The 57671-nt window shown below is 66.5% G+C and carries 46 protein-coding genes (1 of these 46 running past the window's edge); 25 read left to right on the forward strand and 21 right to left on the reverse strand.

The genetic code is table 11. The features are described from left to right. The first annotated feature begins 875 nt into the window (after positions 1 to 875). The gene (locus CDN36_RS16790; protein ID WP_244958161.1) at positions 876 to 2417 is read left to right on the forward strand and encodes a phospholipase D family protein; all 1542 of its coding nucleotides are present in this window, start codon (positions 876 to 878) and stop codon (positions 2415 to 2417) included. A gap of 31 nt (positions 2418 to 2448) precedes the next feature. Here the strand turns inward: CDN36_RS16790 and CDN36_RS16795 are convergent, their stop codons facing one another. The 4 genes from CDN36_RS16795 to CDN36_RS16810 all read right to left on the reverse strand — a co-directional run bounded on the left by CDN36_RS16795 (position 2449) and on the right by CDN36_RS16810 (position 7390). Further along, positions 2449 to 5022 (reverse strand): TonB-dependent siderophore receptor, encoded by a 2574-nt coding sequence (locus CDN36_RS16795; protein ID WP_502920381.1) that lies wholly within the window; start codon positions 5020 to 5022, stop codon positions 2449 to 2451. A 108-nt stretch (positions 5023 to 5130) separates the two neighbouring features. Then, the gene (locus CDN36_RS16800; RefSeq protein ID WP_287497339.1) at positions 5131 to 6141 is read right to left on the reverse strand and encodes a FecR domain-containing protein; all 1011 of its coding nucleotides are present in this window, start codon (positions 6139 to 6141) and stop codon (positions 5131 to 5133) included. After that, entirely contained in the window at positions 6138 to 6635 is a 498-nt protein-coding gene (locus CDN36_RS16805) for a sigma-70 family RNA polymerase sigma factor (RefSeq protein ID WP_287497340.1), read from the reverse strand. The genes CDN36_RS16800 and CDN36_RS16805 overlap by 4 nt, the downstream gene beginning before the upstream one ends. 131 nt (positions 6636 to 6766) lie before the next feature. Continuing rightward, positions 6767 to 7390 carry a M24 family metallopeptidase gene (locus tag CDN36_RS16810; protein WP_287497398.1) on the reverse strand — a complete coding sequence of 208 codons (624 nt, stop codon included), beginning with the start codon at positions 7388 to 7390 and terminating at the stop codon, positions 6767 to 6769. Positions 7391 to 7869: 479 nt separating this feature from the next. Between CDN36_RS16810 and CDN36_RS16815 the strand changes: the two genes are divergently transcribed. Then, positions 7870 to 8838 carry a GlxA family transcriptional regulator gene (locus CDN36_RS16815; protein ID WP_502920382.1) on the forward strand — a complete coding sequence of 323 codons (969 nt, stop codon included), beginning with the start codon at positions 7870 to 7872 and terminating at the stop codon, positions 8836 to 8838. A 53-nt stretch (positions 8839 to 8891) separates the two neighbouring features. On the opposite strand, the gene CDN36_RS16820 is transcribed toward CDN36_RS16815, so the two are convergent. Next, positions 8892 to 9866: a LysR family transcriptional regulator gene (locus tag CDN36_RS16820; RefSeq protein ID WP_150555637.1), complete on the reverse strand. Its 975-nt coding sequence runs from the start codon at positions 9864 to 9866 to the stop codon at positions 8892 to 8894. Positions 9867 to 9956: 90 nt separating this feature from the next. Between CDN36_RS16820 and CDN36_RS16825 the strand changes: the two genes are divergently transcribed. From CDN36_RS16825 to CDN36_RS16860, 8 genes are all read left to right on the forward strand, one after another. Next, complete coding sequence (locus tag CDN36_RS16825; RefSeq protein WP_287497341.1) at positions 9957 to 11582, forward strand: ATP-dependent acyl-CoA ligase; 1626 nt, start codon at positions 9957 to 9959, stop codon at positions 11580 to 11582. A gap of 108 nt (positions 11583 to 11690) precedes the next feature. Then, positions 11691 to 13025 carry an MFS transporter gene (locus CDN36_RS16830; RefSeq protein ID WP_150555635.1) on the forward strand — a complete coding sequence of 445 codons (1335 nt, stop codon included), beginning with the start codon at positions 11691 to 11693 and terminating at the stop codon, positions 13023 to 13025. A 1-nt stretch (position 13026) separates the two neighbouring features. Beyond that, complete coding sequence (locus CDN36_RS16835) at positions 13027 to 14238, forward strand: thiolase family protein (RefSeq protein WP_287497342.1); 1212 nt, start codon at positions 13027 to 13029, stop codon at positions 14236 to 14238. Then, positions 14235 to 14537, forward strand: coding sequence for a Zn-ribbon domain-containing OB-fold protein (locus CDN36_RS16840; RefSeq protein ID WP_150555633.1), 303 nt, complete (start codon positions 14235 to 14237; stop codon positions 14535 to 14537). The genes CDN36_RS16835 and CDN36_RS16840 overlap by 4 nt, the downstream gene beginning before the upstream one ends. Before the next feature lie 24 nt (positions 14538 to 14561). Further along, complete coding sequence (locus tag CDN36_RS16845) at positions 14562 to 15281, forward strand: SDR family NAD(P)-dependent oxidoreductase (protein ID WP_287497343.1); 720 nt, start codon at positions 14562 to 14564, stop codon at positions 15279 to 15281. A gap of 65 nt (positions 15282 to 15346) precedes the next feature. After that, entirely contained in the window at positions 15347 to 16585 is a 1239-nt protein-coding gene (locus CDN36_RS16850) for a dienelactone hydrolase family protein (RefSeq protein ID WP_287497344.1), read from the forward strand. 166 nt (positions 16586 to 16751) lie between these two features. Then, entirely contained in the window at positions 16752 to 17843 is a 1092-nt protein-coding gene (locus CDN36_RS16855) for a porin (protein WP_287497400.1), read from the forward strand. A 152-nt stretch (positions 17844 to 17995) separates the two neighbouring features. Further along, positions 17996 to 18901, forward strand: a complete 906-nt coding sequence (locus tag CDN36_RS16860; protein WP_241014264.1) for an MBL fold metallo-hydrolase — start codon at positions 17996 to 17998, stop codon at positions 18899 to 18901. Positions 18902 to 18974: 73 nt separating this feature from the next. Here CDN36_RS16860 and CDN36_RS16865 read toward each other — a convergent pair whose 3' ends face one another. The 4 genes from CDN36_RS16865 to CDN36_RS16880 form a co-directional block, all read right to left on the reverse strand. Further along, positions 18975 to 19862, reverse strand: a complete 888-nt coding sequence (locus tag CDN36_RS16865; RefSeq protein WP_287497345.1) for a hydroxymethylglutaryl-CoA lyase — start codon at positions 19860 to 19862, stop codon at positions 18975 to 18977. A 14-nt stretch (positions 19863 to 19876) separates the two neighbouring features. Continuing rightward, the gene (locus tag CDN36_RS16870; RefSeq protein WP_287497346.1) at positions 19877 to 21259 is read right to left on the reverse strand and encodes a tripartite tricarboxylate transporter permease; all 1383 of its coding nucleotides are present in this window, start codon (positions 21257 to 21259) and stop codon (positions 19877 to 19879) included. Between the two features lie 17 nt (positions 21260 to 21276). Next, positions 21277 to 21720 carry a hypothetical protein gene (locus CDN36_RS16875; RefSeq protein WP_150555626.1) on the reverse strand — a complete coding sequence of 148 codons (444 nt, stop codon included), beginning with the start codon at positions 21718 to 21720 and terminating at the stop codon, positions 21277 to 21279. An 81-nt stretch (positions 21721 to 21801) separates the two neighbouring features. Beyond that, positions 21802 to 23091 carry a hydroxymethylglutaryl-CoA reductase, degradative gene (locus CDN36_RS16880; RefSeq protein ID WP_287497347.1) on the reverse strand — a complete coding sequence of 430 codons (1290 nt, stop codon included), beginning with the start codon at positions 23089 to 23091 and terminating at the stop codon, positions 21802 to 21804. 171 nt (positions 23092 to 23262) lie between these two features. On the opposite strand from CDN36_RS16880, the gene CDN36_RS16885 reads away from it, so the two are divergent. The 9 genes from CDN36_RS16885 (at position 23263) to CDN36_RS16925 (ending at position 31443) form a co-directional block, all read left to right on the forward strand. Next, the gene (locus tag CDN36_RS16885) at positions 23263 to 24660 is read left to right on the forward strand and encodes an aminotransferase-like domain-containing protein (protein WP_287497348.1); all 1398 of its coding nucleotides are present in this window, start codon (positions 23263 to 23265) and stop codon (positions 24658 to 24660) included. A gap of 165 nt (positions 24661 to 24825) precedes the next feature. Further along, on the forward strand, positions 24826 to 25842 hold the full coding sequence (gene paaA / locus CDN36_RS16890) for a 1,2-phenylacetyl-CoA epoxidase subunit PaaA (RefSeq protein WP_150555623.1): 1017 nt from the start codon (positions 24826 to 24828) through the stop codon (positions 25840 to 25842). A gap of 65 nt (positions 25843 to 25907) precedes the next feature. Beyond that, complete coding sequence (gene paaB, locus CDN36_RS16895) at positions 25908 to 26204, forward strand: 1,2-phenylacetyl-CoA epoxidase subunit PaaB (RefSeq protein WP_039406438.1); 297 nt, start codon at positions 25908 to 25910, stop codon at positions 26202 to 26204. A 48-nt stretch (positions 26205 to 26252) separates the two neighbouring features. After that, a complete protein-coding gene (gene paaC, locus CDN36_RS16900) occupies positions 26253 to 27056 on the forward strand; it encodes a 1,2-phenylacetyl-CoA epoxidase subunit PaaC (RefSeq protein WP_287497349.1) in 804 nt (267 codons plus the stop codon). A gap of 76 nt (positions 27057 to 27132) precedes the next feature. Continuing rightward, a complete protein-coding gene (paaD, locus tag CDN36_RS16905) occupies positions 27133 to 27738 on the forward strand; it encodes a 1,2-phenylacetyl-CoA epoxidase subunit PaaD (RefSeq protein WP_287497350.1) in 606 nt (201 codons plus the stop codon). Between the two features lie 85 nt (positions 27739 to 27823). After that, complete coding sequence (paaE, locus tag CDN36_RS16910; protein WP_150555621.1) at positions 27824 to 28912, forward strand: 1,2-phenylacetyl-CoA epoxidase subunit PaaE; 1089 nt, start codon at positions 27824 to 27826, stop codon at positions 28910 to 28912. 178 nt (positions 28913 to 29090) lie between these two features. Next, on the forward strand, positions 29091 to 29879 hold the full coding sequence (locus CDN36_RS16915) for a DUF1835 domain-containing protein (protein ID WP_287497351.1): 789 nt from the start codon (positions 29091 to 29093) through the stop codon (positions 29877 to 29879). Between the two features lie 9 nt (positions 29880 to 29888). Then, entirely contained in the window at positions 29889 to 30542 is a 654-nt protein-coding gene (locus CDN36_RS16920) for a TetR/AcrR family transcriptional regulator (RefSeq protein WP_150555619.1), read from the forward strand. Positions 30543 to 30786: 244 nt separating this feature from the next. Further along, on the forward strand, positions 30787 to 31443 hold the full coding sequence (locus CDN36_RS16925) for a GNAT family N-acetyltransferase (protein WP_150555618.1): 657 nt from the start codon (positions 30787 to 30789) through the stop codon (positions 31441 to 31443). Positions 31444 to 31567: 124 nt separating this feature from the next. Here CDN36_RS16925 and CDN36_RS16930 read toward each other — a convergent pair whose 3' ends face one another. Then, a complete protein-coding gene (locus CDN36_RS16930) occupies positions 31568 to 32056 on the reverse strand; it encodes an Lrp/AsnC family transcriptional regulator (protein WP_150555617.1) in 489 nt (162 codons plus the stop codon). A gap of 235 nt (positions 32057 to 32291) precedes the next feature. Next, positions 32292 to 32501, reverse strand: coding sequence for a hypothetical protein (locus CDN36_RS16935; RefSeq protein ID WP_150555616.1), 210 nt, complete (start codon positions 32499 to 32501; stop codon positions 32292 to 32294). A 608-nt stretch (positions 32502 to 33109) separates the two neighbouring features. On the opposite strand from CDN36_RS16935, the gene CDN36_RS16940 reads away from it, so the two are divergent. Next, positions 33110 to 36676, forward strand: a complete 3567-nt coding sequence (locus CDN36_RS16940) for an indolepyruvate ferredoxin oxidoreductase family protein (protein WP_287497352.1) — start codon at positions 33110 to 33112, stop codon at positions 36674 to 36676. 175 nt (positions 36677 to 36851) lie between these two features. On the opposite strand, the gene CDN36_RS16945 is transcribed toward CDN36_RS16940, so the two are convergent. Then, on the reverse strand, positions 36852 to 39131 hold the full coding sequence (locus CDN36_RS16945; RefSeq protein ID WP_150555614.1) for an NADP-dependent malic enzyme: 2280 nt from the start codon (positions 39129 to 39131) through the stop codon (positions 36852 to 36854). 353 nt (positions 39132 to 39484) lie between these two features. After that, entirely contained in the window at positions 39485 to 40735 is a 1251-nt protein-coding gene (locus tag CDN36_RS16950) for an MFS transporter (protein WP_287497353.1), read from the reverse strand. 359 nt (positions 40736 to 41094) lie between these two features. Here CDN36_RS16950 and CDN36_RS16955 point away from each other — a divergent pair, with 359 nt between their 5' ends. Both CDN36_RS16955 and crcB read left to right on the forward strand, forming a co-directional pair. Next, complete coding sequence (locus CDN36_RS16955) at positions 41095 to 41784, forward strand: orotate phosphoribosyltransferase (RefSeq protein WP_145864722.1); 690 nt, start codon at positions 41095 to 41097, stop codon at positions 41782 to 41784. A gap of 112 nt (positions 41785 to 41896) precedes the next feature. Continuing rightward, positions 41897 to 42295 carry a fluoride efflux transporter CrcB gene (crcB, locus tag CDN36_RS16960; RefSeq protein WP_287497354.1) on the forward strand — a complete coding sequence of 133 codons (399 nt, stop codon included), beginning with the start codon at positions 41897 to 41899 and terminating at the stop codon, positions 42293 to 42295. Between the two features lie 23 nt (positions 42296 to 42318). On the opposite strand, the gene CDN36_RS16965 is transcribed toward crcB, so the two are convergent. Next, entirely contained in the window at positions 42319 to 43164 is an 846-nt protein-coding gene (locus CDN36_RS16965; RefSeq protein WP_287497355.1) for a helix-turn-helix transcriptional regulator, read from the reverse strand. Positions 43165 to 43293: 129 nt separating this feature from the next. Between CDN36_RS16965 and CDN36_RS16970 the strand changes: the two genes are divergently transcribed. Further along, positions 43294 to 44097: a class I SAM-dependent methyltransferase gene (locus CDN36_RS16970; protein ID WP_287497356.1), complete on the forward strand. Its 804-nt coding sequence runs from the start codon at positions 43294 to 43296 to the stop codon at positions 44095 to 44097. Positions 44098 to 44154: 57 nt separating this feature from the next. Here CDN36_RS16970 and CDN36_RS16975 read toward each other — a convergent pair whose 3' ends face one another. The 4 genes from CDN36_RS16975 to CDN36_RS16990 all read right to left on the reverse strand — a co-directional run bounded on the left by CDN36_RS16975 (position 44155) and on the right by CDN36_RS16990 (position 48639). Beyond that, positions 44155 to 44916 (reverse strand): peptidylprolyl isomerase, encoded by a 762-nt coding sequence (locus CDN36_RS16975; RefSeq protein WP_287497357.1) that lies wholly within the window; start codon positions 44914 to 44916, stop codon positions 44155 to 44157. Between the two features lie 71 nt (positions 44917 to 44987). Beyond that, positions 44988 to 45548 carry a DapH/DapD/GlmU-related protein gene (locus tag CDN36_RS16980; RefSeq protein ID WP_150555609.1) on the reverse strand — a complete coding sequence of 187 codons (561 nt, stop codon included), beginning with the start codon at positions 45546 to 45548 and terminating at the stop codon, positions 44988 to 44990. Positions 45549 to 45837: 289 nt separating this feature from the next. Then, complete coding sequence (gene panS / locus CDN36_RS16985; RefSeq protein WP_150555608.1) at positions 45838 to 46791, reverse strand: ketopantoate/pantoate/pantothenate transporter PanS; 954 nt, start codon at positions 46789 to 46791, stop codon at positions 45838 to 45840. 183 nt (positions 46792 to 46974) lie between these two features. Continuing rightward, positions 46975 to 48639 (reverse strand): DEAD/DEAH box helicase, encoded by a 1665-nt coding sequence (locus CDN36_RS16990; RefSeq protein ID WP_287497358.1) that lies wholly within the window; start codon positions 48637 to 48639, stop codon positions 46975 to 46977. A gap of 351 nt (positions 48640 to 48990) precedes the next feature. Here CDN36_RS16990 and CDN36_RS16995 point away from each other — a divergent pair, with 351 nt between their 5' ends. Next, on the forward strand, positions 48991 to 49911 hold the full coding sequence (locus CDN36_RS16995; protein WP_287497359.1) for a LysR family transcriptional regulator: 921 nt from the start codon (positions 48991 to 48993) through the stop codon (positions 49909 to 49911). A 54-nt stretch (positions 49912 to 49965) separates the two neighbouring features. Here the strand turns inward: CDN36_RS16995 and CDN36_RS17000 are convergent, their stop codons facing one another. The 3 genes from CDN36_RS17000 to mprF form a co-directional block, all read right to left on the reverse strand. After that, positions 49966 to 51273 (reverse strand): solute carrier family 23 protein, encoded by a 1308-nt coding sequence (locus CDN36_RS17000; RefSeq protein WP_150555605.1) that lies wholly within the window; start codon positions 51271 to 51273, stop codon positions 49966 to 49968. A gap of 252 nt (positions 51274 to 51525) precedes the next feature. Continuing rightward, complete coding sequence (locus CDN36_RS17005; RefSeq protein WP_287497360.1) at positions 51526 to 53385, reverse strand: AcvB/VirJ family lysyl-phosphatidylglycerol hydrolase; 1860 nt, start codon at positions 53383 to 53385, stop codon at positions 51526 to 51528. Positions 53386 to 53513: 128 nt separating this feature from the next. Beyond that, positions 53514 to 56207 carry a bifunctional lysylphosphatidylglycerol flippase/synthetase MprF gene (gene mprF, locus CDN36_RS17010; protein ID WP_287497361.1) on the reverse strand — a complete coding sequence of 898 codons (2694 nt, stop codon included), beginning with the start codon at positions 56205 to 56207 and terminating at the stop codon, positions 53514 to 53516. 571 nt (positions 56208 to 56778) lie between these two features. On the opposite strand from mprF, the gene CDN36_RS17015 reads away from it, so the two are divergent. Next, positions 56779 to 57671: the 5' portion of a serine hydrolase domain-containing protein gene (locus CDN36_RS17015; RefSeq protein WP_287497362.1), read on the forward strand. Its footprint extends 337 nt past the window's final position; 893 of the gene's 1230 nt are visible here — the first part of the coding sequence; the start codon lies at positions 56779 to 56781; the stop codon falls past the right edge of the window.

Genomic DNA, 57671 nt, shown 5'->3' on the forward strand with positions numbered 1-57671 from the left:
TCGCTCTCAAAGTAGGCTGACAAGTTAATTGCTTAACTTACCTTTTACTATGTGAGCCTCAATAAATTTAAAGCTTATCTGCCGAAGCAGACGCACCATCCATCGAGTGCCCACACTTATCGGTTGTTCAATTTTTAAAGATCAATCGCGTCTGACTTCGCTTCGTCGCCAACAACTTGCCGCGCCGTTGCTTCGTTTTTCGCGTCGCTGCATCAGCAGCAGAGAAGTGAGATTATGTCGCAGCTTCTCGTCGTCGTCAACAGTTTTTTCGCACCTCCCGCTCGCCGCCGTAGCGACTCGCCCGCTCAAAACCGCCAACCACCGGGGCCTCTCGGCCCCCTCCCGCCCCATCGCTTCGCTGCTTGCGCCGCGTCGCCGTCGTTGCGAGAGACGAGATATTAGTGAAAACCCCGAAGCCGTGCAAGGCCTTTGTGAAAATAATTTGAAAAGACGCGAAAGCAGGCAAAAAAAGCCCGCCTCAAGGGCGGGCCGAGTTCCACGGGACAGGACACATGGAGGAGACGGGTTCACTGTATCCGCGCATCCCCCGACGACGCAACCAACGAAATCGCATATGCTTCCCAAAAGCTTGCCCATATGGAAAGGTCAGGCGGACGCGATGGCGTCTGATGGCGTCTTCTTCTCAGCAATTCCTCTCTATATATAGGGCGTCCGGGATGGTCCCTTCAACGTACATTTCGCCTCGCTCACGCCCGCCCGCTCCGCCTTCGGCCAGCGCCGACGCGCCATCACGGTCCGCCCCCACCACCCCCACCACCCCCGCCGACCCCAGCTCGCACCGCGCCCATCGGTCCGGGTTTCACCGATGGATCGGCATCGCCGCCCTCGCGTTTGCCGTTGCGGCCTGCACATCGGTGCGGCCACCGGCGGAACCGTCGCAGTGGACGTCCCACACGCCCGCCAACACCCCGGGCGCGCTGGCGAGCGCCCTCGCGCCCGCGATCCGTGCGCACGACAAGCAGTCCGGCTTTCAACTGCTGGCCACCGGCTCCGCGGCATTCACCACGCGCATCGCTCTCGTACAGGCGGCGCAGCACAGCCTCGACGTCCAGTACTACAGCGCCGGCGAGGACCTCACCGGCCGCCTGCTGCTCCAGGCCCTGCTCGATGCCGCGGATCGAGGCGTGCGCATTCGCATGCTGGTCGACGACATCAACCGCCGCCACACGGACCCCGCGTTCGCCGTGCTCGACCAGCACCGCAACATCGAGATCCGCGTGTTCAACCCCTTCGGCACGCGAGACACCACGTTGCTCGAGCGAGCCGGCAACCTGCTCACCCGCTTCGACCAGCTCAACCGCCGCATGCACAACAAGGCGCTTGTGGCCGACAACCAGGTGGCCATCATTGGCGGCCGGAATCTGGGAGACGAATACTTCGACGCCAACCCGGATCTCTCCTTTCGCGACTTCGATCTGCTGTGCGCCGGACCGGTGGTCGATGCCGTCTCGCGCAGCTTCGATCATTTCTGGACGAGCCCCCAGGCCTACTCGCTCAAGCAGGTCCAGTCGAAGATCGACGACGAGACGCTCGCCGCCACGCGCGACGCGCTCGCACAGCACTGGCGCGACGCCGACGCCCTGCCCGCCGGTCGCGAGGCGCTGCATCAGCCGCCGCTGGCCGACGGGCTGCGCACCGGCAAGGTGCCGCTCTTCTGGGCGCCGGCCGAGCTCGCGGCCGACACGCCGGACAAACTCGACGCCCCCGCCGGCCAGACGCAAAGCGCGCCCGGTGAAAAGCTGCGCCAGCTCGCGGCAAACGCGCAAAGCGAGTTCCTGATCATCTCCCCGTACTTCGTGCCGATGGACGGCGGCGTCCGATTCCTGTCGAAGCTCGCCCAACGCGGCGTCAAAGTGCGCGTGCTGACGAACTCGCTGGCGGCGACGGACGTCGTACCGGTCCACGCCGGCTACGCGCGCTACCGCCCCGCGCTGCTCAGGGCCGGCATCGAGCTCTACGAATTCAAACCGATTCGCAGCGACACCGATGCCCCCTCCCCGCGGCGCGTGCAATTCGGCGGCTCCTCGCGTGCGAGCCTTCACGGCAAGGCCTACGTGATCGACCGGCGCGACGTCGTTCTGGGCTCATTCAACCTCGACCCGCGCTCGGTGCGTCTGAACACGGAACTGGCGATCGTCATCCACAGTCCCGACTTCGCCGACCGCATGGCGCGCATCTTCGATCGGGCCACATCGCCGCGCACCAGTTTCCGGGTGGTGCTCGCGCCGCCGGACGCAACGCCGCCCACGCCCATCCCGCCGACCATGCCGGCGTTGCGCTGGGTGGGCGAGGAGAACGGGCAGCCGCGCACGTTCGACGTCGAGCCCTACGCGTCGTTCTGGCGCAATTCGGTGGCGGGCGCCTTCACCCTGCTGCCGAGCGACGACCTGCTCTGAGCACACATGCACGAGCTCCCGCGCGCGCCCGTCAAAATTCGAACGTCGCCAGGAGCGTGGCCGAACGCGCGTCGCCCACAGCCACGAAGTACTGGCTGGCGCTCGACGGGTAATACGTCTTGTTGAACACGTTCTTGACGTTGAACTGCAAGTGCACCGGTCGGCGCCCGATCTTCGTATCGTAGGTGGCGAACACGTCGGCGACGAAGTACGCCGGCAGCGTGAAGCTGTTGGCCGAATCCCCCGGACGCGCGCCGACATAGCGCCCGACCGCCCCGAGCCGCAGGTGGCCGCCACCGAAGCCCCCGCCCAGCACGGGCCCCCAGTCGTAGACGCCCGCGAGCGAGGCCGTATGGCGCGCCACGTTCGCCAGCGTGTTACCGGCGTAGAGCGGATCGTCGGTGGTCTTCGCGTCGATGAACGCGTAGCTGGCGATCACATTCCACCGCTGCCCGATACGGCCCGACACATCGAGCTCGACGCCCCGCGAACGCGCCGCCCCGGAGGTCCGCCAGTCGATCAGTTTGGTCGCGTCGTTGAATTGGGAGACGAGCACGTTGCGCTTGTCGATGTTGAACAGGGCCAGCGTGCCGCTCAGCCCTTCGGGCATGTCGAGCTTTGCGCCGAGTTCGTAGGACTTCGCATGCTCCGGTGCGACGTTCGAGTCGATCACCACTGCGCTGGCCAACGGCGCGATGGTGGACGTCGGCTTGAGCGACTCCGAATAGCTGCCGTACAGCGACAGGTGCTCGGTCGCCTTGTAGACGACACCGGCGCGCGGCAACCACTTCGCATCCGACAGATTCGTGTTGGCCTGAAACGGTCGGCCCTTGCCCGCGATCTGGCTGTAGGTCAGCCACCGCACGCCTCCCACGACGATCCACCGATCCGTCACATGAACGGCGTCCTGAAAGAACAGCGACGCGTCGTGCAGCGTATCGGTCTGATCGCTGTCGCTCGCCGATACGGTGCTCGGGATCACCTCACAGCCGTACACCGGGTTCAGATAGAAGAACGTGCACTTCGACGCCTGACGAATCAGGTCGCGCCGATAGATCCGCCGATACTCCCAGTCGCCGCCGAACTGCACGTCGTGCCGCATGCCGGCCACTTGCACCTTCCCGTCGAGATAGGCAATACCGTAGCTGTCGGTGCTGTCCGAGCCGCGCGTGCCGTCGTTGCTGCGCGAAATGATGCCGGTCTTCGTGTTGATGCCATTCACGCGCAACTGCGTCGCGTCGTATGTCTCGTTGTTGTAGCTGTAGCCGAGATGCGCTTTCCAGGCCGCATCGAATTGATGATCCACGGTGAGCTGCGCCAGATGCGACTGCCCCGCCATTTCGTTGTGCACGTCGTCAAGACGCTCTCGCGCCGGGACGGCGAGCGGCTTGTTCGTCGTCGGATCGATGACGGTGCCGCGATCGAACGGCGTGAGGAAGTTGCGATACTCGTAGGAGAGCACGACCTGCGTGTCGCGGCCGTAATAGGCGAGCGCGGGCGCGACGAGCGTCTCGCGCTGCGAGCCGAAGTTGCGCCAGTACTGTTGATTGTTCTGGTCGACGACGAGCCGGTACGCCAGCCCGGTCTCGCCGACGGGCCCGGTGGTGTCGAGTGTTTCCTGCGCCCCGTTCTTGCCGTGCCCATACGTCGTGCCCGCCACGCTGAGCGCCGTATACCGCTCGAGCATGGGGCGTTTGCTCACCACGTTGACGACCCCGCCGGGGTCCATGATCCCGTAGAGCAGCGACGTCGGCCCCTTGAGCACTTCGACGGCGTCCGCGTTGGCGTTCAGCCCGCGCCCCTGCACGAGCGGCATGCCGTTGTGCATGATCGAGCCGTCGCGGTTGCCTCCGAAACCCCGCTTGAGCAACGTGTCCTGCGTACCCGCGAGCGTGTTGCCCTGCACGATGCCGCTCACATTGATCAACGCGTCGTCCAGCGTGCGCGCGCGTTGGTCGGCTAGCACCTGTTGCGGCACCACGTTGATCGCTTGCGGGATGTCAAGCACCGGCGCGTCGGAGCGCGAGACATTGGCTTGCGCCGGCATCCGATAGCCGTCGGCCCAGGGCTGCGCCTGCGCGTGCGTCATCGGCAGCGCGATGTCGCCTGCCGCCGCGCTGCCGATCGCGCCCCCGGCCACCGGCTCCGGCTGCGGCTGCGGCTGCGGCACGAGCGTGTAGCCCGCGCCTTGCGGCGACGCGACGAGCCCGGTGCCCGCGAGCACCCGGCCGAAGGCGGCCGGCACGTCGAGGCGCCCCTGGACGCCGGGGCTGCGTTTGCCTGACGTCAACGACGGCGTGTACGTCAGCAGAATGCCGGCCTCGCGACCGAAACGCGCGAGCACGGCGTCGAGCGCGCCTGCCGGAATGTCGTAAGCGCGCGCAGCGGCGCCTGCCGCCGCCGTTGCGGGCATTGCCGGCCCGGCAGCGCCCGGCGTCTGCGCGATCGCGTTCGCACCGGGCAGCGCCGCGGCGAACGCAACGCCCACCGCCGCGTACATGGCGCGACGGCGAAGCCCCGGCGGCGGCGCCTCGGCCTGGTGGCGGCCACGCGAACCGGCGGGGCGAACGGGAACGGGACAAACGTCGGGGAGTACGACAGCCATGGTGAGCGATCTCGAGCGGGCGATGAAAGAGGGGTTTCACTTGCCCTGTCACGCGAGCACGCCAAAACAGCTCACCTTTCCGGCAAAAAAGACGCAACGCCCGCCGGGTCAGCCTCGCGGCCCGACCGTCACCCAATAGCGAGTGAGCGACGAAACGCGAACGGGCAGCGCGTGCGGCAGCATGGCGAGGATGGCGTCCGTGTCCGCCAGCGGATACGTCCCGGACACGCGCAGCGCCGCGACTGCCGGATCGCACCGCACATAGCCGCGCCGGTAGCGCGCGAGCTCGGCAAGAAACGCATCGAGCCGCATGTCGGCGGCGACGAACATGCCATCGGCCCAGGCGCCATCGCCGTCGGCAAGCGGCGCGACGGCGCTCGCCCGCTGCGCCGTGAAGCGCGTCTGCTCGCCGGCCCGCACGGTGCGCGGGATCTCGCCGGGCCCCGCTGCCGCGGGCGTGACGCGCACTGCGCCGTCGAACACCTGCACCTGCGTGACGCCGCCCGCCTGCTGACGCACGGCAAAGCGCGTGCCCATCGGCATGAGCGTGCCCTGCGCGGTGGCGACCACCAGCGCGCGCGGCAGGGCATGCCTCGCGTCCTTGCCCGTCGTCACCATGATTTCGCCGTCGACGAGCGTGATGCGCCGCACGCCGCCGTCCATCGACCATCGCACGGCGCTGCGGGTATTGAGTACCAACGTCGTGCCGTCGGCCAGACGCCATGTGCCGCGCTCGCCCGCCCCGGTATGCGCGTCCGCCCGCAAGCCTTGCATGATCGACGTATCGCTCGCGAGCCACGCCCCGCCGCCCACGAACGCCGCGCCGACCATGGCCTTGAGCGCATGACGGCGCCCGCGCGAGCGCGGCGCCCAAAGTACCGAGTGCGCCGAGCGCACCGCGGTGGCGCCCAGCGTGTCCGAGACCTGCCGCATGCGCAGATCCGCACCTTCGATGTGGCGCCATGCCCGCTCGTGCTCCGGATGCGCCTCGCGCCACCGCGCGCAAGCCGCGCGCAGGGCGTCCGTGGCATCGCCGCCATGCAGCGTGATCCACCACTCGGCGGCTTGCCGCGCCACGTCGGCGTCGAAACCGCCAACGGCCGTTGCTCGTTGCGTCATCGTGCGCCCATCGCAAAGAAGCACTGCGTTGCGGCCCGCACGAGATGGCGCTTCACGGTAGCCAGCGAAATGCCGAGTCGCGCGGCAATCTCGGCATGCGTGAGTCCGTCGAGCTGCGCGAGAAGGAACGCCCGTTTGACAAGTGGCGGCAGACCGTCGAGACAGCGATCGATCTCGACCAGCGTCTCGAGCACGACGGCGCGCGCCTCGGGCGATGACTCGCAACCCTCGGGCTCGCGCGCCAGTGCCTCGAGATAGGCGCGCTCGATCGCTTCGCGCCGCCAGTGGTTGTACAGCACGCGTTGGGCGACGGTGGTGAGGAAGGCGCGCGGCGAGGCCAGCAGCCGAGGCGGATCACGCTCGAGCAGGCGCACGAACGTGTCGTGGACAAGATCGGCCGCGCGGTGCGAGCAGCCGGTCTTGCGATGCAGCCAGCCATGAAGCCAGCCATGATGGTCGTTGTAGAGTCCGTGCAGCGTGTCGTCGGCGGGCATGCGCCCCTCCTGTCCCCGGCCGGGTGTGGCCGGAAGGCTGGACACCCGCTTTGCAAATGAGAATCGTTCGCAGTATAGCAAACGACACCCAAAGAACGGCGTCCCGTCGTGCCGCCATCGCCGCCGGCGCCTCAGTAATACGTGTCGTCGAGCAGCATGTCCTCGAAGAACGCGCCGAAGCGCCGCTGCGGATCAAGCAAATGAATTTCCAGAATCCAGCGCATGGCCGACGGCGTCGCTTCGAAGTCGGCCAGCGTGCCGGTGTGAATCGCGGCATGCGGGAAGTCCGATACGCGATGACCGGGCAGCTCGAAGTTCAGCGTCCAGCCCATGCGTTGCGCGACCTCGTCGGCATACGCGTAGAGCGCGTGACCCGACGCGCCGTCGCGCAGCCACTTGGCGCGCACGTCGTGGAACAACGCTTCGGCGTCGCGCGCGCAACGCGCGTATCCGGCGTGCTCGCCCACGACGAAGCTCGCGCCGCCGTCACCCTCCCACGCGTCGAAGCGCGGCGCAATGTCGATGAAGAACAGATCGTTCTCGGCGAGCACCACGCCCGGCTCGGACGGCTGGCGCATCGGCTTGAGCGTGTTCCTGCCAAAGCGAACGCGCGTGGGGTGCCAGCTCAATTCGAGGCCGGCCGCCGCAAGGGTGCGCCTGGCCATCGCCACGGCGTCTTCCTCGCACATGCCCGGTCGCACCTGCGCGGCAATGTTGCGAATGGCTTCGCGGGTCTTGTTGCGCGCGAGCAGCATGCCGTCGACGGAAAATGCCGGGCCGACCCGCTCCGCGAGCGAGGCCGCATCGGGGTAGCGGACGCTGGCCGTGGCCGGCGCCCGGGACGAAGCGCCCGCCGCCGTGGCGGGCGCACCGGTCGCACGCGAAGTGGCGGGATGGGCGGGATGGGCGTGACGGGCGTGAGGGGCGTCATGAGCGGCATGAATGGCCTCGGTGGGGCCGGCAATGGCGGCGCCGGCGGAGCGGTTTGCGTGATCGGACATGGGGGCTCCTGTTCGGGATGGCGTTCGGGGGCATCGCGGCGACGCATTCGAACGTCCTCATGGCGCCGCCGCCGATGTCACCGATTGTCGAAGCGCCGTCCCGGCCGGTGGCGCAAGGCAGGCGGCCCGATTGCGCCAAACGGCGGCATCTTCGCGCCAGCGGGCGACCGCACCCGTGCGCGCGCGCCGCTTTCTGCCAAAATGCGGCCCATGTCTGCCAGCGCTTTCAAGCCATGATCCGGAACGTCGCCCTGCTGGTTTTCCCCGGCGTGCAATCGCTCGACGTAAGCGGCCCGCTCGATGTCTTCGCGGAGGCGAATCGCTTCCTGTTGCCCGGCGATCACTATCAGACGGAAGTCGTCGGCAGCGTGCACGGCGCCATCGCATGCTCGAATGGGATGACGCTGCTGCCGCGCCGTCACTATCAGGATGTGGGCGGCCATCTCGACTTGCTGCTGGTCGCGGGCGGCCCGTCGTTGCTGATGGACGATCTCGGCCCGAACGTCGCCCGATGGTTGCGCAACGCCGTGCCGCGCGCCCGCCGCTACGGCTCGATCTGCAATGGCGCGCTCGTGCTCGCGGCCGCCGGGCTGCTCGACGGCAAACGTGTGACGACGCACTGGAACGATGTCGACGTGCTTGCCGAACGCGCCCCTGCGGCCCGCATCGAGGCCGATCGTCTGTTCGTGCAGGACGGCAATCTGTACACGTCGGCGGGCGTTACGGCGGGGATCGATCTGTCGCTGCATCTGCTCGCGCAGGACCACGGCCCGCAAGTGGCGCTCAACGTGGCCAAGCGTCTGGTCGTCTTCACCCAGCGCGCCGGCGGCCAGTCGCAGTTCAGTCCATACCTCACGCCCTACGCCGAGCCGAGTTCCCCGGTGGCGCAGGTCCAGCAGTACGTGCTGGAGCATCTCGCCGAGCCGCTGTCGGTCGGCGACCTGGCGGCCGTCGCGAAGATGAGCGTGCGCAACTTCTCGCGGGTATTCGCGCGCGACGCCGGCGTGACGCCGGCCGAGTTCGTGAGCGCCGCGCGCGTCGACGCCGCGCGCGTCATGCTGGAAAACGGCAGCGCCCCCCTCAAGACGATCGCGTGGCAATGCGGCTTCGGCGACGCCCACAACATGCGCAAGGTGTTCCAGCGCCGCTTCGGCGTCTCACCGCAGCGATACCGCGAGCACTTCAGTCAGCCGCGGGACTGACCCCCGCGCGGCGCCGGCAGTCGCCCGGCAGTGACGAGACGTGATGGACGGGCTCACGCGCGTTGGGTCTTCGATCGCGGTCGCGGCGCACGCGCCGTGCTCCCCGTCTTCCAGTTGCCGCGACTCAAGGCTTCCACCACGGACGCTACGAACTGACGAAACCATCGTATGCCTTCGTCCGCGTCGAACGCCTGATGCCAATGAATCGTGGACTCGGCCTCGGGCGCCTCAATCGGCAACGGGTAAATCGCAAACTTCCCGGACGCGTTCAGAATCTGCGCCACTCCCCTGGGCAGCGTGGCCACCCAATCGGTCCGCTCCAGGATTTCCGGCACGATCGTGAAATGCGGCACGCTAATGGCCAGGCGCCGCTGCAGCCCGCCGCCGCTCAGCGTCTCCTCGATCACGAGATGGCTCGAATCCGTGGACGTCACCGCGATGTGCGACATGGCAAGAAACTGCTCCCGGGAGAGCACCCGGGCGGGCAGGCCGGGGCGCTTGCGCGTCATGCATGCATACGTCTCGCGAAACATCACGATGTGGTTCGTCATGCCCTTTAGCGTAGGCAGATTGCCGATCGCAAAGTCGAGCTGACCGAGCCGGAGCCGCTCTTCCACCACACTGGCGTCCACCTGCTCGACCGACAGACGCACGTTCGGCGCAGCGTGCTGGAGCGCTTCGCACAATCGCGGCAGGAACACCTGAACGCCGATGTCGCTCATCGAAAGCCTGAACTTTCGCGTGCTCGTGCGCGCGTCAAACACCTTGTCGTGGTTGAGGACCTCCTGAATGGACACCATCGCGCGGCCCAAAGGCAGCGCAAGCCGCTCCGCGGTCGGCGTCGGCAACATGCCGTCGCTCGCGCGCACGAACAACGGGTCGTCAAAGAGCGCACGCAGGCGCGACAACGCATAGCTCGTCGCGGGTTGCGACAGACCAATGCGCTCTCCGGCGCGCGTAATGTTGCGCTCTTCGAAGACCGCGTGAAACACCCGAAGCAGGTTCAGGTCGACGTCATTGATATCCATGGCACTTATGGTAATGATATTTACGATGCATTTGACGGATATGTTACCCATTTCTAGACTCCTTCACATTCATCGAAGGGGTATCGAGACATGGGATGTATTGAAACGATCGTCGCGCAGGCCAATGCCGCGACGCAGGCGCAAGGCGCGAGACATACACTGCCGGCACTTCTGTGTGCGCGCGCTGCGAGAAATCCCGGCGCGCCGCTGTTCTCCGACCGCAAGACGACATTGACCGGCGCAGACGCCATCTCGATTGCCGCGCGCCGCGCCGGCACGCTCGCGGCGCGCGGCATCGGGCGCGGAGACCACGTTGCGCTGCTGTGCGGAAACCGCGTGGAATTCATCGAAATGGTGCTCGGCTGCGCGTGGCTCGGTGCCGTGGCCGTCCCCATCAACACGGCCTCACGCGGGTTTCAGCTCGCGCACATCCTGCGCAACAGCGGCGCGCGACTTCTCATCGCCGAGGCCTCGTTGGCCGATTCGGTCAACGCGCTCGATGTCGATGACTTGCGCTTGGAGGAGATCTGGCTCATCGACGATCCAATGCCGGGCGCGCTCGCCCCGGCCTGGCCCACGCGGCCGGTGCCGCCCCTGGGGGACGCGATCCCGGCGGCAGCGCTGAGCGACGGCGATCCGTTCGCGATTCTTTACACGTCGGGCACCTCCGGCGTCTCGAAGGGCGTCGTATGCCCGCACGCTCAGTTCTACTGGTGGGGCCGGAATACCGGCGGCGATCTCGGCATCGTCAAGGGCGACGTTCTCTACACCTGTTTGCCCCTGTTTCACACCAACGCGCTCAATACGTTCTTCCAGGCCCTGATTCTCGACGCCATGCAGGTCGTCGACCGCCGCTTCTCCGCGAGCGGATTCTTCGACTCGCTGGTCGACACCGGCGCTACGGTCACTTACGTGCTCGGGGCGATGGTGCCGATCCTGCTCGGTCGCCCGGCGTGCGCCAACGAGCGACAACACAACGTGCGCGTGGCGCTCGCTCCCGGCGTGCCCGCGAACTTCCATCGGGAGTTCACGCAGCGCTGCGGCATTGCGCTGATCGACGGATTCGGTTCCACCGAGACCAACAGTGTGATCGGCGGCGACGTGAGCGCGCAGCGCGCGGGCTTCATGGGCCGCCTCGCCGCAGGTTTCGAGGCGCGTGTCGTCGATGAAAACGACATGCCCGTGCCCGACGGCGAACCCGGGGAACTGATCCTGCGCGCCAACGAGCCGTTTGCCTTTGCCAGCGGCTATCACGGCATGCCCGACAAGACCGTCGAAGCGTGGCGCAATCTTTGGTTCCACACCGGCGATCGCGTCATACGAAGCGAGGACGGCTATTTCCGCTTTGTCGATCGGCTCAAGGACGCCATCCGACGCCGCGGGGAAAACGTCTCCTCCTTCGAAGTCGAACAGGTCCTGCTCAGTCATCCGAGTGTCGAAACCGCGGCCGTCTTTGCCGTGCAGTCGGCGCTCGCGGAGGACGAGGTGATGGCAGCGGTCGTGCCGTGCGCCGGCCACACCATCGATCCTCTCGAGCTGATTCGCTACTGCGAACCGAGACTGCCCTACTTTGCGGTGCCCCGCTTCCTCGACATCGTGCCGGACCTGCCGAAAACCGAGAACGGAAAGATTCAGAAATTCAAGCTGCGCGAACGCGGCGTGAGCGCGTCGACGTGGGATCTCGACTCATCGGGATACCGCCTCAGACGCTCGTGATCGCCCGGATTTCCCACCCCGACGGCGCCGTGCACCCACATCGGCCAACGATACGGCGCGCACGTCCCCATACGCGTGCATCGACAGGTGCACCAGGAGGAGCTTCAGATGGCAAGCACGCAAACGTATAGCGGCCCGGAATCAGGCGGGACGGTGGCCAACATGGACGACCGATCGCTTCGGCGCATTGTGTTCGCTTCGGTGATCGGCAATGCACTGGAGTGGTACGACTTCTTTCTGTACAGCACCGCCGCGGCGCTGGTCTTCGGCGATCTGTTCTTTCCAAAGGGGACCGACCCGCTTCTCGGCACCCTGGCAGCATTCGCCGGCTTTGCCATCGGCTTTGCCGCCCGGCCGCTGGGCGGCGTGCTCTTCGGCCACATCGGCGACAAGTTCGGGCGCAAGGGCGCGCTGGTCTGGACGCTTTCCATCATGGGAGGAGCCACGTTCCTGATCGGCCTGCTGCCCACCTACGCGCAGGCGGGCTTCTGGTCGCCGGTGATGCTCATCGTGCTGCGCATTCTGCAAGGCATTGCGGCCGGCGGTGAGTGGGGAGGCGGCGTGTTGATGATCAGCGAGTCCGCGCCTGCGGACAAACGCGGCTACTACGCGTCGTGGAGCCAGATCGGCGTGGGCGGCGGCTTCGTGCTCTCCGCCGCCGTTTTCTACGCCGTGCAAATGCTGCCGAAGGACGCATTCATGGCCTGGGGCTGGCGCATCCCGTTCGTGCTCTCCATCGTCATCTTCGGCGTGGGTGTGTACATCCGGTCGCGCCTGCCGGAAAGCACGGAGTTTTCGAAGGCGGAAGCGGCCGGCAAGACCGTGCGTGCGCCGCTGCTCGACGTCATTCGCAAACACCCCAGGGAAATTCTGATGGCCATGGGACTGCGCGTGGCCGAGAACGGCGGCTCGTACATTGTCGTTGCGTTCGCGCTGGTCTACGGGAAATTCATCGGCGTGCCCAACGAGATCATGCTCGGCGGCCTGATCGTATCGATGATCGCCGAACTGTTCACGATTCCCTTGTGGGGCCGACTGTCCGACCGCTGGGGCCGAAAGCCGGTGTATATGACCGGCGCGCTGGGCTTCGTACTGATGGCGTTCCCCTTTTTCTGGCTGCTCGACACCCATACCCCCGCGCTGATCTGGCTCGCGTTCATGATTGGCAACGCGGTATGCCACGGCGCGATGATCGGCACCCAACCCAGCTTGATGGGCGAATTGTTCAGCACCGAAGTGCGCTATTCGGGCATGGCGCTCGGGCACGAGGTCGCATCGGTGTTTGCCGGCGGCCTGTCGCCGCTGATCGCGACCGCCCTGCTGTCTCATTACCACGCCGCCTGGCCAATTGCGCTGCTGATGATGTTCCTCGGTTCCGTCACAGTCGTCTCCCTGCTGTTCACGCGGGAAACCACGCGCCGAAGCCAGCGGCAGGGGCATTGATATGACACACCGTGATTTCAGCGGCGTGCTGATTGCCGCCGGCGCCGAGGTTCCGTATCGACGACGCGCCCCGGAAACCTCCACCGGCGATCTGCTCGCCGACGCGTTCTCCCGGGTGCTCGCCCAGTCGGGCTTCTCCGCCAAGGACGTCGATGGCCTGGGCGTTGCCGCATTCACCCTCGCCCCCGACCATGCCGTGGACATGGCATGGCGGCTGGGACTGAGCCCGCGCTGGTGCATGGACGACTGCCATGGCGGCGCAAGCGCCATCAACATGCTCCAGCACGCGGCGCGGGCGATCCAGTGCGGGGACGCGAACGTCGTCGCGCTGCTCTGCGGCGACCGCTTTGAAACGTCCGACTTCAGGCAACTGGTCGATCACTACAACCTGACGACGCGCAATTTGCTCAGACCGCTGGAGACGGGCGGGCCCAATGCCGTGTTCGCGATGCTCACGCAGCGCCACGCCCGCCGGTTCGATCTGAGCCCGCGCGACTACGGCGCATTGTGCGTGGCGCAGCGTGCATGGGCAGCGCAAAACCCCAATGCCGTGTACCGCGACCCGATGACGCTCGCGGACTACCTGGAAGCACCGCTCGTCGCGGATCCATTGAGACGCCTCGACTGTGTGCCGGTGGTCTGCGGCGCCAACGCCATCATCGTCGCACGCGCCAACTTGGTCCGCGGTACGCGCAGTGTGCGTATTCGCGCGCTGCAGAGCCTTTACAACACGGACCATCAGGCCGGCGACGGGCTGACGACGCCCCTGGCCGTCGTGGCGCCGGCCCTTTGGCAGCAGGCGGGCGTCGCGCCGAGCGACATGGACGTGATCTCGGTGTACGACGACTACCCGGTCATGGCGCTGATTCAGCTTGCCGAGCTCGGCTTCGCGCCCGACGGCGACATACGCGCCCTGCTCGCACGCATTGCCGCGCGTGAGCTCAACGTCAACACATCGGGAGGCCAATTGTCCGCGGGACAGGCGGGGGCCGCGGGCGGGATGCACGGGCTCGTCGAAGCTATCACGCAGTTGCAGCACGGCGGCGGCGAGCGCCAGGTGGCCGGCGCGCGACTTGCCGTCGTGAGCGGCTACGGCATGGTCGAGTATCGCTACGGCATGTGCGGCAATGCCGTGGTGCTCGAAGGCGTTACGGGACAAGCGGGACAAGTGAGAGAAGCGGAAGAAGCGGGAGAAGCAGGAGAAGCGTCATGACGTTGTCGGCATTTCAGTGCACTGCGTGCAATCACACGCTCTTTCCCGCGCGCTACTTCTGCCCGAACTGCGGCGGCGCCGATTGGCAAAGCGTGCCGCTCGGCGTGGGGACCGTCGCGGAGACTACCGTTGTACGCCAACGCGTCGGCCTGCCCAACGCGGCGCCCTTGCATCTCGCGAGCGTCCTGAGCGTGGCCGGCCCGGTCGTCATTGCGCGCTCGGCCGCCGCGCTCCATGCGGGTGACGTGGTCCGTCTGACGGTCGATTCCGCCGGCGCCATCGTGGCCGAGCGCACCTGACCCCCGAAACTGCGAGGACATGACATGCAAGTCGAAGGATCCGTGGCCTTTGTCTCCGGCGCCAATCGCGGCGTTGGCGCCTGTTTCGTGCAAACGCTGCTCGCGCAGGGCGCGCGCAAGGTCTATGCCGGCGCGCGCGATGTCGCGCTGTTGCCGCGGAACGACGAGCGCGTCGTACCGGTAACGCTGGATGTCACGCGTGCCGCCGACGTCGCGCGCGCCGCAAACCTTGCCGGCGACGTCAATTTGCTGATCAACAACGCCGGCATCAACCGGATCGTGCCGCCGTTCCGGGCAGGCCACCTGGAGGCCGCCCATGCGGAAATGGCAGTGAACTACTTCGGGACGCTGAACATGACGCTGGCATTCGCCCCGGCGCTCAAGCGCAATGGCGGCGCGCTCGTCAATGTTCTGTCGATTCTGGCCCGCGCCACATTGCCGGCGATGACGTCACTGAGCGCCTCCAAGGCCGCCGCCCTGCGCATGACCGAGGGCATGCGCGCCGAACTTCGCGCGCACGGCGTGCGCGTGCTCGCCGTCATGCCCGGCGCGATTGACACCGATATGTCGCGAGACGTGGGCGACATGCCCAAGCTCGCGCCCTCCGAAGTGGTGCTCGCCACACTGGCCGCGCTCGTCGACGGCACCGAGGATGTCTATGTCGGCGACATGGCCAAGGCTATCGCCTCGGGCCTCGCCACGGACAGGAGCGCAGTGCTGCGACAACTGGCCGGCAGCGGCTGACCGGTCGACCCGATTCATCGATTTGGACTCGCCGAATCGATTTCACCTATCGAAAGGAGAACCTCATGGCAGGACAAACCATCGAAATCGCGGCCGGGAACGGGAAGTCGTTTTCGGCCTACCTCGCGACCCCGAAGCAGGGCAAGGGACCGGGCCTGATCCTGTTGCAGGAAATCTTCGGCATCAACGCTTTCATGAAGGAGATGGCCGACCGGTTCGCGCAGGAAGGTTATGTGGTCGTGGTGCCCGATCTGTTCTGGCGCATGGCCCCGGGCACCGTGCTCGGCTACGGCGAAGAAGATTTCGCACGCGCCCTCGATTTCAATGAACGCCTAGACCTCGGCAAAGCCGTCGAAGATATCGGCGCGACCCTCAAGGCGCTGCGCGCCGTGCCGCAGCAAATCGGAAAGATCGGCGCGGTCGGCTACTGCCTGGGCGGGAAACTGGCCATGCTGGCCGCGGCAGCGACGGATATCGACTGCGCCGTGAGCTATTACGGCGTGGGCCTGGAAGCTTTCCTGAACGAAGTGCCGCAGATCCGCTGCCCCATGGTCTTTCACTTCGCCGAGAACGATGCCCTCTCGCCGCCACCGGTGCGCGAGACCGTCATCGCCGCGCTGTCGGAGAACCCGCAGATCGAGCACTATGTCTATGCGGACTGCGATCACGCGTTCGCGACACCCGAGCGCGAGCACTACAACAAGCCCGCGTCGATCATGGCGTATTCGCGCACCATCGCCCTGCTTCGCAAGGTGCTGGGCCCCGTGTATGACCTCAATGCCCTGTGGGAACTGCATTGCTATCACGAGTTCGAGTCACGCGACGTCGACGCGATCATGCCCACCATGGTCAATGCGCCTTACGTGAACCACATCCCGACAATGACCGGCGGCGTGGGGCACGACGAGCTCAAGCGGTTCTACAAGTACCACTTCGTGCACGCGAACCCCGCCGATACGCGCTTCATTCCGATTTCGCGAACCATCGGCGCCGACCGTATCGTCGACGAGTTCATCTTTTGCGCGACGCACGACCGCGAGATCGACTGGATGCTGCCCGGCGTGGAGCCGACAGGCAAATACATCGAAGTGGCCATGCTCGCCGTCATCTGCTTTCGCGGCGACAAGCTGTACAACGAGCATATCTATTGGGATCAGGCGAGCGTACTGGTGCAGATCGGCCTGCTGGACCCGGCGGGCCTGCCGGTCGCCGGCATCGAAGCGTCGCGCAAGCTTCTCGACGAGAGCTTGCCAAGCAACACATTGATGCGTAACTGGTCGTCCAGCGAAGGAAAGCCGATCTGAAACGCCAGGAACTCGCGTGCGCGGGACATCCATTCGAGCGTCGATTAGTACTACTTACGTATAGATCCATGCTTTCCCGCCATCGCCTGGCGGCGTCATGCCCCCCAACTCGATAACGATACGGGTGATTCATATGAAACTCAGGTTTGGATGTCTCGCGGCTTTCATGAGTGTTTCGGCGCCCGTGCTGGCGCAGACGTCGTTCACCATCTACGGCGTCATTTCCGACGGCATCGGCTACTTCAGCAACCAGTCGGGTAGTTCGGCCGTCCAGCTCGTGAGCGGGGCGAATCAGAACAACCGGCTGGGGTTCCGCGTCAACGAGGACCTTGGCGGCGGGTGGTCCACCATCGCCACGTTGGAAAATGGGTTCGACATCAATCAGGGCAAGTTCGGCCAGGGTGGCCGGATGTTCGGACGGCAGGCGTTTGTGGGGCTGTCGAGCAGGACATACGGCACGCTCACGGCGGGCCGGCAATACGACGTGTTGTGGGACTACCTGGATCGCATCGAACCACAGTCCATGGGGCCGGGCCTGGCAACGAGCATCGGCAGCAACGACAACATCGAAGGCAACTTCCGCTATAGCAATTCCGTCAAGTACAGGAGTCCGGAATGGAACGGCCTCGAGTTCGAATCAATGTATGCGTTCAGCAACAAGGCGGGCGCCTTCCAGCAAAACCGGGCCTTTAGCGCCGGCGTCAATTACGTCTGGGGTAGTCAGCGATATGCCGTGACCTACCTGACTATCGACCGGCCCGGCACGGCGAACCCGTCGGGCGCCGTGAGCGACGATTACTCGGGCGGGGCATTCCAGCTGTTTCACACCAGTCCGGTGAATGCCAGCGTCGGCGTGGAGCGGCAGCGCGTGGTGGCCGGCGGCGCGCAGTACGCGTTCGGCAAGACGCACGTCGGTGGCATCGTGTCCGATGTCCGGTACACGTACCTCGACGGCACCCGCCTGTATATCAACAATTTCGACCTCACCGTCGTCCATCACGTCACCCCGGCGCTCGCGTTGTCGGCCGCTTACGTCTATTCGCTGGGCCGTTACGGCGGCATCGACGCAACATCGCACTGGAATCAGGGACAACTGAGCGCCGACTACTTCCTGTCGAAGCGGACCGATATTTACGCCTACGTTAATTACGTGAAGGCGTCGGGCTCGCTCGCCACGGCCGTCTTGTTCCTCGCCTCCGCGCCGTCGAGCAACAAGCAGCAGACCGCCGTGGTCGCGGGAATTCGACACCGGTTCTGAGCGGCGACGAATGGGCTTGTCCCTGGAATCGGCGGACATACCGACACCACGTCAACTCGAGGCGCGCCGACCGACTGCGCGCCATCAACAGGCAACCTATGGAAACGACACCGAATTTATCTGACAGGCCTGCGCAGCCGATGACCTTCGGGATGAAGGTCGGAAACGCAACGGTGACCGTCGTGGTGGAGTCTTGCGCCCCCCTGCTCGCGCTAAGCGAGATTTTCCCCGATGCGACCGACAGCATGCTTGCCGAGATCCGCACGGGTGAGAACGACGCGTGGTTCGACAAGCTCACCGACAGACTCGTGGTGGCCATTCAGGGGTTCGTCGTGCGCAGCGAAGGCAAGATCATCGTGGTCGATACCTGTGTCGGCGACTGCAAATCACGGGTACGCCACGGGTTCGACCACGCCTCGCTGGGTTGGCTGGACAGGCTCGCTGCCAGCGGGACGCCGCCCGAGTGCGTCGACACGGTCGTCTGCACCCACTTCCATGTCGATCACGTGGGCGGCAATACACGGATGGTGGACGGGCGCTGGCAACCGAGCTTTCCCAACGCGCGTTACCTGTTTGTCGATGCCGAGCTCGATTTCTGGCAAGGCGATGGCGCAGCGCCGGGCATCGCGCGAACGGGCGATTACATGGCCGACAGCATCGCGCCGATCCTCGACGCCGGCCTGGCCGACATCGTCCGGGGCGATCACCGGATCACCGGCGAAGTCCGGCTGATGCCAACGCCAGGACATTCGCCGGGTCACGTGTGTGTCGTGATCGAGAGCGGGGACGATCGTGCGATCCTCAGCGGCGACCTCTTCCACTCGCCGCTGCAATGCCGTCACCCGGCGTTGAGCACGCGGTTCTGCGACGATCCGGCGAAATCGGCCGCAACGCGCACCGCCTTTGTCGAACGCCACGCCAACCAGCCCACGTTGGTGATTCCGGCGCATTTCCCGTTCCCGAGCGCCGGACGTCTGTGTCGCGACGCCCACGGCACCCGCTTCGAGTTCGTCGCGCGCGAAGCGCTCACGCCCGTTCTCACGGACCTCGCCTCGTAGCGGTCCGCCCCGGCGGGCGGGGCTGCGCGGCACACGCCCGCTCGTCAGCGCGGCGTGGACCGCGGTTCGATCATCACGCCGCTTGCTGGCGGCGCAAATCGCTCAACACCTGCCGGATATAGCGTCCTGCGGCCTGGACCCCGGCCATGTCGACGCCCGTTTCGTAGCCTCTGGCATGCAAAGTCGCGAGCAGCTTTTCGGTGGCCAGATTCCCCGACGCGCCCTCGGCATAGGGGCATCCGCCCAGCCCCGCGACAGCGCTGTCAAAGGTGCGAAGCCCCATGTCCAGCGCGAGGCAGACATTCGCTTGCGCCATGCCGCCGGTATCGTGAAAATGACCCGCCAGGCGCTCGCCGGGAATGTCTCTCAGGCAGACCTCGAGCAGCTCGCGCGTGGACTCGGGCGTGCCGCGCCCGATCGTGTCGCCCAGGGAAATCTCGTGGCACCCCATTGCCAACAGCGCTTGCGCAACGTGCAGGACGGCCTCGGGAGCGATATCGCCCTCGTAGGGACACCCCAGCACGCAGGACACATAACCGCGCACCGGCACACCGGCCTCCAGCGCCTTTTGCACCACCGGCCTGAAACGATCCAGGCTCTGCGCGACGCTGCAATTGATATTGCGTTGCGAGAAGGTTTCTGAAGCCGCCCCGAAGACTGCCACCTCGTCACAGCCGGCGGCCCGAGCGGCATCCAGCCCCTGCAGATTGGGGGTCAATGCGCTGTAGCAAACGCCCGGGCGGCGTTCGATCGAGGCCATGACTTCGGCGCTGCCGGCCATTTGCGGCACCCACTTGGGAGATACGAACGAAGCCGCCTCGATAAAGCGCAGGCCGGCGCGGCTGAGCCGATCGATCAATTCGACCTTGGCGCCCAACGGCACCGACAGCTTTTCGTTTTGCAGGCCGTCGCGCGGCCCGACCTCCACGACCTTCACCCGGCGCTCCGACGTATCCGGCATCGCCACCCTCCCTTTCAGAACAGCTTGAGCAGCGCGGGAACGCTGAGTACGGCTGTGTAATAGCCCATGAACTGCACGCCGGTGTTGAACCCGAAGGTACGCGAGAGCAAGCCGCCCATGAGGCCCATGGTCAGGATCACCAACAGCCCCAGCAGACCGCCTTCCCAGACGCTGATCACGATGATCAGGCCGACAAAGGTGGCAATGATGGCTTCGTGGCTGACCTTGCGCGAGACGAACATTGCCGCACGGCGCGCGTAGTTCATCGCAAACGGATAGGACACCACCGCGGCCAGCAATACGGACAGCATGCCGTAGCCGAGAAACTCCCAGTGGCTCAGCAGGTTGTGCAGGTTGTGGGTCTGGCCCGTGGCCGCGTCGACCGTGAAGCGCGGAGGTGCGTTGAACAGCGGCGCAGCGGGGCCCGCGGCCACGGGGCTCAACGGCAAACCGAACGCAATCAGCGGAATCAGCGCTTCGGCGATATACGTGGCTTCCGTCACGCCATTGCGAGTGCTCAGCACCGTGGTCAGACGGTGATAGGCGTGCTTGATGCGCGAGCCCACCAACTCGCCCAGCACCACGGTCATGGCCACGGGGCTGAAGACGAACGTTGCGCTCGAAATGGCGGCAGTCGCCAATGTCCAACGGGTTTGGGTTCGATCCAGCACCTTCAGCGGGTTGGGGAAATAGCCGGACCAGTCTTTGACATCCGGCGCCAGGTTGAACTGGCGAACCTTGTCGCGCAACATGCCTTTGCGACCGGCGGGCGCCATGACGGTGAACAGATCGGCGACCAGCGGGCCGATGGCGATACCGAGGAAGTAGCTGATGCTCAGCTTCGTGTCGAACTTGGCGGTCAGTGCCTGCAGCGCGAGAATCACCACCACGAAAGGCACGAGCAAGGCGACTGCGCCCCAGCGGCCTTTGGAAAAATAGGCGATCAGCACGGCCGCGGCCAGAAAAATCCAGGGGGCGGTCTTGGTGATGACCGAGCCGAACGGTGCGAGCATCACGGCGAACAGCACGGCCAGCGGCACGGCGATGAAGGCCGCGACAATGGCGCCCGAGACCATCTTGCGCAAGGCAATGTGCGGCACGCCGAGCTTGCGCAGCAAGTCCGCGTCCTGCAGCAAGGGCGTAGCGAGCGTATCCCCGGGAATGCCCAGCAGCGCGGTGGGCACGGCGTGCGTCATGTGCTTGGCCACGGCGCCGGCGAGAAAGAAGGTGAACACGCCTGCCGGCGGAACGCCGAGCAACACGACAAGCAGGGTGAGCGGTGCGAGCGTCGTGGTTTCGTCCGTACCGGAAACCAGTCCGATTGCCGCGAAGACGATGGCGCCGATCAGGCCCATGCCAACGGCGACGCCAATTTGTTCAATGAGCAGGGAATCCATGCCGTGTACTCCGCGGGTTATTGGCCATCACGGCTTTGGGTTGCGCCGGGCGTGACGAAGAGCTCGTAGAGCTTGAGCGCCTTGAGCTCTTGCACCACGGCCGGGGGCAGGTCGGACACGGAGCCCAGACCGCCGGGTTGCTGCTCCAGCTCGCGCAGCACTTCGGCGCGCCATTCGGGGTTGCTCGCGACGTCTTCTTCGGTCACCACGCGCTTGGGCGGGAAGATGCGGGCGCAGATGACACCTGCGATCACACAGCCGGCCAGCCCCGCGAGCATGGCATAGGCCTGGGCCAGTGGCCTGGACTCGACGACCGAGTTCAGCCAACGGCTTGCCGCAAAAAACCCGATCACGCTGATGCCGATGCCCATCAGAATGGACCAGCTCAGATGCCTGAGGTCGACGGTATCTCCCCACACCTGCGCGAGTTGCCCGTGCGACGCTTGCCTGTCGGAACGCATGGCCTTGTCTCCTTTGCTCGTTGTTATTTCGTTTCGGATCGGAAGGCCTCGCCCGGCTGTCCCCGGCGAGGCCGAAGATACTTAGCGCCCGGCTCGAATTTCCTTCAGGACTTCCAGTGCACGGTCGGTGCGCACGTCGTGCTCGGCGGCCAGACGCTTGGCAACGACTTCCACCTCTTGCCCGACTGCGCCCGCGAGCAGCGCAATATTGCGGGCGTGAAGCGCCATATGGCCGCGTTGAATACCTTCGGTGGCCAGCGCGCGCAAGGCGCCCAGGTTTTGGGCCAGACCCACGGCCGCGGCAATCTCGCCCAGCTCCTGGGCGGACTTGACGTCCATGATCTTGAGCGCGAGGCGTGCGAGCGGATGCGTCTTGGTGGCGCCGCCGACCAGGCCCACGGGCATGGGCAGCTCGATCGTTCCCACCAGCGCGCCGGTATTGTCCTTTTCCCAGTGCGTGAGCGACGTGTACCGGCCGTTGCGGCTGGCATAGGCGTGGGCTCCGGCTTCCACGGCGCGCCAGTCGTTGCCTGTGGCGACGATGACGGGGTCGATACCGTTCATGATGCCCTTGTTGTGCGTGGCGGCGCGGTAGGGATCGATGGCGGCGAACGTGTAGGCGTCGAGCACGCCTTCGATGATCTCTTCGCCACTACGCTCGCGGGTCGCCAGGGTTTGCGGCGTCAGGCGTACTCGCGCGCGGGCAAGGCGCAGGTCCGCCAGGTTCGAGAGAATGCGCAGGCGCACCGAACCGCCCGTGATTTTTTCCACCAGTGGCGAGACCGATTCGGCCATGGTGTTCACGGTGTTGGCGCCCATGGCGTCGCGCACGTCGACGATCAGGTGCATCACGACCATAGGGCCGCGCGCGGAATCGGGGAAGACATGGACTTCGATGTCCTTGCAGCCGCCGCCCAGACCGATCAGCACTTTGTCCCGGCTGTTGGCTTGCGCGAGGATCTCCTCGCGGGCCTTGAACAATGCCAGTCTTGCACCATAGGGGTCGCGGATGCCCACGATCTGCACCTGGGCGCGCATCAGCGGCAAGGTGCTCGACGTTTCGAAGCCGCCATTCTCACGCGCGAGCTTGGCCATGTACGAAGCGGCGGCAATGATGGAGGGTTCTTCCACTGCCAGCGGAATCAGCACGTCGCGGCCATTGATGCGGAAGTTGCCCGCCACCCCCATCGGCAGCTCGAACGTGCCCACCACGTTCTCGATCATGCCGTCAGCCAGGGAGGCTGGCAGCGCACCGGCCTGCGCCAGCAATGCGCGCTCTTCGTCGCTGAGATTGCATGCGGCGGCGACATGCGCCCAGCGCTGAGCGGGGGTGAGATTTCGGAAATTGGGAAGACGCGAATCGACGGCCATGGAAACTCCTGCTCATCCAGAACTGGATATGAATACGAGGGGACGGTTGGCCGTGAATTTAGTCAAACTGTACCGCTAAATACAGGTACAGTTGGGGAGGACAGTACTGCTGCGACGCAGCATTGGACCCCTCTGGATGCCGACTGGCAACGCATGGTTCGGGAGATTTGAATGGCGGGTGGCGGCAAGCGTCAGGCCCCTATTGCGGAGCGTCTGGCCGATTTGATAGGGCAGCAGATTACCGACGGCGTGTATCGCGCGGGAGACAAGCTCCCGTCGCTGCGCGAGTTGGCGCATTTGCACAATTACGCGAAAAACACCGTGGTATCGGCCTTCGATCTCCTCGTCTCGCGTGGGCTGGTCGAGTCCCGGCGCGGTGCCGGTTTTTATGTCCAGCCCCAGGCGCGCCGCGCTCGGGATGACGACGCGGGGCAGCTCACCCGTGCGATGGACGTGGTCTGGCTGATGCGCGAACAGCTCAAGAGCCAGCCGGACGCCGTCGCGGTCGGCGACGGCTTCCCGCCTGTCGAGTGGCTGGCCGACATGCGCATGGATCGCTATCACCAGAAGGTGGTGCGAACGGGGCTCGGCTCGCTGTTCCGCTATGGCAGCCGCTTCGGTTATGCGCCGCTGCGCGATAGCCTGGTGCGCAAGCTGGGGGTATTTGGCCTTGAAGTGACGCCGCAGCAACTGGTGCTGACCCAAGGCGCGAACGAAGCCATGGATCTGGTGATTCGCTACTTCGTGCCGCACGGCGCGACGGTACTGGTGGACGATCCTGGCTATTACCTGCTGTTCGGCAAGCTCAAGCTCGCCGGGGCGCGCGTGTTGGGCGTCCCGAGGCAGGCCGACAGCCCTGACGTCCAGGCCCTGGAGCAGTTGCTGCTGACCGAGCGCCCGCGCCTGTTCTTTACGCAGTCGCTGGCGCACAACCCGACGGGCTCGGACATCAGCGCCGCCAAGGCGTACCGTGTCCTGCAGCTTGCGGAACGTCACAACCTCCTGCTGGTGGAGAACGACCCCCTGGCCGATTTCAAGCCGACCTCGTCGGTGCGTCTGTCGACGTTGGACCAGCTCGAACGCACGATTTACATCGGCAGCTTTTCCAAGTCGTTTTCTGCGGCGCTTCGCGTGGGATTCATCGCCTGCAGCGAGGGTTTGGCCAGCGATCTGGCCGATTTGCGGTCATTGATTCATGTGAGCGGGTCCGAGTACTGTGAGCGCATGGTCGACGTCATGCTCCGCGAAGGCCATTACGAGCGGCATCTGGTGCGCTTGCGCCAACGTTTGGGCAAGGCCACGGCACAGGCGCTGGAGTGGCTTGACACGCACGGCTGCGAGGTGTTCGCGCGCAACCCGCAGTCGCTTTATCTCTGGGTCGCGTTTCCCGGCAATCCCGACGCCGCGAGTCTGGCCGGACGCTTGCTCGCCCACAAAGTCACCATGGCGCCCGGCCACGTCTTCACCCTGGATTCGAACCGGGTATCGCCCTGGTCGCGCTGCAACGTGGGCGCCATGCTCGATCCCCGCTTCGAGGCGGCCTGGCGGGCCATGCGGCAGGTGCGTTAGCCGCTCGCGGAAAACCGCGGCGGAGGAGGGAGAAGGGAGGACGGAGGAGGGAGAGGGGGAGCGGGGACGGCACCCGCCCGGCCTAATGGAAAACATTTATTGACCGACCGGCCGGTCGGTTTATAATGCCTCCCATATCCCTATCTGCCGCGGAGGCCTCCCTCTATGTATACGCAAGCCATCGATCTGGCCGGCAACAGCGCCAAGGGCACAGGCGCCGTCATCGCCCTCACCGAGGCGGAGCAGCAGCAGCAAGCCCGCTTCGACGCGCGTATCGCCGCCGATCAGAAGATCGAGCCCCAGGACTACATGCCCGCCGAGTACCGCAAGACGCTCGTGCGTCAGATCTCGCAGCATGCGCACTCGGAAGTCGTCGGCATGCTGCCCGAGGGCAACTGGATCTCGCGCGCGCCGAGCCTCAAGCGCAAGGCCATCCTGCTCGCCAAGGTGCAGGACGAAGCCGGCCACGGGCTCTATCTGTATTCCGCGGCCGAGACGCTCGGCACGTCGCGCGATCAGATGATCGACGCACTGCACTCCGGCAAGGCGAAGTACTCGAGCATTTTCAATTACCCCACGCTCACGTGGGCGGACGTCGGTGTCATTGGCTGGCTCGTGGACGGCGCCGCCATCATGAATCAGGTGCCGCTGTGCCGGTGTTCCTACGGCCCCTATGCGCGCGCCATGATCCGCGTGTGCAAGGAAGAGTCGTTCCACCAGCGGCAGGGCTTCGACGCCCTGCTCGCCATGATGAACGGCACGCAGGCCCAGCGCGACATGGTCCAGGAAGCGGTGAACCGCTGGTGGTGGCCGGTGCTGATGATGTTCGGCCCGAGCGACAAGGACTCGATCCACAGCGCGCAGACCATGAAGTGGGGCATCAAGCGCATCTCGAACGACGACCTGCGCCAGAAGTTCGTGGACGCCGCTGTCGAGCAGGCCAAGGTGCTCGGCGTGACCTTCCCCGACCCGGATCTGAAGTGGAACGAAGCGCGCAAGGCGCACGACTACGGCGAGATCGACTGGAGCGAGTTCTGGCGCGTGGTCGGCGGGGAAGGCCCGTGCAACAAGGAACGCCTCGGCACGCGCGTGGCCGCCCACGAAAAGGGAGCCTGGGTGCGCGAAGCCGCCCTCGCCCACGCCGCCAAGCAGCGCCAGCGGGCCGAAAAGCGGGCCGCATGAGCGAGCGGCCGGAGCCGCCGTCACCGGCTTCGGTCGCCAGACCTCACAAGACATCAGGAACGATCATGACGCAAGCAAGCAACAAGGAATGGCCCCTCTGGGAAGTGTTCGTGCGCAGCAAGATGGGCCTCGAGCACAAGCACAGCGGCAGCCTGCACGCCGCCGACGCCGAAATGGCGCTGCGCATGGCGCGCGACGTGTACACGCGCCGCCAGGAAGGCGTGAGCATCTGGGTCGTGCCGTCGGCTGCCATCACGGCGTCGGCACCGGAAGACAAGGCCGAGCTGTTCGATCCGGCCGCCGACAAGATCTACCGTCACCCGACCTTCTACCAACTGCCGGAAGAAGTGAACCACATGTAAGCGGCGGCGCGCCGCCATGCATGGCGCGCCCCCTGTGAGACCCAGAACATGAAACCGACGCAGGAACATCTGTCCTATCTGCTGCGCCTCGCCGACAACGCGCTGATCCTCGGTCAGCGCAACGCGGAGTGGTGCGGTCACGGCCCCGTACTCGAAGAAGACATCGCGCTCACCAACCTGAGCCTCGATCTGATCGGCCAGGCCCGCATGCTGTATCAGCACGCCGCCAGGATCGAAGCCGAACTCACGGGCTTCACCAAGCAGGAGGACGATTACGCCTTCTGGCGCGACGAGTTCGCCTTTCGCAACTGGACGCTCGTCGAGCTGCCGCACTACGGCCCCAGCGCCGGCACCACGGCCGCGGAACGCGACTACGCCGTGACCATCGTGCGCAACTTCCTGTACTCGGCGCTGATGGTGAAAGTCTGGCAGGCGCTCGCCGACTCGGCGGACGCCGAACTGGCCGCCATCGCCGCCAAGTCGGTCAAGGAAGCGAACTATCATCTGCATCACGCGCGCGACTGGCTCGTGCGTTTTGGCGACGGCACCGAGGAATCGCACCGCCGCGCACAGGCCGCGCTCGACTACCTGATGCCGTACATGAACGAAGTGTTCAAGCGCGACCCGCTCGAAGCGGCCGTGGCCGCCGCCGGTACGGGCGTGGCCATGGCCGACCTGAAGGACGCCTGGCACGCCACCGTGAGCGACGCGCTCGCCGAGGCGACGCTCGAGGCTCCGGTCGGCGGCGCGTTCGAGAGCACGGGCAAGTTCGGTCACCACTCCGAGCACATGAGCTATCTGCTCGGCGAGATGCAGGGGCTGGCGCGCCAGCACCCCGGCGCAAGCTGGTAAGCCGCCGCGCTTCATGCACGTCACGCACGAGATGCCGGATATGCCGCGATGTGCCGATACGCTGGATAAGCCACTCATGAATCCGTTCACCGACTTCGCCGACAAGACCATGACCCTGCCGCTGACGCCCCCCGTCGCGCCCGACGTGCTCACGCCGGCCTCGGAGGCGTCGCTGCCGCTCGCGTGGCGAACGCTCGAATCGGTGCCGGATCCGGAGATTCCGGTCGTATCGATTCGCGAGCTCGGCATTCTGCGCGACGTGCGCGTGCTCACGCGCGACGGCGCCGCCGCGTTCGAGATCGTGATCACGCCCACGTACTCGGGTTGCCCGGCCATGCAGCAGATCGCGCAGGACATCGGCGCGGCGATGACGCGCGCCGGCCTCGGCCCGTGGCACATCACCACGGTGCTGGCGCCGGCATGGACCACGGACTGGATCAGCCCCGAGGCGCGCGAGAAGCTGCGCCGCTACGGCATCGCGCCGCCCACGGGCGCGCACGCCGTTGCCGCCGACGCGCCGCGCAAGATCACGTTCTACGGCCGCCCGAAAGACGGCGTGCCGTGCCCGCACTGCGGCTCGACCGAGACCGAAGTCGTCTCCGCCTTCGGCTCGACCGCCTGCAAGGCGCATTACCGTTGCCGCACGTGCCGCGAGCCGTTCGACTACTTCAAGCCCTATTGATTGATCCGACTGATCCCGCCTCGCACGCGGCCAGACCGGCACCGACATGTGCCGGCGCCCGCGACCGGCGGCAAGGAAGCCCACGATGACCACCCCGCAATTCCACTCGCTGACCATTCGCGAAATCCGGCCCGAGACCGCCGACGCCATCTCCGTTGCCTTCACGGTGCCGGACGCGCTGCGCGACGCCTATCGGTTCACGCAAGGCCAGTTCCTCACGCTAAAGACCGAGATCGAGGGCGAAGAAGCACGTCGCTCGTACTCGATCTGCGTTGGCGTCCCCGAATACGAGGCGACGGGCGAGTTGCGCGTGGGCATCAAGCGCGTGCCGGGCGGCAAGTTCTCGAACTTCGCCAACGATCGGTTCAAGCCGGGTCAGCAGATCGACGTGATGACGCCCGACGGACGCTTCTTCACGCGTTTGTCACCCGATCACGCCAAGCATTACGTCGGCTTCGCCGGCGGTTCGGGCATTACCCCGATGCTCGCGCTCATCAAGACGACGCTCGCCGCCGAACCGCAAAGCCGCTTCACGCTGGTCTACGGCAACCGCTCGGTGCCGTCCATCATGTTCGCCGAAGCGCTCGAGGACCTGAAGAACACGTATCTGGGTCGTCTGCGTCTGTATCACGTGCTCTCGGACGAGGCCCAGGAAGTCGAGTTATTCAATGGCCTGCTCGATCGCGAGAAATGCGCCGCGTTTCTCGATACGCTGATCCCGCCGTCGAGCATCGACGAGGCCTTCATCTGCGGTCCCGGCCCGATGATGGACGCCGCCGAGGCCGCGCTGGCGGCGGCCGGCGTCGCCAGGGAAAGGATCCACGTCGAGCGTTTCGGTGTGCCCTCGCCGCAAGCCGGCGTGAAGCCGGTCGTCATCACCGACGACACGCCGATGGCCGAACTGGTCGTGGTGATGGACGGCAAGGAGCGCCGCCTGCGTCAGCCATACGAAGGCCAGAGCATTCTCGACACGGGCCTCGCGGCCGGCCTGTCGCTGCCATACGCCTGTAAGGGCGGCGTATGCTGCACGTGCCGCGCCAAGGTGCTCGAGGGCGAAGTCGCCATGGACAAGAACTACACGCTCGAGGACCACGAAGTCGAGCAAGGCTTCGTGCTGACGTGCCAGGCGCGCCCGCTCACCGAGCGCGTCGTCGTGAGCTACGACGAGCGTTAAGCGGCCGGCCGGCGCAGCGCCGGGCGGGCGTCCCGACATTGACAGGGCGTCTGCCATGCGGTGCGAACGTTACGCCAACGCGGTGGCATCGAACGCGAAATCCGGCCAATGCGCCGATTATTTCGGTCATTGCGGGAGCGTCAACCCGAGGTTGCGGGAATACCGTAAACTACCGGGCATGAATACCATCCATGTCGTCTGTGGCGATATCGCCGCGCAGCAATTGCGCGCGGCGATGGCGCAAGCCCTCCGCGCCGACCCCGTGCTCGTCCTGCGCGACGACCTGGCCATCGGTCCGGTGCGCGAAATCGACGAGAACGAGCGGCAGCGGGCGGCTTTCTGGCAGCGCGTGGCGCCCGCGGCCGGACGCGACTACGCAGGTGAGCTGCGCGAGGAACTGGCGGCACTGCAACGTCTGGCCGAAGGCGACAATGCCGTGGTGTGCTGGCATGGTGACAGCGCCTCGGACCAGTTGATGTTGCGTCGCGTGGCATTCACGCTGCGCGGCACGCCGGCAAGGCTCAACGAGATCGCGCTGCGCGGCGGCGACCTCGCACCGGGCGGCGCGGGGTACGGGCCCGAGCGGCGCACGAGCGTGGGCATGTACGCGCCGGAGATTCTGGCCGAACGTTTTGCCCGCATCGCGCCGATTTCGCTGTTGCGCATCGGCCGTCTGTCGTTGGAATGGCGAGCGCTCAAGCAGGTGAACGCGCAGGTGCGCCGCTGGGTCCACAACACGTTCGAAGGCGCGACGTTCGCGCAGATCGACGAGCAGATCATCACGCTCGCGCCCGTCGCATGGACGCCGATGGCCGCATTTCTCGGCGAGACGATGCCGCGCATCGAAGGCTTTTTTGCAACCGACACTTTTCTGCTGTGGCGCTGCCGCGAACTCGGCGCGGCGGGCCGGCTCGCATTGCGCGGCGACACCACGGCGCCCGCCGCGTGCGATTTACGACTGGAGTAACCCCCGTTTATGGCACGTACCAAAGCGCCCGATCACGAATCGCAGCGCGAACAGATTCTCGATGTCGCGGCCGAGGCATTCGCCCGCGCGAGCTATCCGAGCACCTCGATGTCCGAGCTTGCGGCCGCGTGCGGCACGTCCAAGGCGCGGCTATATCACTACTACGCCAGCAAGGACGCCATTCTGTTCGATCTGCTCGAACGCTACACCAAGCGGCTGATGCTGATCGTGACCGAGGTGGAGGCGCTCGGCCAACGCCGCGGGCTGTCGGAGCGCGAGACGTTTCACGAACTGATCCGGGCGTTTCTCGACGAGTACGAAACGTCGCAGACGCGGCACATCGCGCTGCTCAACGACGTCAAGTTCCTCAACGACGAGCAACGCGAGATCGTGCTCAACCGCCAGCGCGACGTGGTCGCGGCGTTTGCCCGCCAGCTCTGCCGCGCTTTCCCGGATCGCATCGGCAAACACAACCAGACAGCTCTCACGATGATGCTCTTCGGCATGATCAACTGGACCTTCACTTGGCTCAAGCCCGGCGGGCGCATGCGCTATCGCGACTTCGCCAACGAGGTCATCGCCGTGCTCGAACATGGATTGGCGGCACCGCTGCCCGAAGGCAGCGAAGCGGCGAATGCCGAGACGGCGCCGTCACGCCGATGAGTGCGTAAGCACACACTCACAAAGAAAAGGGCGAATCTTCGCCCTTTTTTGTTGCCTCGCAACAACTCTTCGTGGAAGACAACGCGGCCGGATCGCTCGGAAACACGCCGCTCTTCAGTCACTTAGACGTTTCCCTCCAGCGTTCCGGGCCTATATCCTAGGGTTTTTACCTACCCAATGAGGTATAATTCTTTTGCGTCGCACAATTCGGTGCACGCACGAAAGGTTACCGAAGGATTACGCCATGAACGCTCCGAACTCCACGCCCGACGTCGCACGCGCGACGGTTGCCGCCAACGAGCGGTCGAGCGTGCTGATTCGCGAGTTGACGTCCGGCGACGTCCATCGCCTGCAACGCCACTTCCTGGCCCTCGGCGAAGAAGATCGCCTGCTGCGTTTCGGCCAGGCCGTCACCGACGACGTGATCACCCGCTACGTAGCCAGCCTCGACTTCACTCGCGACAGCCTCTTCGGCGTGTACGACGACAACCTCGCGCTGGTTGCCGTCGCGCACGTGGCGCAGTTGCCCGAGGGCAAGAACGGCCGTGTCGCCGAATTCGGCGTATCGGTACTGGAGTCGGCCCGCGGCCGCGGCATCGGCTCGCGTCTGTTCGAGCGCGCCGCGATTCACTGCCGCAACAGGCGCGTAGATACGCTGTACATGCACTGCCTGTCGCGCAACGCCCGCATGATGCGCATCGCGAAGAAGGCCGGTATGCAGATCAATTTCGCTTACGGCGAAGCGGACGGTTACCTCAGCCTGCCGCCGGCCGATACGCAGTCGATGCTCTCGGAAATGATGCAGGAGCAGGTCGCCGCCTTCGACTACGCCATCAAGCGCCAGCTTCGCAGCGCCCGGCGCTGGTTCGGCGCCCTGCTGCCGAACCAGCGCGCCGCCTGAAGGCGGGGCGTCGCACGCGCGCCTCGCGACTTCCCCGTCTCTCAAAGAAAACCCGGCCTTGGCCGGGTTTTTTTGTCCCGTCAGAATGGCGGGCGAGATAGGTGCGCGCCGTCACGCCGCGGCATCAGGGAAGTGGCAGCGCCGTCGTTTCCTTGAGCTGGTCGAGCACGAAGCTGGTCTTGACGTCGACCACGCTCGGGTGGACGAGCAACTGCGACTGCATGAAGTTGGAGAAGTGGGCCATGTCGCGCACGTGCACGCGCAGCAGGTAGTCCATGTCGCCTGCCATCGCGTAGCAGCCGACGACTTCCTGCCAGGTGTCGACCACGTTGCGGAAGTGCTCGTTGACCGAGCCGCCCTGCCCGTCGCCGGGATGACGCTTGTCGAGCCGAACGTTCACGTAGGCGAGCAGGCCCAGGCCGAGGCGCGTGGGTTCGAGCAATGCAACGTAGCCGCGGATCACGCCGGCCTCTTCCAGACGCCGGATGCGCCGCAGGCAGGGACTGGGCGACAGGCGCACCTGTTCGGCGATTTCGAGATTCGACAGCCGGCCGTTACGCTGCAGCAAGGCGAGGATGCGCCGGTCGATCTTGTCCAACTCCAGTTTTGACATATTCCCCCCCAATATTGACGCTTATGCGCAACATTATTGCGCATAAGTTCGTTTGCAAGGAAGTCTTTGTCAAAATAATCGAGTTGCGAGACATTACATCGAAGCCTTCCCACAAAGAAAAGGGCGTCAGCCTTGTCAGGCGACGCCCTGCGTGTCGGGTCGTGAGAGCGGGCGAGACGCGGGAAAGGCCTCGGGGCGTTCCTGCGTTCCGCTGCCGGCGTGGACGGGCCGCGGCTTAGCGGCGCTGAAATTCGCGCGGATCGATCGTGCGCTGGTCGAGCGGGCCTTCGTAACGCTGCGGCTGTTGCGTGGTTCGCTGCTGCGTGATGGGGGTGGGTTGGGCCGTCTTGTCGCGCGCCAGCTCGTCTGCGCGTGCGACGCTCACTTCCAGGGTCAGGAACGAAGCGGAAACCAGCAGGAATTTGGCGATGTTTCGTTGATTCACAGTGACTCCTTCTTACGTATCGCTTATGACTAAACGCTTATTACTAAAACTACTCAATGTGCGTATCCAACGTGTCGGGTAACGCATTAGTAGGCATTCTGCCCGCTCCGTTCCCGCGCGCCCCGAACCGTTACACGTTGTTACCCGCATGTCGGAAGACGCCGACAAACGCTTGATTTTCGACATCCTGGCGACACAATCACGTCATTTTCGGCCGCAATCCGAAAGACGTCGTGCGTCGTGATGCCGCAGGGCCCGCTGCCGCCCCCAGCACGCAGGGTCGAGTCACACGAACACCAGACGAGGGTTTACGCCAGCTATATTACGTTTACGTAAACGTCAGAATCCTCGTTATACTGCGCTCGACCCGCGACTCGTGGGGCGTCGTCCCCGCCGTCAGGCAATGCCGCGACACCGGTGCTACCATGAGTCCGACTGGCATAGCATCATGAAAACAAGGCCCTGCCGTTCGCGTGACGTCACATCGTTGAGCACGCGAGCGAGCGACGGACAAAGGCCGCATTCACCACCGCCGTCCGGCTTCACGAGAGCGGGAGGGCAGGAAGTTTTGGCGATCCCAAAATCAGTGAGAGTGAGGAGCACACCCCATGAACGCCCCCGTCAATCCGAGCTTGCTGGCCGCGCTGGAGTCGGTCACGCTCGACGACAAGTACACGCTCGAGCGCGGCCGCGCTTACATGAGCGGCATTCAGGCACTGGTTCGACTACCGATGCTGCAGCAGGCGCGCGACGCCGCCGCCGGGCTGAACACCGCGGGTTTCATTTCGGGCTATCGCGGCTCGCCGCTGGGCGGCCTGGATCTCTCGCTGTGGAAGGCCAAGCAGCACCTCGCCGGCCATAACATCGTCTTCCAGCCGGGCCTGAACGAAGACCTCGCCGCCACCGCCGTGTGGGGCTCGCAGCAAGTCAACCTGTATCCCGCCAAGTTCGACGGCGTGTTCGCCATGTGGTACGGCAAGGGCCCGGGCGTCGACCGCTCGATGGACGTGCTCAAGCACGCCAACTCGGCCGGCTCGTCGAAGCACGGCGGTGTGCTCGTGCTCGCCGGCGACGACCACGCCGCCAAGTCCTCCACGCTCGCGCACCAGTCGGAACACGTCTTCAAGGCGGCCGGCATTCCGGTGCTGTACCCGTCGAACGTGCAGGAGTATCTCGACTACGGCCTGCACGGCTGGGCGATGAGCCGCTATTCCGGTCTGTGGGTCGCGATGAAGTGCGTGACGGACGTGGTCGAATCGTCGGCCTCGGTAATGATCGATCCGCACAACGTCGACATCCGCTTGCCGGACGACTTCGTCATGCCGCCCGACGGCCTCAACATCCGCTGGCCCGACCCGCCGCTGGTGCAGGAAGCGCGTCTGCTCGACTACAAGTGGTACGCCGGCCTCGCCTACGTGCGCGCCAACAAGCTCGATCGCGTGATGATCGACTCGCCCCACGCGCGCTTCGGCATCATGACCGGCGGCAAGGCCTACCTCGACGTGTGTCAGGCGCTCGCCGACCTCGGGCTCGACGAAGCCACCTGCCAGCGCATCGGCATCCGCCTGTACAAGGTGGGCTGCGTGTGGCCGCTCGAAGCGCAGGGTGCGCGCGCGTTCGCACAGGGTCTTCAGGAAATTCTGGTGGTCGAGGAAAAGCGCCAGATTCTCGAATACGCGATCAAGGAAGAGCTCTACAACTGGCGCGAGGACGTGCGCCCGCGCGTGTACGGCAAGTTCGACGAAAAGGACGGCGCCGGCGGCGAATGGTCGGTGCCCATGGCCAACTGGCTGCTGCCCGCGCACTACGAGCTCTCGCCGGCGCTGATCGCCAAGGCCATCGCCACGCGCCTGGAAAAGTTCGAATTGCCGAGCGACGTGCGCGAGCGCATCGCCGCGCGCCTGCGCGTGATCGACGCCAAGGAACAGGCGCTGGCCAAACCGCGCGTGGCCGCCGAGCGCAAGCCGTGGTTCTGTTCGGGCTGCCCGCACAACACGTCGACCAACGTGCCCGAAGGCTCGCGCGCGATCGCCGGCATTGGCTGTCACTACATGACGGTGTGGATGGATCGCCGCACCGACACCTTCTCGCAAATGGGCGGTGAAGGCGTGCCCTGGATCGGCCAGGCGCCGTTCTCCGCCGACGAGCACATCTTTGCGAATCTCGGCGACGGCACGTATTTCCACTCGGGCCTGCTCGCCATCCGTGCGGCGATCTCGGCCAACGTCAACATCACCTACAAGATCCTGTACAACGACGCGGTCGCCATGACCGGCGGCCAGCCCGTCGACGGCACGCTCACCGTGCCGCAGATCGTGGCGCAGGTTGCGGCCGAAGGGGCGGCGAAGATCGTCATCGTGACCGACGAGCCGCAGAAGTACGAAGGCGTGAAGCTCGTGGGCGACGTGCCTGTCTATCACCGCAACGAACTCGATCGCGTGCAGCGCGAGCTCCGGCTGGTCAAGGGCACCACGATCCTGGTCTACGACCAGACGTGCGCCACCGAAAAGCGCCGCCGCCGCAAGCGCGGCGCCTATCCCGATCCGGCCAGGCGCGTCGTCATCAACGAGGCCGTCTGCGAAGGCTGCGGCGACTGCTCGGTAAAGTCGAACTGCCTGTCGGTCGAGCCGCTCGAGACGGAGTTCGGCACGAAACGCCAGATCAACCAATCGACGTGCAACAAGGACTTCTCGTGCCTGAACGGCTTCTGCCCGAGCTTCGTGACGGTCGAAGGCGGTCAGTTGCGCAAGCCGAAGACCGCGCAGGTCGACAGCAGCGATCTGCCGCCGCTGCCGGAGCCGGCGCTACCTGCCATTACGCGTCCTTACGGCATTCTCGTCACGGGCGTGGGCGGCACCGGCGTGGTGACGATCGGCGGGCTGTTGGGCATGGCCGCACACCTCGAGAACAAGGGCGTGACAACGCTGGACGTGACCGGCCTCGCGCAAAAAGGCGGCGCGGTCACGAGTCACGTGCAGATTGCGCTGCAGCCCGAAGACATTCATGCCACGCGCATCGCCATGGGCGACGCGCGCGTGGTGATCGGCTGCGATGCCATCACCACGGCGAGCGACGACACGCTCTCGCGCGTGCAGCATGGCGTGACGAACATCGTGGTCAACAGCGCCCACACGCCGACGGCGGAGTTCATCCGCAACCCGAACTGGCGTTTCCCCGGTTCGAGCACGGAGAACGACATCCGCGCGGCAGCCGGCGAGAACGTCGACTTCGTCGATGCGAATCACCTCGCGCTGCGCCTGCTCGGCGACACCATCTATACCAACCCGTTCGTGCTCGGCTACGCCTGGCAGAAGGGCTGGGTGCCGCTCTCGCACGCCGCGCTCACGCGTGCGATCGAACTGAACGGCGTGTCGATCGAGAAGAACAAGCAGGCGTTCGAGTGGGGCCGTCGGGCCGCGCACGATCTGGCCAGCGTGCGCAGGCTCGCGGCGCAAAACGAAGCGCCCGAGACGTCCATGACCGGTGGCAAGCTCATTACGCTGCACACGCCGCGGGCGCTCGACACGCTGATCCAGCGCCGCTACGACCAGCTCGTGGCGTACCAGGATCGCGCTTACGCCGAGCGCTTCAAGCACACGGTCGATCGCGTGCGTGCCGCCGAAACGCCGCTCACGCAGGAAGGCGCCCAGATGCCGCTCACCGAGGCGGTCGCGCGGGCGCTCTACAAGCTCATGGCGTACAAGGACGAGTACGAAGTCGCGCGTCTGTATACGGACCCGGCGTTCATGAAGAAGCTCGGCGAGCAGTTCGAAGGCGACTTCACGCTGCGCTTCCATCTCGCACCGCCCTCGCTCGCCGGGCGCGACGACAAGGGGCATCTCGTCAAGAAGGCCTACGGTCCGTGGATGATGAAGGCGTTTCGCGTGCTGGCGAAGCTCAAGGGTTTGCGCGGCGGGGCGTTCGACATCTTCGGCCGCACGCACGAGCGTCGTACCGAGCGTGCGCTGATCGGCGAGTACGAAGCGCTCGTCAATGAACTGGTGACGGGTTTGAACGAGCACAACCTGTCGCTTGCCGTGCAACTGGCCGAGTTGCCGCAGGAAATTCGCGGCTACGGTCACGTGAAGGAGCAGAACCTGGCCGCCACGCGCATCAAGTGGACGAAGCTGCTCGCGCAGTGGCGCGAGGGCGGCTCGCATCGCGCCGCGGCATGACGCTGCGCGCGGCGCTGGACACCGAACGCGGGCGCTGAACGCCGCATGTCATGGAAAAAACCCGCCAGACGCTCACGCGCTGGCGGGTTTTTTCTTTCGCGTCGCCGTCACTTCGCTGTCACTTCGCCATCACCGCGACGCCGGCCCGTCGGCCGGCGGCTTCGCACACGGAACCTCAGCGGCTGACGTTGGCGGCGGCCACCGCCGTCATGTTGATGATCCGGCGCACGGTCGCGGCCGGGGTGAGAATGTGAACCGGCTTGGCGCAGCCCAGCAGGAACGGGCCGACCGTCACGCCTTCGCCGCCCGTCATCTTGAGCAGGTTGTACGTGATGTTCGCGGCTTCCACGTTCGGCATGACGAGCAGGTTCGCTTCGCCCGACAGACGCGAGGCCGGATAAGCCGCGCGACGCACCGCTTCGGACAGCGCGGCGTCGCCGTGCATTTCGCCATCGACTTCCAGCTCCGGCGCACGCTCGGCCAGCAGCGCGGCCGCACGCGCCATGCGCTGCGCCGATGCCGACTTCACGCTGCCGAAGTTCGAATTCGAGAGCAGCGCCACCTTCGGGGCAATGCCGAAGCGCTCGATTTCCTTCGCGGCCAGCACCGTCATCTCCGCGAGCTGCTCCGCGCTCGGCGTCTCGTTCACGTAGGTGTCGCTGATGAACAGATTGCGCTTCTCGAGCATCAACAGGTTCATGGCGGCGTAGTTTTCGACACCGGCGGCGCGGCCAAGCACCTGATCGACCACGTCGAGGTGACGGTGGTACGTATCGATCATGCCGCAGATCATGCCGTCGGCTTCGCCCAGGCGCACGAGAATCGCGCCGATGAGCGTGTTGTCCTTGCGCATGGCCGCCTTGGCGACTTCCGGCGTCACGCCGTGGCGCGCACCGAGGTTGTGATACTCCTGCCAGCAACGTTGATAGCGCGAGTCGTCTTCCGGATTGACGATTTCGAAGTCGACCCCGGGCTTGAGCCTGGAGCCGATCTTCTGCAGCCGCATCTCGACCACCGCCGGACGGCCGATGATGATCGGCTTGGCAATGCGCTCGGCGAGCACGAACTGCGCGGCGCGCAGCACGCGCTCGTCTTCGCCTTCGGCGAACACGATGCGTGCGGCATCGTTGCCGAAGCGCGCACGCGCGGCGGCGAACACCGGGCGCATGATGAAGCCCGTGCGATACACGGTCGTGCCGAGTTGCTCGCGATAGGCGTCCATGTCCTGGATCGGGCGCGTGGCCACGCCCGAATCCATCGCGGCTTGCGCCACGGCCGGCGCGATCTTGATGATCAGGCGCGGATCGAACGGCTTCGGAATAATGTATTCCGGACCGAACTCGAGCGACTGGCCTTCATAGGCGCGCGCGACCTCTTCGCTCTGCTCCTCTTCCTGCGCAAGCTCGGCGATGGCGCGCACGGTGGCGAGCTTCATCTCCTCGGTGATGGTGGTCGCGCCGACATCGAGCGCGCCGCGGAAGATGAACGGGAAGCACAGCACGTTGTTGACCTGGTTCGGATAGTCCGAACGGCCCGTCGCGATGATGCAGTCCGGGCGCGCCGCCTTGGCGACTTCCGGGCGAATTTCCGGCTCCGGGTTGGCCAGCGCCAGAATCAGCGGGCGCGGTCCCATCGTCTTGACCATGTCGGCGGTGAGCACGCCGGCGGTCGAGCAGCCGAGGAACACGTCGGCGCCGTTCGAGGCGTCGGCCAGCGTGCGGGCGTCGGTCGTCACGGCGTAGCGGGCCTTGCTGTCGTCGAGCTTGTCACGCCCCGCATGGATCACGCCCTTCGAATCGAGAACGAGGATGTTCTCCTTCTTCAGGCCCAGGTTCACGAGCAGGTCCAGACACGCGATCGCGGCGGCGCCGGCGCCCGAGCACACGAGCTTGACCTTGGCGATGTCCTTGCCCACGACCTTCAGGCCGTTGAGGATGGCGGCCGAGGCAATGATGGCGGTGCCGTGCTGATCGTCGTGGAAGACGGGAATCTTCATGCGCTCGCGCAGCTTCTTCTCGATGTAGAAGCACTCGGGCGCCTTGATGTCTTCCAGGTTGATGCCGCCGAGCGTCGGCTCGAGCATGGCGATCGCCTCGACGAGCTTGTCCGGATCGTGCTCGGCGAGTTCGATGTCGAACACGTCGATGCCGGCGAACTTCTTGAACAGACAGCCCTTGCCTTCCATCACCGGCTTGGCGGCGAGCGGGCCGATGTTGCCCAGGCCCAGCACGGCCGTGCCGTTCGTGATCACACCGACGAGGTTGCTGCGCGACGTATAGCGGTTCGCGGCGAGCGGATCTTCGGCGATGGCCTCGCAGGCATACGCCACGCCCGGCGAGTAGGCCAGCGACAGATCGATCTGGTTCGACAGCGGCTTGGTCGGCGTCACCGAGATTTTGCCCGGACGCGGATTCTCGTGGTACGCCAGGGCGCTTTGCTTCAGTTGTTCATCCATATCTCGATACCTAAGGACAGGGCGACGGCCAGTCCGTGCCGCACGCAGGCAGCGTGCGGGCAGCATTTCGACTCGGCCGTCTTTTGACGGGATCACGGCGGGGAAGAAGCCTTCCGGGGGGATTCGGCGATTGTGTCGCCGACGGGGTTCTTCGCGGCGCGGCGGCGTGATGACCGACGCTTCCCCGGCCCGGTATGCCGCGCTCTCGCGCGTGGGGCCGTGGGGCTTGCGGTGCGCCGGACGCACCGCAGGACGCAAAGTGTACACCCTGCGCCAAAAGCTTGATGCCGCATGCGCCGCCGGGTGCGCATGCGCTCGCACCGCCCGGCGGCCCGCGCGGCGCGGGCTCGCGCTTATTCCAGTGCCTGGCCGCGGCGCTCCGGAATCAGGAATAGCGTGGCGAGAATGTCGAGCACGTAGATGCCGGCGAGGAAGACGAGCGCGAGCTTGAACGAGTACGCCGCGGCAAGCGCGCCCACGGTGAGCGGGCCGAAGCCGCCAACGGCCCGGCCGATGTTGAACAGCACGTTTTGCGCGGTGGCCCGTGCCGCCGTCGGATACAGCTCGGAGATGAGCGCGCCGTACCCGCCGATCATGCCGTTCACGAAGAGTCCCATGACCGCGCCGCCGACGAGCAGCGCGAACTGCGACTGCAACTGTGCGTAGACGAACACCATCACGACGGCGCCGATCTGGTAGGCGATGAAGGTGGGACGGCGGCCGATGCGATCGGCCAGGCGCCCGAACAGCCAGATGCCGAACGCCATGCCGAGCACCGTCACCGCCGTCCACATGGCCGACTTGGTGAGCGAGTACCCGAACGTCTTCGACAGGTACGACGGCATCCAGATCATCAGCCCGTAGTAGCCGAAGTTCTGCACCGAGCACAGGATCGCCACGCCCAGACTCGCACGCGTGCTCGCGCAGTCCTTGACCAACAGCTTGAGCGGCGCGTGTTCACGCGGCAGCTTTTGCTGTGCGAGAAACATTTCCGGCTCGCCGAGCGTGCGGCGCATGACGAACGACACCACGGCCGGCAGCAGACCGACGGCGAACATGCCGCGCCAGCCGATGACCGGCAGCAGCAGCGGCGTGAGCAACGCGGCGGCGAGCACGCCCGCCTGCCAGCCGAGCCCCACGAACGACGACGCCCGGGCACGGCGCTCCGGTGCACAGGCTTCGGCCGCCAGCGCCATGCCGATGCCGAACTCCCCGCCCAGCCCGATGCCGGCGATCGTGCGGTACGCGAGCAAATCCCAGTAGCCCTGTGCGAGCGCGCACATGCCCGTAAACACCGCGAACACCAGGATCGTCCACGACAACACGCGCACGCGGCCGTAGCGATCGGAGAGCATGCCGAAGACGATGCCACCCACGACCGCGCCGACGAGCGTCCACGTCACGAGCGCGCCGGACTGTGCGCTCGTGAGCGCCAGATCGGCCGCGATGGCCGGCAAGATGAAGCCGAGGATCAACAGATCGAAACCGTCCATGGCATAGCCGATGGCCGAGGCCCACAGGGCACGGTTCGCGTAAGCGTTGTCTTGCGGCGGTACACCGGCGACCGGTGTGGCGGCAAGCGAGGGCGAGGAATCGTTAGGCATGAGCACGTCCGACGGGGGCTGAAATTCGGCGTGAGTGTATGCCTGTCATAAAGGCTCGGCAACTGTCTCTTTTTTTGGACTCATCTGTCGGCGACCGACCTTCATGTGCGCCGTGCGGTCACTCTGTGCGTATTTTGCCGAGCAAAAATATACGCTTAGTGCATAATTGCCCGTGCATCTGCTCAAAGTTGTGGCATAATTCGCGTTCAAGCGCCGGGCTGTCGCCGCAGCACCGCACCGACCGGCCGCCCTGATCGGCCGTTCTGCCGTGGCGCACCCGCGCCGCGGCGTCGCGCCGACTGTCCCATGACTCCTGGCTGTACGCCGCGCGGCGGGCAGCCAAGCAAAGGAACCGCATCATGATTGGCATCGACCGCCAGGCGATTTCCGACATCACCGCCAAGATCCTGCTCGAAGTGGGCGCGGTGCATTTCAACGCCGAGAAGCCGTACATCTTCACCTCGGGCTGGGCCAGCCCGGTCTACACCGACTGCCGCAAGCTCATCTCGTATCCGCGCGTGCGCCGCACGCTGATGGACTTCGCCGAGGCCGTCATCATCCAGGACGTCGGCTGCGAGCAGTTCGACACGGTGGCCGGCGGCGAGACCGCGGGCATTCCGTTCGCGGCCTGGATCGCCGACAAGCTGATGCTGCCGATGCAGTACGTGCGCAAGAAGCCGAAGGGTTTCGGCCGCAACGCGCAGATCGAAGGGGATTTGCCGGAAGGCTCGCGGGTACTGCTCGTCGAGGACCTGACGACCGACGGCCGCAGCAAGATCAATTTCTGCAAGGCGCTGCGCGAAGCCGGTGCGAAGGTCAATCACGTGTTCGTGATCTTCCACTACGACATCTTCCCGGAGAGCCGCCAGGTGCTCAAGGACATCGACGTGCAACTGCACTCGCTGGCCACATGGTGGGACGTGCTGCGCGTTGCCAAGCAGCAGAACCACTTCGACACGAAGACGCTCGACGAAGTCGAGAAATTCCTGCACGCGCCGGCCGAATGGTCGGGCGCGCACGGCGGCGCCACGGCCTTTCCGAAAGACTGAGATCCGTGGCAGTATTCGCGTGAGAGAAGACCTCGGCCGGCCTGAAAAGGCTGGCCGTTTTTTCGTCCGCCCCCCCTTTCACTACCCGTGCGATCCGCGAGGAGAGTCGCCCATGATCGGTTCGGTCGTCGCCATCAGCCTCGGCGCCGCGCTCGGCGCGCTGCTGCGCTGGGTGCTCAGCGTACAGTTCAACGCAATACTGCCCACGCTGCCGCTGGGCACCCTCGCCGCCAACCTCGGCGGCGGCTATCTCATTGGCGTCGCCGTGGCCGTCTTCAGCCAAGTACCGTCGCTGCCGGTCGAGTGGCGTCTGTTCATCATCACCGGCTTCCTGGGCGGCCTCACCACGTTCTCCACGTTCTCCGCCGAAGTGACCGGGCTGCTGCGCGAGGGGCAACTCGGCTGGGCGTCGCTGATCGTCCTCACGCATGTCGGCGGCTCGCTCGTCATGACGCTGCTCGGCATGGCCAGCGGCGCCTTGCTCGCGAGCTGGCTGCGCTCTGCCGCCTGAGACTCCCGGCGACGGCGTATCGATTACGGCAGCAGCATCACGAGCTTGACGTCGTCATGGCCGGACAGGCGGAACGTGACCTGCGCGAAATCGATGTCGCCGCGCACGGGATGATGAAAGCCCCGTCGCCCGCCTTCACGCTCCACCACGTCCTGCTGCGACCACAGCGCGGCGAAAACGCGGCTCTCGCGCTGCAGCGCGTCGGTGAGCGCACGCACGGGCGTGTCGTCGAGGTATGCACTGCATTCGGCGCGAAACTCCGCGACCACGCGCCGCGCGCGGCTGTCCCAATCCTGAATCAACGCACGTGCGCCCGCATCGAGGAAGATGTAGCGCATCAGATTCTTCGCGCCCGGCGCGTCGAGCCAGCCGCGAAAGACGTCGGCCGCCGCATCATTCCATGCGAGCACGTCCCAGCACCGGTCGAGCGCATAGGCCGGTGCGGCCACCGCCGCCACGGCGGCCTGCACCTGTGCCGCCGCGTGATGCGGCAAGGGTTCGGCGCCGCGCTCCGGATCGCGCCGGCCCGCGAGGTCGAACAGATACGCGCGTTCCGCGCGCGAGAGCCGCAACGCGCCCGCCACGGCCGCCAGCGCGCCCGCCGAGATCGACACCTCGCGCGCCTGCTCGATCCACGTGTACCAGGTTGCCGACAGGCCGCACAACTGCGCCACTTCCTCGCGCCGCAGGCCGGGCGTGCGACGGCGCCCGATCGGCGGCAAGCCGACCGCGGCCGGCGTGAGGCGCTCGCGATGCGCACGCAGGAAGTCGCCGAGCGCACGGCGCTGGCTCGCGGCGCCGCGTGCTTCGTCCGGCGATGGATCGTCCCGGGGCGCTGGGCGGGTTGGCGGCATAGGGGTAGTTTTCATACCAGGATAAACGCGTAACTTGTACCGGTATCGACGAGCCATTATCGTGACACTCGTCGATGCCGCACAAGCCCCCCTGGCGCGCGGCGCCGGCGTCGGCAACCGCCCCACCCACGAAGGAGACTTTCCGTGAGCGAATCTCAACGCCCCTCGCCCGCCGCCGGCGACGCGCCCCAGTCCCACAACGCCGTCGTCACCGGGCAATTCGGCCCGCAGGCCTCGGCCTATCTGACGAGTGCCAACCATGCGCAGGGCGCCGATCTGGAGCAGCTCGCCGCCCTCGCGCAGACGCGGCCTGCCGCGCAACTGCTCGACCTCGGCTGCGGCGCGGGCCACGTAAGTTTCTTCGCGGCGCCGCACGTCGCGCGGGTGGTCGCTTACGACCTGTCGCCCGACATGCTCGGTGTCGTGGCCGACGAAGCGGCCCGGCGCGGACTCGCGAACATCGTCACGCAGCAGGGCGCGGCCGAGTCGCTGCCGTTCGAAGACGCCAGCTTCGATCTCGTCTTCAGCCGCTACAGCGCACATCACTGGGCGGACGTGGGCGCCGCGCTGCGCGAGATGCGTCGCGTGCTCAGGCCGGGCGGGCGCGTGGCGATCTGCGACGTCGTCTCCACCGGACAGCCGCTCTTCGACACGTATCTGCAGGCCGTCGAGGTGCTGCGCGACACGTCGCACGTTCGGGACTACTCGCTCGGAGAGTGGCTGACGATGGCCGCCGGCGCGGGCTTGTGCGTCGTCTCGCTCACGCCGCGCACGCTGGAACTCGACTTCAGGACGTGGACGACCCGCATGCGCACGCCCGAACCGATGCAGGTCGCCATCCGTGCACTGCAAGCCGCGATGGCCGACGACGTTCGCCGCCACTTCAAGATCCAGCCCGACGGCTCGTTCACGCTCGACACGTTCACGCTCGAGCTTGCCGTCGGTTGACGCCCGGGCCACTGCGGCGCATCGCGACCGGTCGCGGCCATGAAGAAACGGGCGCCGCTATTGCACGCGCGCCGGCCTGTCGTTATCGCCGGCGCCGCTGATCTGCGCGGCATCCGCGAGCAGCGCCACGTAATGATGCAAGGCTCGCGCGCGTGCCTGCTGGTACAACTGTGCCGCGATGCGATCGGCCACGCGCTCGAACGGCGGCATGCGGCCCTTCACGCGGCGCTCGATACGCACGACGTGAAAACCGTAGCGCGTGTTCACGAGCCGTGGCACCACGCCGAGCCGATCGCCGCAGAACAGCACGAGTTCGAACTCCGGCGCGCCGCTGCCGCGAGCGAGCATGCCGAGGCTGCCGCCGCGGCGCCCCGAAGGGCAGTCCGACATGCGCGCCGCCACCGACTCGAACGATGCCGGCTCCGCGAGCACGGCGTCGAGCGCCGACTGCGCGCGCTCGAGCGTCGAGGACAGCGGCACCCCGGCCGACAGCGCGAACAGAATGTGACTCGCCTGCACCTTGTCGCCGACACGAAACTGTCCGGCGTGCTCGTGGAAATAGGCGCGGCATTCGGCTTCGGTCGGACGCCGCACCTGCACGTCGCGCGTGAACAGCGTGTCGATGATCGCGTCATCGCTCGCATTGGCGGCGTCGGCTTCGTCGAGCAATCGCAAGTCGCGCACGCGCTGGCGCAACAACTCGCTGCGGACCAGCGCGCGCCTGGCCGCCGCTTCCGGATCGGCGACGTCTCGATGCCGGTCGATTTCATCGGCGACGCGGCGTGCGTCGATGACAATACCGTTGACGCTCAAAGCCATGACGAACTCCTGCAAAACGTTGACTGTATCGCCTCCACGCTCACCGACGCTCGCCGGCGCGCCGAGCGCGCTCAGAACTCGTTCTGAATGCGGCGATACGCGCGTGCGAGTTCCACGTTGGTACGGCTCACCGACTCGGAGAACTCGCGCGCGTCGACCGTGACCTTCGGGATGGTCGCGAGATCGGTCTCGCGGCTGATATGCGTCGTCGACGGGATATAGAAGTTCTCGGGGATGTCCCGTGCCTCGACCACGCTGTTGTGCCGCACGACCACGCCGTCATGCACGACGCAGTTGAACAGCACCGAATTGAAGCCGATGAAGACGTTGTTCCCGATGACACACGGTCCATGCACGATGGAGCGATGCGCAATCGACGTGTTCTCACCGATGCTAACGCGTGCCCCGTCTTTCGAATGGATCACGACCCCGTCCTGAATATTGGAATTGGCGCCGATCACGATCGGCTCCATCTTGCCGTTCTCGTCGACCTCATCGGCCCGCAACACGGCATAGGGTCCGATGAAGACGTTCTCGCCCACGATGATCTGACCGCATAGAATGGCCGTCGGATCGATGAACGCGCTTTCATGCACCACGGGGTAGTCCCCGCGCGGGTTCTTTCTCAACATTGTTGGGTGACTCCAGACCGCTCGCTCGTACCGCCGGGCCGAGACAGGGCGTCGCGCATCTCGCACGAAGCATCGCTGCCGGGATTGACCATGTCGGCCACGTCGGAATACGCCCTGTGGGCGAGCGGGGGAAAGGGAGCACGGACGGGCGCCGCGCTGCGGATTCTCTCACCGCCGCGAACGGTATATCGATGTTGTAGGCGATGAGAGACAGAAAGGCAAATGGCCGCGATGACGGTGCGGCCACCCGTTGCGCGCCGCACACACCGGGGCGCGGCGCAGGAAAACGTCAGTGCGTCGGGCGCGTCGCCACGGCCTGGTCGTCGTTGGCCGTGCCCGTCGGACGGCCGCGCCAGTAGCCGGCGAGCAGCGAGCCCGAGAGGTTGTGCCAGACCGAAAACAGCGCTCCCGGCAACGCCGCGAGCGGCGTGAAGTAAATCTTGCCCAACGTGGCAGCCAGCCCCGAATTCTGCATGCCCACCTCGATGGCGAGCGTGCGGCAAATCGACTCGTCGAAGCCGAGCAGGCGCCCCCCCCAGTAGCCGCCAAGCAGCCCGAGGCCGTTGTGCAGCACCACGCCGAGCATCACCAAGGGGCCGACAGTGGCGATATTGCCCTGATTCGCGCCGACCACCGCACCGATGATCAGCACGATGGCGATCATCGAGACGAGCGGCAGATAGCGCTCTAGCGCGCGCACCACGCCGCCGCAATAGCGGTTGATGAGCAGGCCCGCGCCGATCGGCAGCGCCACGATCTGGAGAATGGACAGCAGCATGCCCTCCACGTCCACCGCGATCGACGCATCGACGTAGAGCCGCGTGAGCAGCGGCGTGGCGAACACACCCACGAGCGTGGACATCGCGCTGATCGTCACCGAGAGCGCCACGTCGCCGCGCGCGAGGTAGATCATGACGTTCGACGCGGTGCCGCTCGCCACGCTGCCCACCAGCACCATGCCGGCCGTCAGGTCGGGCGGCATGTGCAGCACGCGCGCGATGATCCACGCCGCGAGCGGCATGACCAGATAGTGCAGCACCACGCCCGCCACGATGGGGGCGGGACGCGTGAAGACGCGCTTGAAGTCGTCGAAGGTGAGAGTCACGCCCATCGCGAACATCACGATGGTGAGCAACGCCGTGACGTGCGGTGTGATGCCGGAGAAACTGCCCGGCGAGAAAAAGGCGAAGACGGACAGCAGCAGAGCCCACAACGGGAACAGCCGGGTGACACGGGCGATCATGAAATCCTCGAAGAACGGGAAGGCGGCGCCCGGACCGCCGGGCGCGAAAGCTTAATATTTTACTTACTTTGCGCCGCTCGCCCACGGGGGATGTTGGCCCGTCACCCTTCGCCGGGTTGGCCATGCGCGCAACGCGATGCGCGAGACGCCGCCGGCGCGCATCGTCGCAGGCGCTGGGAGGGCTCAGTCGCGCTTGGGCTTGCCCATCAGCAGGGCGCCACCGGCGCCGTCGCGACGTGCCGGGCGCGGACCGCGCTGGCCGAAGTCGCTGCGCTCACCGCCCCCGCCGGCGCCCTGGCCGCGTGATGCGTTGTGTGCGTCGCGGCCCTGGCGCGGGACACCGTTGCCCGGCGTGGCCCGTGCCGCGGTGCGTTGTGCGTCGCCCGAACGCTTCGGCGCTTGCTGACGGACACCCTGTCCACCGATGCCGACGTGACCGACGTTGATCGTGGCGTTCCCGCCGCTGCCGGCATTGCCGCCGCGCCGTGCGTTCCGGCCATTCGGGTCCTGCCGTTCGCGATGGTCACCCCGTTCTCCGCCACGCTCCCCCTCGCGCCGCACCCCGCCGGGTTCGGCGCCCTGACGCCCGCCGCGAGCGCCTTCACGCGGGGCGCGCGGCTGCGCTTCGGCGCGCGCGCCACGGCCGCCGCCGGCGCCTCGCCCACCGTTCTGATTCTTGCGAATCGGTTGCGGCACGGCGTTCGGATCCGGCTCGAAGCCCGGGATCACTTCGCGCTCGATGCTGCGCTTGATCAAGCGTTCGATCTGCGCGAGCAATTGATGCTCGTCCACGCACACGAGCGACACCGCCTCGCCGTTGGCGCCCGCGCGGCCGGTACGGCCAATGCGGTGCACGTAATCCTCGGCCACTTCCGGCAGATCGAAGTTGACCACATGGGGCAGTTGGTCGATATCGATGCCGCGTGCGGCAATATCGGTCGCCACGAGCACCTGCAGCGTACCGCTCTTGAACTCGGCCAGCGCACGCGTGCGCGCTCCCTGGCTCTTGTTGCCGTGAATGGCGAGTGCCGGAATGCCGCCCTTGGTGAGTTGCTCGGCCAGACGGTTCGCGCCGTGCTTGGTGCGCGTGAAAACGAGCACCTGGAACCAGTTGTGCTCGCGCACGAGATGTTCGAGCAGTTCGCGCTTGCGCTCGCGATCGACCGGGTGGATCTTCTGCGCCACCGTCTCCGCGGTGGTATTGCGGCGCGCCACTTCGATGAGCGCGGGCGACTTGAGCAGGCTGTCGGCGAGCTGCTTGATCTCGTCGGAGAACGTGGCGGAGAAGAGCAGGTTCTGACGCTGCGCCGGCAGCGCCGCCAGCACGCGGCGGATGTCGCGAATGAAGCCCATGTCGAGCATGCGGTCCGCCTCGTCGAGCACGAGAATCTCGACGTGGGACAGGTCGACGGTCTTCTGCTGCATGTGGTCGAGCAGACGGCCCGGCGTGGCAACGAGGATGTCCACGCCGCGCGCCAGTTGCTTGACCTGCGGCACCATCGACACACCGCCGAACACGGTCATGGAGCTCAGGCGCAGGTACTTGCCGTACTGCGTGACGCTCTCCTCGACCTGCGCGGCGAGCTCGCGCGTGGGCGTGAGCACGAGTGCGCGCACGGCGCGCTTGCCGTTGGCGGCTGCTGGGCGCGCACGCGAGGAGAGCATTTGCAGGATCGGCAGCGTGAAGCCCGCCGTCTTGCCGGTGCCGGTCTGGGCGCCGGCGAGGAGATCGCCGCCTTGCAGGACGGCCGGAATCGCTTGGCGTTGAATCGGGGTCGGACGGGTGTAGCCAAGCTCAGTGACTGCCCGCAGGATGTCGGCCGACAGGCCGAGCGTTTCAAAAGACATATAAAGACCAATGCGCGGACTCCACGATGTGTGTCCCCGCGCGTTAGATGTTGTTTGTTCTTGATGGAATGCCCGCGTCGGGCGTGCGACAGGCGTCGCGCTCATGCGGGCGACGCGCCGGAAGACGCCGGCAAGACGACCCGCCGGCGAATAACGATTCAAGCGGCTTGGCGGGCGAGGCCGTCGCGGGTACGGCCGTGTCTTGAAAGCGCGTAGTTTACCATGCGCCCTTTCCCAAGTCAGTGGGCATCGCCGCACACGCCGTGCAATCGGCACACAGTGCGTGCGCGGTCCGCGCGCTACACTGGCGCCATTGCGTTCTGCGCGCTACGCCCGCCTGCGGCATTTCCCGTGCGATTCGACCTTACCGATCTGCGTCTTTGCCTGCTCGTCGCCGACGCCGGCAGCATCACCGGCGGCGCCGAGCGCGCCCATCTGACGCTGGCCTCGGCCAGCGCGCGCATTCGCGGACTCGAGGAGACGCTGGGCGTCGCACTCTTCATGCGGCACCGCCAGGGCGTCATGCCGACGCCCGCCGGCCGGGCTCTGCTCGCCCACGCGCGCCGCGTGCTCGCGCAGGTCGACCAGATGCGCGGCGAACTCGGCGAGTACGCCGCGGGCCTCAAGGGCAACGTGCGCATCGCGTCCAATACGGTGGCCATGTCGGAATTCCTGCCCGATCTGCTGGGCGCTTTCCTCGCCCAGCACCCCAACGTGGAAATCGCGCTGCGCGAGCAGACGAGTCCGGCCGTCGTCCAGGCCGTGCTCGAAGGCGCGGCGGATATCGGCGTCGTGTCCGACTGGATCGAATTGACGGGGCTGGAGACGGTGCCGTTTCGCCAGGACCGGCTGGTGATCGTCGCGCCACCCGGTCATGCGCTGGCCGAACGCGCGCAGGTCGCGTTCATCGATGTGCTCGACAGCGAGTTCATCGGCCTGCCCGAGCACAGTGCGATCGCCGAGCATCTCGACGGCCACGCCCGACGCGCCGGGCGCTCGCTGCGCTATCGGCTGCGGCTGCGCGACTTCGACAGCCTGTGCCGGGCGGTGGCGGCCGGCGCTGCGCCGGGCATCGTGCCATTGAGCGCCGCCCGGCGCTCGGCCGGCGCGCTCGGCCTGGGCGTGGTGCCGCTCACCGACGCCTGGGCCCTGCGCAATCTCATCCTCTGCGTGCGCGAGCGCGACGCCCTGCCCGCCTATGCACGCCAACTGCTCGAACATCTTGCCGCGGGAGAAGCCAGCGGCGCCACCGAAAAAAACGGCACGGCGTAATCGCCGCGCCGGGCGCCGGACCGTACCGGCTGGACAGACGTCGCACGCGCGACGTTACATCGCCGCGGGCGTCGACTTTTCGCGGCCGCGCAGCAGCGCGTACAGGATGATCGCGCCGAAGGTGGCGCAGCCGATACCGCCAAGCGAGAAGCTGCCGAACTTCAGCGTGAAGTCGCCAGCGCCGAGCACCAGCGTGACGGCCGCCACGATCAGGTTGCGGTTATCCGAGAAGTCCACCTTGTTCTGCACCCAGATGCGCGCACCGGCCACCGTGATCAGACCGAAGACGACGATCGACACGCCGCCCAGCACCGGGCCCGGGATCGTCTGGATGAGCGCGCCGAACTTGGGCGAGAAGCCGAGCACCAGCGCGATGACGGCAGCCACGGCGAATACCAGCGTCGAATAGATTTTCGTGACGGCCATCACGCCGATGTTCTCGGCATACGTGGTCACGCCCGTGCCGCCGACGCCGCCCGACACGATGGTCGCGAGCCCGTCGCCGAGGAAAGCGCGGCCCATGTAACGGTCGAGGTTCTGGCCCGTCATGGCGCTCACGGCCTTGATGTGACCGAGGTTCTCCGCCACCAGGATGATGGCGATCGGCGCGAGCAGCACCATCGCCTCGGCCTTGAACACCGGCGCCGCGAAATGCGGCAGGCCGAACCATGCGGCATTGGCCACGATCGAGAAGTCGATGGGCTTGCCCAGTCCCATGCCGTTGGTCAGCACCGCGTACAGTACGTAGGCGAGCAGCAGCCCCACGAGAATCAGCAGACGCTGCACCATGCCGCGCGCGAACACCGCCACGAGCCCCACGCATAGCACCGTCGCGAGCGCCATCCACGTGTCGAAGCTGCTGGCCGAGACACCCTTGACCGCCACCGGCGCGAGATTCAGGCCGATGACGGCGACCACGGCGCCCGTCACCACGGGCGGCATGAGCGCTTCGATCCAGCGCGTGCCGACCATCATCACGATGAGGCCGATGATCGCGTAGGCAACACCGCAGGCGATGATGCCGCCCAGCGCCACCGGAATGTTCATATTCGGACCGCTGCCGGCGTACCCCGTGACCGAGATCACGAGCCCGATGAAAGCGAAGCTCGAACCGAGATAGCTCGGCACCCGGCCGCCCACGAGCACGAAAAAGAGCAGCGTGCCGATGCCCGACATGAAGATCGCGAGGTTCGGGTCGAAGCCCATGAGCAGCGGGGCGAGCACGGTCGAGCCGAACATGGCCACCACGTGCTGCACGCCCATGGCGATGGTCTGCGGCCAGGGCAGGCGCTCATCGGGCGCGATCACGCGGCCGGACCCCGTGTCCTGCTGCCGCCACTGCGGGAAATAACCCTCTGCCATATCGATCTTCTCCTGTAGGTGTGTCGTTGCTACGTCGTGCTGCGTCGTGCTGCGCCGTGTTGTGTCGTGCTGTGCCACTTCGGGCGCGGCGGGTCGTTGGGAAAACTCGCGGCAGTGTACGGAGCGTGCGTAAGGAAGGCAAGGCAAGAAAACAAGGCGGAACCTGCGCCGGGACACGCGGCGGGAAAGGTGCCGAAGCCGGCGCGCGGCCGGCATCGGCTTGGGCGGTGCGGGGCGGCGGGGCGGCCCGTGTCAGCGTCTGGCGGCGGCCTGGAGAATGGCGTCGGCAAGTCCGGCGTAGTTGCCGTCGAAGTGATGACCGCCGGCCATCTTCACGAGCTGCACGCGCCTGGGATCGAGCCCCGGGCAGTTGCTGTCGTCCTCGTCGGCGCCGTAGACGCACATCGCCAGCCCGTCGGGCAGGCGCTCGAGCTCGGGGCGGATCGGCAAGCCGTTCTGGCTCGACATCACCCAGTTGGTCATGCGGAACTCGAAATCCGCCTTCTGCCCCAGTCCCATGAGCACGAGCAGCGCCACACGTTCGCGCGCCACCGGGGGCAGGCGGTTGACCATGAACGGCAGCACGTCGGCGCCCTGCGAATAGCCGATCAGAATCACGCGCTTGCGGTTCCAGCGCGCCTGGTAGAAACGCATGAGACGCTCGACGTCGAGGGCGCCGGACGCCGGTGTGCGCGCCGACCAGAAGTAGCGCAGCGAATCGACGCCGACCACCGGAATGCCATGCGCCGAGAGTGCGCCGGCGACATCACGGTCGAGTCCCGCCCAGCCGCCGTCGCCCGAGAACAGGATCGCGAACGTGTCGGCCATCTTCGCAGTGGGCTTGCCGGTGGCCGGCACCTCGATGACGGGCAGATCGGCCACCGCCGCCGGCGGACGCGCCGTGCCCGCCACGTGGTGCGCGTTCAGGCGGCGAAAGGCGTTCTTGTACTGCGTGAGCCAGTCGGCGAGCACCGGCGACGCCGGGGCGCCGGTCGAGGTGGCGGACGCCGCAGGCGGGGCGGATGCGGCAGACAGGGCTGACGGGGCTGACGGGGCTGACGGCGCCGTCGCATCCGACGGCGTCGGCCCGGGGCCAATGCCCGAGGCGTCCATCGCGCCAAGGCTTCCCGCGAGCCCGCCGACAAGCCACGTCGAATTCGGCGTGCGGGCGGCAAACGCTTGCGCGACGTGGTCCGGGCAACGCGGCGCGCGCGCCGTCGATCCCGTTGGCCCGCCTACCGGGCCGCCCATCGCGAGCCACGGCGCGCTCATCACGGGCGCGGGCAGCAGGCGCATCGGCGCGCCGCCCGCCGTATGCGTGATGCCGCGTGCGAAATGCACGCCCTCGCCCTGACACAGCGGCTTGCTCATCGGCAGCACCGGGCAGAAGTCCACCGACAGCGCGCCGGAGAACGTTTCGTTGCCGGCCTGCGCGAGCATCGCGTAGGCGAACGTGCCGCCTACACCGTCGCCCACGAGAATCGGCGGCGTGTAGCCCGGCAGCTTGACGGCCGCCTCGACCCAGCGGCCGAAGTTGTCGAGGTCGCCGGCCGCGTACACGCAGCCCACGTCGTCCTTCGTGTAATTCGCCATCAGACGCGCCGTGTCGATGCCCGCCACGAGCGCCCCCGTGTCGGCCAATGCGCGCGCCATGCGTTCGGCGCGGGGCGTCCAGCCCGTGTCGTCGGAGAAGAAGAGCACCGTCGCGTTCGGTTCGCCCTCCGGACGGAAGATCGGGATGTTCTCGAAGCGGCCGTGCGTCATGACTTCCGGCGCGCGATTGCCCGCGCCGCGAAACGCCACCGCGCCCGCTGCTGCGGCCGCCGCCTGCGGCATGACGGGCGACGGCACACTCGAGGCCGCGACCGGCGGCTGCGCGGCGGGCCCCGCCTGGGGCGCGGGCTTGAGCGCGAACTTGGGCACGGGCTTGGGCGCGGGTTGGGGCGCGGATTGGGGCGCGGATTGGGGCGCGGGTTGGGACGCGGATTGGGGTGCGGGTTGGCGTGCGGGTTGGCGTGCGGGTTGGGGTGCGGGTTGGGGTGCATGAGCGCGCTGCTCGGCCGGCGAGGCCGTCTGCGCGGTGGCGGCCGGCGTCGTCATCGCGAACGTCATGATCGCCGCCGCGGCGAGCCCCGCCCGCGCTTGCGAATGCCACCCATGGCGCCAGGCCCGCCTGCCGCGCCCGGTGCCGGCGTGATGCGAACTCGTTGTCCCGCCGCCCGTTGCCATCGTGCGTGCCGTCATTTCGTGATCATCCCTTTCCAGCCGCCGCCCACGAGCGCCGCCACGTCGGCGAGCGTGAGCATCGGCGCGAGTCCGCCGGGTGTCATCAGGTAACGCGTTTCCCATTGCGGATCGAATTTGTCCTTGAAGCTGCGCAAGCCGCGGAAATTATAGAAGCGCGCGCCATGCGCGAACATCATGCGGCCGAAGCGGTGCCAGCGCGGCGCGAGCTGATGCGTCTGCATGCCGGACATCGGCGCCATGCCCAGGCCAAAGCGCTGGTAGCCCTGTTCCTGGAAGTGCAGCATCAGCTTCGCGAACAGAAAGTCCATCGTGCCGGGCGGCGCGTCGGGCACCTGACGCATCAGATCGACGCTCGCCTCGATGCGCTGCACCTCGGGGCACATCAGTGTGGCAAACGCGACGAGCCGCGCCTCGCGCCGCACGAGCGCGACGGGCTGACGCGTTACGTAGGCGTCGGTGAACGCACCGAGCGAGAAGCCCTTCTCCCGCGTGTGCTGGCGTGCGAGCCACGCGTCGGAGACCCGCCGCATTTCCGCCAGATGCGGCGCGACCTGGGCCGCCGGCACGATCTCGAGCGTGAGCCCCTCGCGCTCGCCGCGCGCCACGCCGTGGCGCAGATTCGCACGGCGCGCGCCTTGCAGGCTGAAGTCCGGCAGGCTCACGAATGCCTCTTCGCCGAGCTTGAACGCGCGCAGGCCCGCGTCGATATAGAGCGGCAACGCCTGCGGGCGCGTCTTGTAGAACGCGGCGCGCCCCCCGTGCGCATCGGCCAGTTCGATGAAGCGCCAGATCAGCTCGGGCCATTCCTTCTGGTCGCCCACGGGATCGGACAGCGACACCCACGAGCGGCGATGCTTCGCGTACATGATGAAAGCGTTGCCCGACGGCGAGAACAGGAAGCTCTTGTCGCCCATGAGCGCCAGACAGGCGTCGGCGGCAGGCTGTTTGCGAACGACCTCGTGCGCGCGCGCCAGGTCCGCCTCGCTCGCCGGCACCATCGCTCCGGCGGACTGCCGCAGCAACTGCCACAGCGACAGACCGAGCCCGATCACCGCGACCACCATCAGCGCGCGCATCGAACGCGGCGCGTCGCCGTCGAACGTGAACTGCCACCAGAGCTGATTGGCGTAGCCCACGCGCCGGTACGACATGAACATCAGCCACGTACAGGCGCCGAGCACCGAGAGCACCGCGATGATCCAGCCGGGCTCGAACGTCTGCGTAAAGAGTGACGAGCGCCGGTCGAACTGCTTGCGCGAGACCAGCAGCAGCGTGGCCAGCACGGCGAGCACGAAGCACTCGGAGAGCGCGATGCCCTTCGGGATCGCGAGCACCGCCGCCACCACGGTCAGGCCGAGCGAGCCCCACCACGCGGCATCGAGCCGGTGCAGCAGGCCGCGCGCGAGGAACAGCATCGCCAGGCCCGCCACGCTGCCGAGCAGGTGCGAGACTTCCACCAGAAACAGCGGGACGTGGCGGCGCAGAAAATCTTCGGCGTCGCGCGTGGCGGGCGTCACGCCGGAGATCAGCAGCATCACGCCCGCCACGAGCGTGAGCGCCGCCAGCACGCCCGGGAAAAGCCGCACCGCCGCGCGGCCGATCGGCGCGGCCGGCCCCTGGCGCAGCTCGAAGCCGGCCAGCAGACAGGCCGCGAGCATCAGCGGCAGCAGGTAATAGATGCCGCGATAGAGCACCAGCGCCCCGGCCACCTCGCTCACGGGCGCGTGGCCGTTCGTCGCGAGCAGGATCACCGCCTCGAACACGCCAACGCCGCCCGGCACGTGGCTCAGCACGCCGAGCGCCATGGCGATCGCGTAGAACACGACGAAGGTGGGCAGATCCACCACGCCGCCCGGCAACAGGCACCACAGCGCCGCGGCCGCCATGCCCAGATCCGCCGCCGAGATGAACAACTGGCGCACGGCCAGCCGCAGCGGCGGCAACGGCATCGCCCAGCGGCCAAACAGCGTCACGCTGCGCTTGTGCGCGCACAAGGCGAGAAACGCCGCGGCGCCCGCGAGCAGCAGCGCGGCGAACGTCTGCAGCAGCCAGCCCGGTATCGGCACCAGCGCCGAGACGCGCGACGCCCCCCATAGCATGCCCAGCGAGCCGAAAACCATCATGCCCAGGCCGAACGCGCCGGCGTTGAACGCGACCGCCTGTGCCACCTTCGGCGCATCGACGCCGGCGGCCGCGTACATGCGCATGCGCACGGTGCCGCCGGTGAGCACGCCAAGGCCGACGGAATTGCCCAGGGCGTAGGCGATGAACGACGTCAGCACGACCGTGGAGCGTTTGACCGTCGCCCCGGCGAAGCGCAGCCCGGAGATGTCGTAACCGGTGAGCGCCGCGTAGCTCGCAAGCGTTGCCAGCATGGCAAGGACGAGGCGACTCAGGGGCGTGCCGTGGATCGCGCCGACGACATCGTCGTAGTGCACGTGCCGCAGCATATGGTGGAGCGCGTCGAAGACCAGGAGGCCAAGGAGGGCGACGCCTGCAACGATCAGCCAGGGCCGCGCCGCGCCCCAAGGGATGCGCCGCAGCCAGCGCACGGCGGCCGGCAGCGGCGGCCGGGCGTCGGGCTGCGCCGTGCGCGTGGCATCGTGATGCGCGGCGCCGGCGGGCGGCGCCGCGGCAGAAGCAATGTCGGCGGGCCGGCTCGGGCGCGCGCGAGAGGGTTCAGTCATGTATCGGTCGATCCTTCGGCCGGCACGACGCCACCTTCGGGACGCCGCCTCATGGCCTATGGGCGAGTCGGAGCCTGTTCGTGAGATAGCTTACACCGCGACAGGTAACAGGTCTTGTCGGTGCGGGACCCACACTGCAGCCCCGCAGGGGAACCCCACACTGGAATCCATCTCACGCGCCAGACGCGCGTCTGGTTGACCGGACAACTCCGCAGGCCGCCTGCACGCCGTCTGCATCCCGCCGGCGTCTTGGTGCGATTTCTCGCGAAACGAGCCATTCCGGCAGGGCGCTGCCCGCCCGGCCCCGCCGTATGGGCGCTTCGGCGACCATACGGCGGGGCGTCGCCCACGAGCTTCGATATATGCAACTTAATGTAAAATGCGGGGATTTTAACTGTCACTTAGCTGAAGTTTTCCTAAACTTCGAATCGTTTTGAGATTGCCGCGAAGCGGCACGTGCGCACACCGAACCGTTCTGACTCCGAAGAGAGTCGATTGGCGGCTCGAACGATGTGCGCGGGGGGAGTTGATAATGAACGTCGCACGGCACAGCCGTTCGGCAGGGGCACGTTTGACCACGCAATTCGCATTGCGACGCAATTCGCATGCCGTTGCGCGCGCTTTGGGTAACGCCGGCGCGCCGCTGCGGCGTGGCGTTCTGACACTCCTGCTCGGCATCGCCGCCCTGACCGGAGCAAACCGCTCGATCGCCCAGACCGCCGCATCGCCGGCGTCCTCGGCCAACGTCGTCGTCGCCATGCCGCCGTCAGGCCCGGCCACACCGATCACGCCCGCCGTGCCGATCGGTCAGGCCACGCTCGCGCAAGGCGTGGCGCAGCTCAAGGAGCGCTACAACCTCTCGCATGTATGGCTGCGCACCGAGTCGGACAGCGGCGCGGCGCTGGAAGCGGCCACCGCAGGCGACGAAGCGCAGCAGTTGCTGCCGGTGGCGAGCCTGTCGAAGTCGGTCACCGCCATTGGCATCGCCCTGCTCGTGCAGCGCGGCCAGCTCTCGCTCGACGCCCGGCTCGGCGACCTGCTCGAGGCCTACGCGAAGCAGCACGGCAAACCGCTGGACCCGAGTCTGCGCGACCTGACCGTGCGGCGGCTGCTCGCCCACCGCGCGGGCCTTGCCACCAACGGCTTCAACGATCCGGTCAACGGCTTGTTCAGCGGTCTGGCAATCCGGCGCGTCGGCGGCGGTGCCGACTTCTTCAACTATCTCGATGCAGGCGACGCCGGCCACTCGACAGGCAAATCCGATTTCGTCTACTCCAACGTCTCGTATCTGCTGCTCGGCATGGTGATCGAGGCCGTCTCCGGGCAGGATTACAAGACCTTCTGCGAGACGCAGATCTTCGCGCCGCTCGGCGTGGCCGACGCAAAGCTGCCCGACAACTGGCGGCTGCTGGCGCCCTTTGCGGGATGGCAGATGTCGACAGGCGCGCTGCTCAAGGTATGGCG

Origin of the sequence: Pandoraea sp. CB10b_02 (genome assembly GCF_002216225.1) — a bacterium.
GTDB classification, from domain to species: Bacteria; Pseudomonadota; Gammaproteobacteria; order Burkholderiales; family Burkholderiaceae; genus Pandoraea; species Pandoraea nosoerga.

Coding starts and splice junctions, on each gene's coding strand:
- CDN36_RS16795 (WP_502920381.1), bottom strand. CDS start 5,022: ATGGCTGTCGTACTCCCCGACGTTTGTCCCGTTCCCGTTCGCCCCGCC.
- CDN36_RS16800 (WP_287497339.1), bottom strand. CDS start 6,141: ATGACGCAACGAGCAACGGCCGTTGGCGGTTTCGACGCCGACGTGGCG.
- CDN36_RS16805 (WP_287497340.1), bottom strand. CDS start 6,635: ATGCCCGCCGACGACACGCTGCACGGACTCTACAACGACCATCATGGC.
- CDN36_RS16810 (WP_287497398.1), bottom strand. CDS start 7,390: ATGCTGCTCGCGCGCAACAAGACCCGCGAAGCCATTCGCAACATTGCC.
- CDN36_RS16815 (WP_502920382.1), top strand. CDS start 7,870: ATGATCCGGAACGTCGCCCTGCTGGTTTTCCCCGGCGTGCAATCGCTC.
- CDN36_RS16820 (WP_150555637.1), bottom strand. CDS start 9,866: ATGGATATCAATGACGTCGACCTGAACCTGCTTCGGGTGTTTCACGCG.
- CDN36_RS16825 (WP_287497341.1), top strand. CDS start 9,957: ATGGGATGTATTGAAACGATCGTCGCGCAGGCCAATGCCGCGACGCAG.
- CDN36_RS16830 (WP_150555635.1), top strand. CDS start 11,691: ATGGCAAGCACGCAAACGTATAGCGGCCCGGAATCAGGCGGGACGGTG.
- CDN36_RS16835 (WP_287497342.1), top strand. CDS start 13,027: ATGACACACCGTGATTTCAGCGGCGTGCTGATTGCCGCCGGCGCCGAG.
- CDN36_RS16840 (WP_150555633.1), top strand. CDS start 14,235: ATGACGTTGTCGGCATTTCAGTGCACTGCGTGCAATCACACGCTCTTT.
- CDN36_RS16845 (WP_287497343.1), top strand. CDS start 14,562: ATGCAAGTCGAAGGATCCGTGGCCTTTGTCTCCGGCGCCAATCGCGGC.
- CDN36_RS16850 (WP_287497344.1), top strand. CDS start 15,347: ATGGCAGGACAAACCATCGAAATCGCGGCCGGGAACGGGAAGTCGTTT.
- CDN36_RS16855 (WP_287497400.1), top strand. CDS start 16,752: ATGAGTGTTTCGGCGCCCGTGCTGGCGCAGACGTCGTTCACCATCTAC.
- CDN36_RS16860 (WP_241014264.1), top strand. CDS start 17,996: ATGAAGGTCGGAAACGCAACGGTGACCGTCGTGGTGGAGTCTTGCGCC.
- CDN36_RS16865 (WP_287497345.1), bottom strand. CDS start 19,862: ATGCCGGATACGTCGGAGCGCCGGGTGAAGGTCGTGGAGGTCGGGCCG.
- CDN36_RS16870 (WP_287497346.1), bottom strand. CDS start 21,259: ATGGATTCCCTGCTCATTGAACAAATTGGCGTCGCCGTTGGCATGGGC.
- CDN36_RS16875 (WP_150555626.1), bottom strand. CDS start 21,720: ATGCGTTCCGACAGGCAAGCGTCGCACGGGCAACTCGCGCAGGTGTGG.
- CDN36_RS16880 (WP_287497347.1), bottom strand. CDS start 23,091: ATGGCCGTCGATTCGCGTCTTCCCAATTTCCGAAATCTCACCCCCGCT.
- CDN36_RS16885 (WP_287497348.1), top strand. CDS start 23,263: ATGGCGGGTGGCGGCAAGCGTCAGGCCCCTATTGCGGAGCGTCTGGCC.
- paaA (WP_150555623.1), top strand. CDS start 24,826: ATGTATACGCAAGCCATCGATCTGGCCGGCAACAGCGCCAAGGGCACA.
- paaB (WP_039406438.1), top strand. CDS start 25,908: ATGACGCAAGCAAGCAACAAGGAATGGCCCCTCTGGGAAGTGTTCGTG.
- paaC (WP_287497349.1), top strand. CDS start 26,253: ATGAAACCGACGCAGGAACATCTGTCCTATCTGCTGCGCCTCGCCGAC.
- paaD (WP_287497350.1), top strand. CDS start 27,133: ATGAATCCGTTCACCGACTTCGCCGACAAGACCATGACCCTGCCGCTG.
- paaE (WP_150555621.1), top strand. CDS start 27,824: ATGACCACCCCGCAATTCCACTCGCTGACCATTCGCGAAATCCGGCCC.
- CDN36_RS16915 (WP_287497351.1), top strand. CDS start 29,091: ATGAATACCATCCATGTCGTCTGTGGCGATATCGCCGCGCAGCAATTG.
- CDN36_RS16920 (WP_150555619.1), top strand. CDS start 29,889: ATGGCACGTACCAAAGCGCCCGATCACGAATCGCAGCGCGAACAGATT.
- CDN36_RS16925 (WP_150555618.1), top strand. CDS start 30,787: ATGAACGCTCCGAACTCCACGCCCGACGTCGCACGCGCGACGGTTGCC.
- CDN36_RS16930 (WP_150555617.1), bottom strand. CDS start 32,056: ATGTCAAAACTGGAGTTGGACAAGATCGACCGGCGCATCCTCGCCTTG.
- CDN36_RS16940 (WP_287497352.1), top strand. CDS start 33,110: ATGAACGCCCCCGTCAATCCGAGCTTGCTGGCCGCGCTGGAGTCGGTC.
- CDN36_RS16945 (WP_150555614.1), bottom strand. CDS start 39,131: ATGGATGAACAACTGAAGCAAAGCGCCCTGGCGTACCACGAGAATCCG.
- CDN36_RS16950 (WP_287497353.1), bottom strand. CDS start 40,735: ATGCCTAACGATTCCTCGCCCTCGCTTGCCGCCACACCGGTCGCCGGT.
- CDN36_RS16955 (WP_145864722.1), top strand. CDS start 41,095: ATGATTGGCATCGACCGCCAGGCGATTTCCGACATCACCGCCAAGATC.
- crcB (WP_287497354.1), top strand. CDS start 41,897: ATGATCGGTTCGGTCGTCGCCATCAGCCTCGGCGCCGCGCTCGGCGCG.
- CDN36_RS16965 (WP_287497355.1), bottom strand. CDS start 43,164: ATGAAAACTACCCCTATGCCGCCAACCCGCCCAGCGCCCCGGGACGAT.
- CDN36_RS16975 (WP_287497357.1), bottom strand. CDS start 44,916: ATGGCTTTGAGCGTCAACGGTATTGTCATCGACGCACGCCGCGTCGCC.
- CDN36_RS16980 (WP_150555609.1), bottom strand. CDS start 45,548: ATGTTGAGAAAGAACCCGCGCGGGGACTACCCCGTGGTGCATGAAAGC.
- panS (WP_150555608.1), bottom strand. CDS start 46,791: ATGATCGCCCGTGTCACCCGGCTGTTCCCGTTGTGGGCTCTGCTGCTG.
- CDN36_RS16990 (WP_287497358.1), bottom strand. CDS start 48,639: ATGTCTTTTGAAACGCTCGGCCTGTCGGCCGACATCCTGCGGGCAGTC.
- CDN36_RS17000 (WP_150555605.1), bottom strand. CDS start 51,273: ATGGCAGAGGGTTATTTCCCGCAGTGGCGGCAGCAGGACACGGGGTCC.
- CDN36_RS17005 (WP_287497360.1), bottom strand. CDS start 53,385: ATGACGTTCGCGATGACGACGCCGGCCGCCACCGCGCAGACGGCCTCG.
- mprF (WP_287497361.1), bottom strand. CDS start 56,207: ATGACTGAACCCTCTCGCGCGCGCCCGAGCCGGCCCGCCGACATTGCT.